This window comes from Phenylobacterium sp. (assembly GCF_031181185.1).
Classification (GTDB): domain Bacteria; phylum Pseudomonadota; class Alphaproteobacteria; order Caulobacterales; family Caulobacteraceae; genus Phenylobacterium.
Map to the genome: position 1 here is coordinate 1 of NZ_JAPSKZ010000002.1, position 52,990 is coordinate 52,990.

Annotated in this window: 51 protein-coding genes and 1 tRNA gene; 28 read left to right on the plus strand and 24 right to left on the minus strand. The window is 70.2% G+C overall.

What is annotated here, in order from left to right; translation table 11 throughout:
* Positions 1 to 343: metallophosphoesterase (locus tag RIF93_RS00240; protein WP_309087266.1), on the minus strand; the 343-nt coding region annotated here is incomplete at its 3' end.
* A complete protein-coding gene (locus RIF93_RS00245; protein WP_309087268.1) occupies positions 340 to 1,062 on the minus strand; it encodes a hypothetical protein in 723 nt (240 codons plus the stop codon). The genes RIF93_RS00245 and RIF93_RS00240, both read right to left, overlap by 4 nt.
* Positions 1,063 to 1,209: 147 nt before the next feature.
* On the opposite strand from RIF93_RS00245, the gene RIF93_RS00250 reads away from it, so the two are divergent.
* From RIF93_RS00250 to tilS, 12 genes are all read left to right on the plus strand, one after another.
* Positions 1,210 to 1,974 carry a site-2 protease family protein gene (locus RIF93_RS00250; protein ID WP_309087270.1) on the plus strand — a complete coding sequence of 255 codons (765 nt, stop codon included), beginning with the start codon at positions 1,210 to 1,212 and terminating at the stop codon, positions 1,972 to 1,974.
* Between the two features lie 51 nt (positions 1,975 to 2,025).
* On the plus strand, positions 2,026 to 2,526 hold the full coding sequence (ruvC, locus tag RIF93_RS00255; protein WP_309087272.1) for a crossover junction endodeoxyribonuclease RuvC: 501 nt from the start codon (positions 2,026 to 2,028) through the stop codon (positions 2,524 to 2,526).
* A 110-nt stretch (positions 2,527 to 2,636) separates the two neighbouring features.
* The gene (gene ruvA, locus RIF93_RS00260) at positions 2,637 to 3,251 is read left to right on the plus strand and encodes a Holliday junction branch migration protein RuvA (protein ID WP_309087274.1); all 615 of its coding nucleotides are present in this window, start codon (positions 2,637 to 2,639) and stop codon (positions 3,249 to 3,251) included.
* Positions 3,248 to 4,273, plus strand: coding sequence for a Holliday junction branch migration DNA helicase RuvB (gene ruvB, locus RIF93_RS00265; protein WP_309087277.1), 1,026 nt, complete (start codon positions 3,248 to 3,250; stop codon positions 4,271 to 4,273). The genes ruvA and ruvB overlap by 4 nt, the downstream gene beginning before the upstream one ends.
* Positions 4,270 to 4,719, plus strand: a complete 450-nt coding sequence (ybgC, locus tag RIF93_RS00270; RefSeq protein ID WP_309087279.1) for a tol-pal system-associated acyl-CoA thioesterase — start codon at positions 4,270 to 4,272, stop codon at positions 4,717 to 4,719. The genes ruvB and ybgC overlap by 4 nt, the downstream gene beginning before the upstream one ends.
* A 55-nt stretch (positions 4,720 to 4,774) precedes the next feature.
* Entirely contained in the window at positions 4,775 to 5,476 is a 702-nt protein-coding gene (tolQ, locus tag RIF93_RS00275) for a protein TolQ (protein WP_309087281.1), read from the plus strand.
* Complete coding sequence (locus RIF93_RS00280) at positions 5,477 to 5,968, plus strand: biopolymer transporter ExbD (protein ID WP_309087283.1); 492 nt, start codon at positions 5,477 to 5,479, stop codon at positions 5,966 to 5,968. It abuts the gene before it with no gap.
* Positions 5,965 to 6,765, plus strand: coding sequence for an energy transducer TonB (locus tag RIF93_RS00285; RefSeq protein ID WP_309087285.1), 801 nt, complete (start codon positions 5,965 to 5,967; stop codon positions 6,763 to 6,765). Before RIF93_RS00280 ends, RIF93_RS00285 begins: the two co-directional genes overlap by 4 nt.
* 23 nt (positions 6,766 to 6,788) lie before the next feature.
* Entirely contained in the window at positions 6,789 to 8,081 is a 1,293-nt protein-coding gene (tolB, locus tag RIF93_RS00290) for a Tol-Pal system beta propeller repeat protein TolB (RefSeq protein WP_309087287.1), read from the plus strand.
* A 69-nt stretch (positions 8,082 to 8,150) separates the two neighbouring features.
* The gene (gene pal, locus RIF93_RS00295; protein WP_309087289.1) at positions 8,151 to 8,711 is read left to right on the plus strand and encodes a peptidoglycan-associated lipoprotein Pal; all 561 of its coding nucleotides are present in this window, start codon (positions 8,151 to 8,153) and stop codon (positions 8,709 to 8,711) included.
* 12 nt (positions 8,712 to 8,723) lie between these two features.
* A complete protein-coding gene (gene ybgF / locus RIF93_RS00300; RefSeq protein ID WP_309087291.1) occupies positions 8,724 to 9,563 on the plus strand; it encodes a tol-pal system protein YbgF in 840 nt (279 codons plus the stop codon).
* Complete coding sequence (tilS, locus tag RIF93_RS00305; protein WP_309087293.1) at positions 9,551 to 10,771, plus strand: tRNA lysidine(34) synthetase TilS; 1,221 nt, start codon at positions 9,551 to 9,553, stop codon at positions 10,769 to 10,771. Before ybgF ends, tilS begins: the two co-directional genes overlap by 13 nt.
* Here the strand turns inward: tilS and RIF93_RS00310 are convergent.
* From RIF93_RS00310 to RIF93_RS00320, 3 genes are all read right to left on the minus strand, one after another.
* Positions 10,749 to 11,603 carry an alpha/beta hydrolase gene (locus RIF93_RS00310; RefSeq protein ID WP_309087295.1) on the minus strand — a complete coding sequence of 285 codons (855 nt, stop codon included), beginning with the start codon at positions 11,601 to 11,603 and terminating at the stop codon, positions 10,749 to 10,751. The two genes, tilS and RIF93_RS00310, sit on opposite strands and share 23 nt — an antisense overlap.
* 39 nt (positions 11,604 to 11,642) lie before the next feature.
* Entirely contained in the window at positions 11,643 to 12,536 is an 894-nt protein-coding gene (locus RIF93_RS00315; protein WP_309087297.1) for a M23 family metallopeptidase, read from the minus strand.
* A gap of 218 nt (positions 12,537 to 12,754) precedes the next feature.
* Positions 12,755 to 15,748 (minus strand): autotransporter outer membrane beta-barrel domain-containing protein, encoded by a 2,994-nt coding sequence (locus tag RIF93_RS00320; protein WP_309087299.1) that lies wholly within the window; start codon positions 15,746 to 15,748, stop codon positions 12,755 to 12,757.
* 135 nt (positions 15,749 to 15,883) lie between these two features.
* Here RIF93_RS00320 and RIF93_RS00325 point away from each other — a divergent pair, with 135 nt between their 5' ends.
* A complete protein-coding gene (locus RIF93_RS00325; RefSeq protein ID WP_309087301.1) occupies positions 15,884 to 16,210 on the plus strand; it encodes a helix-turn-helix transcriptional regulator in 327 nt (108 codons plus the stop codon).
* A 29-nt stretch (positions 16,211 to 16,239) separates the two neighbouring features.
* Positions 16,240 to 17,592 (plus strand): calcium-binding protein, encoded by a 1,353-nt coding sequence (locus RIF93_RS00330; protein ID WP_309087303.1) that lies wholly within the window; start codon positions 16,240 to 16,242, stop codon positions 17,590 to 17,592.
* A 13-nt stretch (positions 17,593 to 17,605) separates the two neighbouring features.
* Here RIF93_RS00330 and RIF93_RS00335 read toward each other — a convergent pair whose 3' ends face one another.
* The 6 genes from RIF93_RS00335 to RIF93_RS00360 all read right to left on the minus strand — a co-directional run bounded on the left by RIF93_RS00335 (position 17,606) and on the right by RIF93_RS00360 (position 23,223).
* Complete coding sequence (locus tag RIF93_RS00335; RefSeq protein WP_309087305.1) at positions 17,606 to 19,021, minus strand: NAD(P)(+) transhydrogenase (Re/Si-specific) subunit beta; 1,416 nt, start codon at positions 19,019 to 19,021, stop codon at positions 17,606 to 17,608.
* Positions 19,018 to 19,338, minus strand: a complete 321-nt coding sequence (locus tag RIF93_RS00340) for a proton-translocating transhydrogenase family protein (protein WP_309087307.1) — start codon at positions 19,336 to 19,338, stop codon at positions 19,018 to 19,020. The genes RIF93_RS00335 and RIF93_RS00340 overlap by 4 nt, the downstream gene beginning before the upstream one ends.
* Positions 19,339 to 19,341: 3 nt before the next feature.
* A complete protein-coding gene (locus RIF93_RS00345) occupies positions 19,342 to 20,472 on the minus strand; it encodes a Re/Si-specific NAD(P)(+) transhydrogenase subunit alpha (protein WP_309087309.1) in 1,131 nt (376 codons plus the stop codon).
* A gap of 191 nt (positions 20,473 to 20,663) precedes the next feature.
* Positions 20,664 to 20,906, minus strand: coding sequence for an aa3-type cytochrome c oxidase subunit IV (locus tag RIF93_RS00350; RefSeq protein WP_309087311.1), 243 nt, complete (start codon positions 20,904 to 20,906; stop codon positions 20,664 to 20,666).
* Positions 20,907 to 20,977: 71 nt separating this feature from the next.
* Complete coding sequence (locus RIF93_RS00355) at positions 20,978 to 22,021, minus strand: alpha/beta hydrolase (RefSeq protein WP_309087313.1); 1,044 nt, start codon at positions 22,019 to 22,021, stop codon at positions 20,978 to 20,980.
* Between the two features lie 59 nt (positions 22,022 to 22,080).
* Positions 22,081 to 23,223: an acyl-CoA dehydrogenase family protein gene (locus RIF93_RS00360; protein ID WP_309087315.1), complete on the minus strand. Its 1,143-nt coding sequence runs from the start codon at positions 23,221 to 23,223 to the stop codon at positions 22,081 to 22,083.
* A gap of 65 nt (positions 23,224 to 23,288) precedes the next feature.
* Between RIF93_RS00360 and RIF93_RS00365 the strand changes: the two genes are divergently transcribed.
* Positions 23,289 to 24,044 (plus strand): winged helix-turn-helix transcriptional regulator, encoded by a 756-nt coding sequence (locus tag RIF93_RS00365; RefSeq protein ID WP_309087317.1) that lies wholly within the window; start codon positions 23,289 to 23,291, stop codon positions 24,042 to 24,044.
* Here the strand turns inward: RIF93_RS00365 and RIF93_RS00370 are convergent.
* Entirely contained in the window at positions 24,041 to 25,831 is a 1,791-nt protein-coding gene (locus RIF93_RS00370; RefSeq protein WP_309087319.1) for a M3 family oligoendopeptidase, read from the minus strand. The two genes, RIF93_RS00365 and RIF93_RS00370, sit on opposite strands and share 4 nt — an antisense overlap.
* Positions 25,832 to 25,847: 16 nt before the next feature.
* Complete coding sequence (locus tag RIF93_RS00375) at positions 25,848 to 26,273, minus strand: Lrp/AsnC family transcriptional regulator (RefSeq protein WP_309087321.1); 426 nt, start codon at positions 26,271 to 26,273, stop codon at positions 25,848 to 25,850.
* A 125-nt stretch (positions 26,274 to 26,398) separates the two neighbouring features.
* Here RIF93_RS00375 and RIF93_RS00380 point away from each other — a divergent pair, with 125 nt between their 5' ends.
* Both RIF93_RS00380 and rocD read left to right on the plus strand, forming a co-directional pair.
* Positions 26,399 to 27,271, plus strand: a complete 873-nt coding sequence (locus tag RIF93_RS00380) for an arginine deiminase-related protein (protein WP_309087323.1) — start codon at positions 26,399 to 26,401, stop codon at positions 27,269 to 27,271.
* Between the two features lie 11 nt (positions 27,272 to 27,282).
* Positions 27,283 to 28,506 carry an ornithine--oxo-acid transaminase gene (gene rocD, locus RIF93_RS00385; RefSeq protein ID WP_309087325.1) on the plus strand — a complete coding sequence of 408 codons (1,224 nt, stop codon included), beginning with the start codon at positions 27,283 to 27,285 and terminating at the stop codon, positions 28,504 to 28,506.
* 3 nt (positions 28,507 to 28,509) lie between these two features.
* On the opposite strand, the gene RIF93_RS00390 is transcribed toward rocD, so the two are convergent.
* Together RIF93_RS00390 and RIF93_RS00395 are read right to left on the minus strand one after the other, a co-directional pair.
* Positions 28,510 to 30,627 carry a PQQ-dependent dehydrogenase, methanol/ethanol family gene (locus RIF93_RS00390; RefSeq protein WP_309087327.1) on the minus strand — a complete coding sequence of 706 codons (2,118 nt, stop codon included), beginning with the start codon at positions 30,625 to 30,627 and terminating at the stop codon, positions 28,510 to 28,512.
* Between the two features lie 103 nt (positions 30,628 to 30,730).
* The gene (locus tag RIF93_RS00395; RefSeq protein ID WP_309087329.1) at positions 30,731 to 32,173 is read right to left on the minus strand and encodes a PLP-dependent aminotransferase family protein; all 1,443 of its coding nucleotides are present in this window, start codon (positions 32,171 to 32,173) and stop codon (positions 30,731 to 30,733) included.
* Positions 32,174 to 32,237: 64 nt separating this feature from the next.
* Between RIF93_RS00395 and RIF93_RS00400 the strand changes: the two genes are divergently transcribed.
* The gene (locus RIF93_RS00400) at positions 32,238 to 32,846 is read left to right on the plus strand and encodes a hypothetical protein (RefSeq protein WP_309087331.1); all 609 of its coding nucleotides are present in this window, start codon (positions 32,238 to 32,240) and stop codon (positions 32,844 to 32,846) included.
* A 125-nt stretch (positions 32,847 to 32,971) separates the two neighbouring features.
* Positions 32,972 to 34,441 carry a sigma-54 dependent transcriptional regulator gene (locus RIF93_RS00405; RefSeq protein ID WP_309087333.1) on the plus strand — a complete coding sequence of 490 codons (1,470 nt, stop codon included), beginning with the start codon at positions 32,972 to 32,974 and terminating at the stop codon, positions 34,439 to 34,441.
* Here the strand turns inward: RIF93_RS00405 and RIF93_RS00410 are convergent.
* Both RIF93_RS00410 and RIF93_RS00415 read right to left on the minus strand, forming a co-directional pair.
* The gene (locus RIF93_RS00410) at positions 34,438 to 34,758 is read right to left on the minus strand and encodes a hypothetical protein (RefSeq protein WP_309087335.1); all 321 of its coding nucleotides are present in this window, start codon (positions 34,756 to 34,758) and stop codon (positions 34,438 to 34,440) included. The genes RIF93_RS00405 and RIF93_RS00410 overlap by 4 nt on opposite strands.
* Positions 34,755 to 35,024 carry a DUF2312 domain-containing protein gene (locus RIF93_RS00415; RefSeq protein ID WP_041373665.1) on the minus strand — a complete coding sequence of 90 codons (270 nt, stop codon included), beginning with the start codon at positions 35,022 to 35,024 and terminating at the stop codon, positions 34,755 to 34,757. The genes RIF93_RS00410 and RIF93_RS00415 overlap by 4 nt, the downstream gene beginning before the upstream one ends.
* 132 nt (positions 35,025 to 35,156) lie before the next feature.
* Here RIF93_RS00415 and folE point away from each other — a divergent pair, with 132 nt between their 5' ends.
* The gene (gene folE, locus RIF93_RS00420) at positions 35,157 to 35,744 is read left to right on the plus strand and encodes a GTP cyclohydrolase I FolE (RefSeq protein WP_309087337.1); all 588 of its coding nucleotides are present in this window, start codon (positions 35,157 to 35,159) and stop codon (positions 35,742 to 35,744) included.
* Here folE and RIF93_RS00425 read toward each other — a convergent pair.
* Both RIF93_RS00425 and ykgO read right to left on the minus strand, forming a co-directional pair.
* Positions 35,741 to 36,343, minus strand: coding sequence for an HAD family phosphatase (locus RIF93_RS00425; RefSeq protein WP_309087339.1), 603 nt, complete (start codon positions 36,341 to 36,343; stop codon positions 35,741 to 35,743). The two genes, folE and RIF93_RS00425, sit on opposite strands and share 4 nt — an antisense overlap.
* 11 nt (positions 36,344 to 36,354) lie before the next feature.
* Positions 36,355 to 36,480 carry a type B 50S ribosomal protein L36 gene (gene ykgO, locus RIF93_RS00430; protein ID WP_111513452.1) on the minus strand — a complete coding sequence of 42 codons (126 nt, stop codon included), beginning with the start codon at positions 36,478 to 36,480 and terminating at the stop codon, positions 36,355 to 36,357.
* A gap of 131 nt (positions 36,481 to 36,611) precedes the next feature.
* Between ykgO and RIF93_RS00435 the strand changes: the two genes are divergently transcribed.
* Complete coding sequence (locus RIF93_RS00435; protein ID WP_309087343.1) at positions 36,612 to 37,898, plus strand: lytic murein transglycosylase; 1,287 nt, start codon at positions 36,612 to 36,614, stop codon at positions 37,896 to 37,898.
* Here RIF93_RS00435 and RIF93_RS00440 read toward each other — a convergent pair.
* Positions 37,895 to 39,208 (minus strand): MFS transporter, encoded by a 1,314-nt coding sequence (locus RIF93_RS00440; protein WP_309087344.1) that lies wholly within the window; start codon positions 39,206 to 39,208, stop codon positions 37,895 to 37,897. The two genes, RIF93_RS00435 and RIF93_RS00440, sit on opposite strands and share 4 nt — an antisense overlap.
* Before the next feature lie 105 nt (positions 39,209 to 39,313).
* On the opposite strand from RIF93_RS00440, the gene motA reads away from it, so the two are divergent.
* The 4 genes from motA to RIF93_RS00460 all read left to right on the plus strand — a co-directional run bounded on the left by motA (position 39,314) and on the right by RIF93_RS00460 (position 42,802).
* Positions 39,314 to 40,183: a flagellar motor stator protein MotA gene (motA, locus tag RIF93_RS00445; RefSeq protein ID WP_309087346.1), complete on the plus strand. Its 870-nt coding sequence runs from the start codon at positions 39,314 to 39,316 to the stop codon at positions 40,181 to 40,183.
* Positions 40,184 to 40,262: 79 nt separating this feature from the next.
* A complete protein-coding gene (locus tag RIF93_RS00450; protein ID WP_309087348.1) occupies positions 40,263 to 40,532 on the plus strand; it encodes a hypothetical protein in 270 nt (89 codons plus the stop codon).
* An 80-nt stretch (positions 40,533 to 40,612) separates the two neighbouring features.
* Positions 40,613 to 42,331: a tRNA (5-methylaminomethyl-2-thiouridine)(34)-methyltransferase MnmD gene (mnmD, locus tag RIF93_RS00455; protein WP_309087350.1), complete on the plus strand. Its 1,719-nt coding sequence runs from the start codon at positions 40,613 to 40,615 to the stop codon at positions 42,329 to 42,331.
* 60 nt (positions 42,332 to 42,391) lie between these two features.
* On the plus strand, positions 42,392 to 42,802 hold the full coding sequence (locus RIF93_RS00460; RefSeq protein ID WP_309087352.1) for a DUF6491 family protein: 411 nt from the start codon (positions 42,392 to 42,394) through the stop codon (positions 42,800 to 42,802).
* Positions 42,803 to 42,861: 59 nt separating this feature from the next.
* Here the strand turns inward: RIF93_RS00460 and RIF93_RS00465 are convergent, their stop codons facing one another.
* Positions 42,862 to 45,987 carry a TonB-dependent receptor domain-containing protein gene (locus RIF93_RS00465; protein ID WP_309087354.1) on the minus strand — a complete coding sequence of 1,042 codons (3,126 nt, stop codon included), beginning with the start codon at positions 45,985 to 45,987 and terminating at the stop codon, positions 42,862 to 42,864.
* 196 nt (positions 45,988 to 46,183) lie between these two features.
* Positions 46,184 to 49,132 (minus strand): TonB-dependent receptor domain-containing protein, encoded by a 2,949-nt coding sequence (locus RIF93_RS00470; RefSeq protein ID WP_309087356.1) that lies wholly within the window; start codon positions 49,130 to 49,132, stop codon positions 46,184 to 46,186.
* Between the two features lie 218 nt (positions 49,133 to 49,350).
* On the opposite strand from RIF93_RS00470, the gene RIF93_RS00475 reads away from it, so the two are divergent.
* Positions 49,351 to 50,490 carry a zinc-binding dehydrogenase gene (locus tag RIF93_RS00475; RefSeq protein WP_309087358.1) on the plus strand — a complete coding sequence of 380 codons (1,140 nt, stop codon included), beginning with the start codon at positions 49,351 to 49,353 and terminating at the stop codon, positions 50,488 to 50,490.
* Between the two features lie 45 nt (positions 50,491 to 50,535).
* On the opposite strand, the gene RIF93_RS00480 is transcribed toward RIF93_RS00475, so the two are convergent.
* Positions 50,536 to 50,610, minus strand: a tRNA-Val gene (locus RIF93_RS00480).
* Positions 50,611 to 50,684: 74 nt separating this feature from the next.
* A complete protein-coding gene (gene cpdR, locus RIF93_RS00485; protein ID WP_309087360.1) occupies positions 50,685 to 51,041 on the minus strand; it encodes a cell cycle two-component system response regulator CpdR in 357 nt (118 codons plus the stop codon).
* Positions 51,042 to 51,143: 102 nt separating this feature from the next.
* Between cpdR and RIF93_RS00490 the strand changes: the two genes are divergently transcribed.
* Positions 51,144 to 52,055, plus strand: a complete 912-nt coding sequence (locus tag RIF93_RS00490) for an N-formylglutamate amidohydrolase (protein ID WP_309087362.1) — start codon at positions 51,144 to 51,146, stop codon at positions 52,053 to 52,055.
* Between the two features lie 334 nt (positions 52,056 to 52,389).
* Positions 52,390 to 52,990, plus strand: a 601-nt coding sequence (locus RIF93_RS00495; protein WP_309087363.1) for a GTP-binding protein, incomplete at its 3' end; no start/stop codon positions are given.

The following is a 52,990-nucleotide window of genomic DNA, read 5'->3' on the forward strand; positions in this document are numbered from 1 at the left end:
CGACGCCATAGGCCCTCAGCGTTTCGGCGCCGCCCCAGCGCAGCCAGGCGCGGTTCGCCTCGGGCGCGTCCAGGAAGTCGAGCATGGCCTGCTCGTGATTGCCCTTCAGCAGCCGCACCTCGAGGTCCGGCCGGCGCTTCAGCCAGATCAGCGCCTCCACGACCTTGGCCGACTCCGGGCCACGGTCGACGTAGTCGCCCAGGAAGATCAGGATCGGTCGCCGCCCGCGGGCGCGCGCGGCCGAGTCCGCGGCGATCCTCGCCAGCAGCGCCTTCATCTGCTCGTAGCAGCCGTGGACGTCGCCCACGGCATAGACCAGCTCTCCCTCGGCGCCTGCGGTCACGTGTCGGACCCTCGCGAGAGGCGATCGAGGTCGCGGGCCATGGCGCGGTAGCCGTAGATCACCTTCGCGGGCTGGTCGTCGGCCCGGTGGCGCAGGCTGGCCCAACGGCTTCGGTAGTTCACCAGGGTGCTGCGCGAGACGCCCGCGCGCACGGCCCGGTCGTAGGCGGCGCGCAGCGAGCGGTCCGCGGCCATCACCTGCGGATAGGCGCAGCGCGCCTCGGCCGCGCGCGTCAGGCCGTTGCAGGCGTAGCCGCCCGAGCGTCGGCGCTCGGCCGAAGCCTTCCGGACGGACGTTCGCGCGGCGGCCCTCTTTGGCTCGACCTTGGCTTCCGTGGCGCGTGGCGAGGCGGGCGTGGGCGCCGGCGTCGCAGCGAGAGGCGTGGTCGCTGCGAGTGTCGTCGTGGGTGGCGTGGTCACCGGCGGCACGTCGATGCGCGCGACCTGCTGCGCCTGCGGCGCCGGCTGGACCTCGGCCTTCGAAGTCGGCTTGGTCAGGAAGGCGCCCAGGGCCAAGCCGGCCAGGGCGGTGGCCACCATGGCGCCGACCTGCGCCGGTCGCCGTTCGCGTCGTGCGACCGCCGCGGCGGCGAAACTGCGCACGCGACCTGGGCGCAGCACCTCGGGCGCCGCGGGCGCCGGCTGGAAGATGGTTTCGAGATCGGCCGACACGGCGCGCGCCAGCGCCGGATCGGGCCCCGCCGCAGCGGTCTGGTCCATGGGTGCTCCGTCAGCCCAGCGACGGCCACGCCGCCGCAGCGCTAGGAATGCGTGTGGTCCCGCTTCGATCCCGAGCTCACGAAGACGAGATGCGGGCCGCCGGACAAGGTCGATCCGGTCGCCGAATGCCGGTAGGACATCGGCGAGATGACCGACAACGCCACGCCCGCCACCGCTTCACCCAACAACCTCGTAGGCGTGGCGATCCTCGCAGGCTTCCTGGCGGCGGGCGCAGGTCTCGCGGCCGCCGCATCTCCCGCGACCTTGGGCCCCCTCACCTTCGCCTTCGTATTCCTGGGCTGGATCCTCGCGGTGATGGCACACGAGTTCGGCCATGCGCTGACCGCCTACCTCGCCGGCGACCACACGGTGCGGGACAAGGGCTATCTGTCGTTCGATCCGCGCCGCTATGGCGACGTGGGGACCAGCCTGGTCATCCCGCTGATCGCGCTCGCGCTGGGCGGCATCGGGTTTCCCGGCGGCGCCGTCTATCTGCGTCACGACCTGATGCGCAGCCCCGGCTGGCGGGCGGCGGCCTCACTGGCGGGCCCCGGCGCGACGTTGGTCATGCTGATCCTCCTGGCCCTGCTGTCCCGCCTCGGTTGGCCGGCGCCGCTTGGCGACGCCGTGGCGCTGTTGGCGTTCCTCCAGGCGACGGCGCTGATCCTCAACCTGCTGCCGATCCCCGGCCTCGACGGCTTCGGCGCGATCCGCCCGTTCCTGCCGAAGTCGTGGAACCCGGCCTTGCACAAGGCCGAGGGAGTTTCGATGATCCTGCTGATCGCCGCCCTGCTGCTCGTTCCCGGCTTCGGCGGCGCGTTCTTCGGCTTCGCGGCCGACATCGCGGAGGCGTTCGGCGTCTCGCGTCTGGCCGTCGTCCAGGGATTCGACGCCTTCCAGTTCTGGCGCTGATCATCTTTCGGCAAGCTTTCGCCGGTTAGCTGCGGCATGCTGGAACAGACGATGAACGCGATTCGACCCGTCCGCATCCTGGGGCTCGATCCCGGCCTGCGCCGCACCGGCTGGGGCGTGGTGGCGTGCGAGGGCGCGCGGCTGATCCACGTGGCCCACGGCGTGATCGCGCCCAAGGACACCCTGCCCTTCGCCGAACGGCTGCTGTTCCTGCTGGCGGGGATCGAGGCGGTGATCGCCGAGCACGCGCCCGACGAGGCCGCGGTCGAAGAAACGTTCATGAACGACAACGCCCGCTCGGCCCTGAAGCTGGGACATGCGCGCGCCATGGCCCTGGTGGCCCCCGCCCGCGCCGGCCTCCCCGTCGCCGAATATGCCGCGACCGTGGTCAAGAAGGCGGTCGTCGGGGCCGGCGGCGCCGACAAGGCCCAGGTCGGCTGGATGATCGCCCGCCTGCTGCCCACCGCCGGCAAGACCACGTCCGACGCCGCCGACGCGCTGGCCGTCGCCATAACCCACGCCCACGCTAGGACCGCCCGCCGCGTCGCCTGAGGGGCGGACAAATCCCCGTGTCCGAGGTTTCCCCTCGCGTGTACGCACGGTAGGTCACGGGAACGCATGCCGAACGTGATTCGCCCCCTCTCGAACCTGGAGCGCACGCCTTGATCGGACGCCTGCGCGGCATCGTCGCCGAGGTCGGCGAGGAAGAGGCCCTGATCGACGTCATGGGCGTGGGCTATGTCGTCCGCTGCGGCGCGCGCACCCTGTCGCGCCTGCCGCCGGTGGGCGAGGAAACGGTCGTCCACGTCGAGAGCGTGTTCGGTGAGCAGACGGGCGTCACCCTCTATGGGTTCCTGGGCCGCGACGAACGCCGGGCGTTCGTGATCCTGCGCACCATCCAAGGCGTCGGGCCCAAGGCGGCGCTGTCGGTGCTGGACGTGCTGCCGCCGCCGGAACTCGCCGCCGCCGTCGCCCGCGAAGACAAGGCGGCGGTGGCCCGCGCCAACGGCGTCGGCCCCAAGCTCGCCCAGCGGATCGTCGTCGAGCTGAAGGACAAGCCGATCTCGGACGGCCCCGTCGCGGCCTTCCACGCCCAGATCTCTTCGCCGCAGCCAATCAAGGTGTCCGCCGCCGGCGAGGCCGTCGCCGCGCTGATGGGACTTGGCATCGCCGAGCCGCAGGCCCGCCGCGTCGTCGAGAGCGCCGCCCTGCGCCTGGGTGAAGAGGCCGAGCCGCCGGCGCTCATCAAGGCCGCCCTGCAGGAGCTGGGGCGATGAGCCGGCTCGTCTCGGGCGAACCCGGTGCGTTCGAGCCGGCCGACCGGGCGCTGCGCCCGCAGACGCTGGCCGAGTTCGTCGGGCAGCAGCAGGCGAAGGCCAACCTTTCGGTCTTCATCGACGCCGCCCGCAACCGCGGCGAGGCCCTGGACCACGTGCTGCTGTTCGGGCCGCCCGGCCTGGGCAAGACGACGCTCGCGCAGATCGTCGCCCGCGAACTGGGCGTGAACTTCCGCGCCACCTCGGGACCCGTTCTGGCCAAGGCCGGCGACCTCGCGGCCATCCTGACCAATCTCGAGCCGCGTGACGTCCTCTTCATCGACGAGATCCATCGGCTCGCCGCCAACGTGGAGGAGATCCTCTATCCGGCGATGGAGGACCACGTCCTGGACCTGGTGATCGGCGAGGGGCCGTCGGCGCGTTCGGTGCGCATCGACCTCGCGCCGTTCACGCTGGTGGCGGCGACCACCCGCGCGGGTCTGCTGGCGACGCCGCTGCGCGACCGCTTCGGAATCCCCATCCGGCTGGAGTTCTACACCCACGACGAGCTGTCCAAGGTGCTGCTGGGCGCCGCCAAGAAGATGGGCGCGCCGCTGGACCCGACGGGCGCCGCCGAGATCGCCGCCCGCGCCCGAGGCACCCCCCGCGTCGCCGGCCGCCTGCTGCGCCGGGTCCGGGATTTCGCCGCGGCCGACGGCGCCGCCGTGATCGATCGCAAGGCCGCGGCCGCCGCGCTCGCCCGGCTCGAGGTCGACGAACAGGGGCTGGACTCCCTGGACCGCCGCTACCTGCGCGCCCTTATCGAGAACTATGCGGGCGGCCCAGCCGGCGTCGAGACCCTGGCCTACGCGATCGCCGAAGCCCGCGACGCGGTGGAAGACGTCATCGAGCCCTTCCTGCTGCAGCAGGGCTTCATCCAGCGCACGCCGCGCGGCCGCATGGCCTGCGCCAAGGCCTACGAGCACCTCGGTCTTCAAGCGCCGAAGGGAGCGGCCCCGCCGGCCGACCTGTTCGACCAATGAACGCCACCGAGCCCACCGCCGGCTGGCTGGAAGGCCGTGAGCACGTCCTGCCGGTGCGCATCTATTACGAGGACACCGACTTCACCGGCGTCGTCTACCACGCCAACTACCTGCGCTATTTCGAGCGTGGGCGGAGCGACTTCCTGCGGGTCTGCGGCGTCAGCCACACGGCGCTGGCGGAACTGCCTGAGCCGGCCGCCTTCGCCGTCACGCACATGGCCATCGACTTCAAGCGCGCCGCGCGGGTCGACGACGCGCTGACGGTGCGCACGACCTACGACGCCGTGAAGGGCCCGCGACTCTTTGTCAGCCAGCGCATCCTGCGCGGCGACGAGCTCATCGCCCAGGCCCAGGTGGAGGCCGCCTGCATCAGCCTGGACGGCCGCGCGCGGCGCCCGCCGCCAGGTCTTGTCGAACAGCTCAAGCCGCTGTTTTCAGCGCCATAAGTTCGCCACCGAACCCCGCCAAGCACCACCGAAAGACCCGAAGAGAAGGACCTCGATGGACCCGGCCGCCGTCACTCCCGAGAGCTTCAACGCCGTAAACCTGTTCATGCAGGCCGACTGGGTCGTGAAGCTGGTCATGGTGGCCCTCGCGGCGGCCTCGCTGTGGTCCTGGACGATCATCCTGGACAAGCTGTTCCGGTTCGCCGCCCTGAACCGCGAGGCCACCAAGTTCGAGGACCAGGTCGCCTCGGGCCGCAGCCTCGAGGACATCGCCGCCGAGGCCGGCGAGCGCCCCCGCCACGCCCTGCCCCGCATGCTGCAGGGCGCGCTGAAGGAATGGCGCGACGCCCGCCAGAAGGGCCAGGCCTCGGAAGGCCAGGTCGCTTTCCTGATCCAGCGCATCGACCGGCACCTGGACGCCACCATCGCGCGTGAGAGCTCGCGGGTGGAGAGCGGCCTGGGCGCGCTCGCCATCGTCGCCACCGCCTCGCCGTTCGTGGGCCTGTTCGGCACGGTCTGGGGGATCATGAACTCGTTCCAGGCGATCGCCATCCAGAAGAACACCTCGCTGGCGATCGTCGCCCCCTCCATCGCAGAGGCCCTGTTCGCGACGGCCATCGGCCTGGTGGCCGCCATCCCCGCCTACATCGCCTTCAACGCCTTCAGCACTTCGGCCGGCAAGTACACGGCCCGCCTGGAAGGCTTCGCCGACGACCTGTCGACCGCCATCCAGCGCCGCCTGGCGGAGCGCGCGTAGATGGCGCTCTCGGCCAACGACGCCTTCGCTGCGGGCGGCGGGGCCAAGCGCCGCCGCCGTTACGGCCGCGGCCGGCGCGGGGCGCTATCCGAGATCAACGTCACGCCGCTCGTCGACGTGATGCTCGTGCTGCTGATCGTCTTCATGATCTCCGCGCCGCTCCTGACCGCCGGCGTGCCCGTCGAGCTGCCGAAGACCGAGGCGGGCGCCATGCAGGACCAGCCCGAGCCGATCACCCTGTCGATCCGCGCCGACGGCGGCATCTACGTCGGCGAGGACCCCGTGCCCTTCGCCACGCTGGCCCCGCGCCTGCAGGCCATGACCGAGGGCGACACCAAGCGGCCGATCTACGTCCGCGCCGACGGGCGCGCGACCTATGAGGTGGTGGCCCAGGTGATGGCGTCGCTCTCCACGTCCGGCTTCACGACCATCAACCTGATCACGGACACCGGCGGGCCGTCCTCCGGCATCGAGGAGCCGGCCGGCCCGTGAGGCGGATCGAGGTCTCTCCTGCGGCTATCGGCTCGCTCGCGTTGCACGCGGGCGTGGCCGCCGCGCTGATGATCTCCTGGGGCGCCCGCGACCTGAAGGTGGGCGCCGTCACGCCGGTGACCATCGTCTCCAGCGCGCCTGACCTCGACACGCGTCCCGCCATCGAAGGCCCGACGGAGCAGACCGCGCTCACCGAGACGCCCACGCCGGACGCGCCCGTGACGCCTCAGCCGCCGACGCCGCAACCGACGCCGCCCACACCGGCGCCGCCGACGCCCACGCCCAAGGTGGCGCCGACGCCGAAGGCCGCGCCGCCAACGCCGGCCCCCAAGCCGGCGCCTCCCCAGAAGAGCGCACGCCCGGCCACCAAGCAGGCCGACAGCCAGGACTTCTTCGCCAGCCTGGAGCAGACCCTGTCCAAGGCGCCGCGGGGCGCCAACCGCCCCGCCACCTCGCCCACGCCGCGCAACACGGCAGGCTCGGGCCTAGCCGCCGGCGCCGACATGCAGGGCCTCGTGCAGGAGCTGCAGCGCCGCTGGAACCCGAACTGCGAGGTGGAGGGCGGCCGCGACGTGGTCGTCCGCGTCGTCTTCAACATTGGCTCGGGCGGCCAGCTGGTCGGCCAGGTGACCTCCGAAATCCGTCAGGGAGGCAATTCGGCCGTCGCCCGGACGTCCGCCGAACGCGCCGAACGCGCCGTCTACGCCGCTTCGCCTTTCCGTGGCCTGTCGCGCGACTACTATGGTCAGCGCATCGCCGTGAACTTCAACGCCCGGGAGGCCTGCGCCGCCCGATGACGAACACCTTCCGGAGCCTATCCATGCGGCTGAAGCCCCTGATGCTCGCGCTCGTCTGCCTCTTCGCGATCGGCCTCACAGCGCCGGCCGCGCGGGCCGAGATCGAGGTCAACGTCAACCGCGGCGACGTCCAGCCGCTGCCGATCGCGGTGCCCGCTTTCGGCGGCCAGCAGGGCGCGGACATCGCCCAGGTCATCAGCGCCAATCTCCAGCGTTCGGGCCTGTTCCGGCCGCTGGACCCGGCGAGCTTCGTCGAGCGCGACCTGAACGCGGCGGTCCAGCCGCGCTTCGCCGACTGGAAGCAGATCAACGCCCAGGCGCTGGTGAACGGGCAGGTGACCGTCGAGGGCGGCCGGCTGCGGGTCGACTTCCGGCTGTGGGACGTCTTCGCCGAACAGCAGCTCTTGGGCCTGCAGTTCACCTCCAGCCCCGAGAACTGGCGCCGCGTCGCCCATAAGATCTCGGACGCCGTCTATGAGCGGCTGACGGGGGAAAAAGGCTATTTCGACACCCGCGTGGTGTTCGTCGCCGAGAGCGGCCCGCGGGCGAAGCGGGTGAAGCGGCTGGCCATCATGGACCAGGACGGCGCCAATCCCAGCTACCTGACCGACGGCTCGTACATCGTCATGACGCCCAGGTTCTCCTCGAACAGCCAGGAGATCACCTACATGTCGTTGCGGCCCGAGGGCTCGTCGATCTACCTCTTCAACCTCGAGACCGGCCGGCGCGAGAGCCTGGGCAGCTTCCAGGGCATGGTGTTCGCCCCGCGCTTTTCGCCCGACGGCGGCCGCGTGGCGTTCTCGGTCGAGCGCGGCGGCAACAGCGACATCTTCGTAATGAGCTTGTCCAGCCGATCGAGCACCCGCCTGACGTCCGACCCTTCGATCGACACCTCGCCGTCGTTCTCGCCGGACGGCCAGCGGATCGTCTTCAACTCGGACCGTTCGGGCTCGCCGCAGCTCTACATCATGGGCGCCGACGGCTCGAACCCCCGCCGGATCTCCTTCGGCCAGGGGCGCTACACCACGCCCGTCTGGAGCCCCACGGGCGAGTTCATCGCCTTCACCAAGCAGGTGGGCGGCCAGTTCCACATCGGGGTGATGCGGCCCGACGGCTCGGACGAGCGCCTCCTGACCTCCAGCTACCTGGACGAGGGCCCGACCTGGGCGCCGAACGGCCGCGTGCTGATGTTCTCGCGCGAGACGCCCGGCGGCGCGCCCAGGCTGTGGAGCGTGGACGTCACCGGCCGGGTGTTGCAGCCGATGCCCTACCCCGGCTCCGGATCGGACCCCGCCTGGTCGCCGCTGCTGAACTAGCTTGCGCCCAAATCCCGCCCGATAGACCCTGACTATGAAACCGAACCCGAAATGCGAGGAGACTTGAGGATGGTTGGAAGCGTGAACAGGAGCACGGCGCTCCGCCTGGCGCTGGTCGCCGTGGCCGCCGCGTCCGTGGCCGCCTGCGGCAGCCGGCCCAAGCCGAAGTTCGACACGGCGCCGCCGACCACCCCGCCGCCGGCCGCCTCCGAGGGCGTCAACACCCCGCCGCCCGTGGGCGAGCAGCCGCTGTCCGCCGTGCCGGGTTCGGCTCAGGACTTCGTCGTCAACGTCGGCGACCGGGTCTACTTCGACCTCGACAGCCACGACGTCCGCGACGACGCCCGTCCGCTCCTCGACGCCCAGGCGAACTGGCTGCGGCGTTACGGCAGCGTGCGCGTCCGCATCGAAGGCAATGCGGACGAACGCGGCACCCGCGAGTACAACCTGGCCCTCGGCGCGCGGCGCGCCAACGCGGTGCGCGACTACCTGGTGTCGCGCGGCGTCACCAGCGACCGCATCTCGACCATCTCGTTCGGCAAGGAACAGCCCCTGGATCCGGGCACGAGCGAGGAGGCCTACCAGAAGAACCGCAACGCCCGCACCGCCATCGTGAGCGGCGCGCGCTAAGAGGCCTGACCGATGTCGCGTAGCCGCTTCGTCCTTCCCGCGCTGGCGTTCGCCGTCCTTGCGACGGCGGCGCCCGCGTCGTCCCAGACGCCCCTGCCGGCCACCCCGGCCGAGGATCCGCTCGACGCCCGCGACGCCCGTCGCGTTGAGCGCATGGAGAAGGTCGTCCGCGAGCTGCGCGCCATCGTCTTCCAGCTGCGCGACACCGGAAAGCCGGTCGTCGTGCAGCCGGCCGACACCGACGCGCGGATGGAGGAGCTCTCCGGCCGCCTCGCCGACCTGGAGCAGACCCTGCGCCGCCTGAACGGCACGCTCGAGACCGCCACCTTCGAACTCGACCAGGCCAAGCGCGACAACGCTTTGCTGAAGACCCAGGTGCAGGGCCTGTCCGAGAAGCTGGCCGCCATGGAGCAGGCCGCCGCCCCGCCGGCCCCGTCGGCGGGCGTCACACCGGCCGCGGTGGGCGATCCGACGGAGGCCTTCACCCGCGCCCGGCAACTGATGCTGGCCGGCGACTACGACGGCGCCGAAGCCGCCTTCGCCGCTTTCGTCGAGACCTATCCCGACCACCAGCGCACGGCCGAGGCCCGCTACTGGCTGGGCAAGACGCTCAGCGTCCGCGGCGCCCACGCAGACGCCGCGACCGCCTATCTCGCGGCCATCCGCGGCTGGCCCCAGGCCAGCTGGGCGCCCGACGGCGTGGTCGAACTGGCCCGCTCGCTGGTGCAGCTGAAGAGGGCGCAGGACGCCTGCCGCACCCTGGCCGAGCTGCCGAAGCGCTATCCCAAGGCGCCGGCGAACATCACCAGCCGGGCCGCCGCCACCCGCACCCAGGCGAAGTGCGCGGCCTAGAGCCAGCCGTCCGCGCCCACCTCGACCGCCGACTGTCCCTCAGGCGCGACCGCCCGCTTGCGGTAGCGTTCTCGGGCGGCGGCGACTCGCTGGCCCTGCTGCTGATCGCCGACGCCTGGGCGCGTAAGGCCCGGCGCGAGCTGGTCGTGCTCACCGTCGACCATCGGCTGCAGCCGGAGAGCGCCGCCTGGACCCGCGGCTGCGCGGACGTCGCAGCCCGCCTCGGCCGGCCGTTCCGCGCGCTGTCCTGGGAGGGCGAGAAGCCCGCCCGCGGCCTGCCTGCGGCGGCCCGCGCCGCCCGCCATCGCCTGCTGGCCGACGCGGCTCGGCAGGACGGCGCCAGCGTCCTCCTGATGGGCCACACCGCCGACGACGTGCTGGAGGCCCGCCGCATGCGGGCGGAGGGCTCGACCACGCCCGAGCCGCGCGTCTGGGCGCCGTCGCCGGCATGGCCGGAAGGCCGTGGCGTCTTCCTGCTGCGGCCGCTGCTGGAAGCCCGCCGCGCCGCGCTGCGTGACTGGCTGGTGGCGCGTGGCGAGCGCTGGACCGATGATCCCGCGAACGCCGACCCTCGCTACGCCCGCGCCCGCGCACGTCCCTTCGCCGCGGCCGACGACACCGCTCCGCCGGAAGATCCGGCGCCGCTGCAGGTCCACGTCGAGGAGGCGCTCGGCGTTCTGGTGTTCGAGCGCGACGCCCTTGAGGCGGCTGGAGAGGCGGTTCTTGGCATGACCTGCGTCTGCGCTGGCGGCGGAAGCCGACGCCCGCCGTCGGGCCGGATCGGCCGGATCGCCGCGGCGCTCAGTGGCAGGGAGCCCCTCGTCGCCACCCTCGCCGGGGCCCGGATCGAAGCGGACGAGACCAAGGTGCGCATCTTCCGGGAAGCCGGCGAGGCCGCCCGCGGCGGGCTAGCGTCGGTCGAGCTCGAGCCCGGCGCGACGGCCGTCTGGGACGGCCGGTTCGAATTCACGGCGTCTCGCCGGATCACTGTCCGGCGCCTGGCCGGCCTCATGGCCCGCCTCTCGAAGGACGAGCAGGCGGCGCTGCGCGACGTCCCGGCGGCCGCGCGGGGCGCCCTGCCGGTCGTGTTGGACGGCGAGCTCGTGAGCTGCCCGCTTCTGGCGCCCGACGGGCCGGCCGCGGTCCGCAGCCTGGTGGGCGAGCGGCTGCGCGCCGCCGCAGGCCTTATCCCGCGCGAACCCGACTAGCGCTCAGCACATGTTCGACGCCGCGGACGATGGCGTCGGCGAACCGCGGCCCCAGCAGATTGGCGTGGTTGCAGCGCGCGACGTGGTCGATGTGGCCGAACCGTGAGCGCCGGGCCGGCGTCTCCTGCATCGCCTTCAGGGGCTTGCGCGTGTGGGCCGCGCCAGCCGTGACCACCGCTACCGGCAAGGTCTCCGGCAGCTCCGCCGCCCCGGCAAGGGACGAGGTCCTGGGCCACATGAGCACCTCCTCCGCCGCCCAGCGGGCGTGGACGTGCGAGGCGTGGATCCTGCGCTTTTCGGGCTTGGCCTCGCCGGTCAGGCCGATCAGGTTGCCCGTGAGCAGCGACACCGGGACCATCAGGCCCACCCGGCCGGCGAGGCTCGCCAGCCGCAGCAGCTGGCCGAAAGCCGCCACCGCGGCCGGGACGCCAGGCAGCCCCAGCGCGTCCGGCGTCACCGCGTCCACCAGCACCAGCCCCGAGACCCGCTCCGGGTGGGTCAGGGCGAACAGACGCGAGCTCAGGCCACCCATGGAATGTCCGACCAGGACGAACGGGCCGGTCTCGCCCATCGCCCGCAGCAGGGCGGCGAGGTCGGCGTTGGCCGCGCGGCCGTCGCGCGGCAGGGGTCCGGGTTCGGAATGGCCCATGCCGGCGCGATCGTAGGCGATGCTGCGCAGGCCCTTGGCGGCCAGCTTCTCCTGCACCACCGCCCAATCGGCGGCGCAGCCGAAGGCGCCGTGTTCGCACACCACCAGAGGCGCCGGCGCTTCAGGTCCGGCGCGGACGGCGCGCAGCCGGCGTCCGCCGATATCGATGAGGTCTCCCCGCACGCCCGACCTATGGCCCGGCGGCGCGGCCTCGTCGAGCGGTTACGAGCTGATCTGACCCCGCGGGCGGCCGTCCTCGCCGATCGGCAGCACCTTCAGCCCATCCATCTTCTCGACGGTCGCCGCGTCGCGGGCGGCGCTCGCGGCGTCGAACGCGCCCACTGAAGCGGCCTTCGGGTCGCGCTCAGCCAGCCGCAGAGCCTTCTCGGCGGCCTCCCGCTCGAGCTTGGCCTCCATCAGCGCGCGCTTGCTCTGGGGGATCATCGACACGTGGGCGATGCGCACCGTGCGGCCGAAGCGCTGGGCCTTGCGCAGCGGCAAGTCGTCGGCCTCGGCGAACTCGCGGCCCAGGAACAGCGAGGGGTTCAGTGGGCGGTCGCGGCGGTCGCGGATCTCGAAATGCAGGTGCGGCCCGGTCGAGGTTCCCGACGAGCCGATCTTGCCGACCACCTGGCCCGCCTTGACCGCCAGGCCTGGACGCAGGTGCTGGGCCACCCCGCCCATGTGGGCATAGAACGTGGTCAGCCCCTCGGCGTGCTTCAGGGCCACGTAGCGGCCATAGCTGGAATTCTGACCGGCCTCGACCACGACGCCGTCAGCAGCGGCGCGCACCGGCTCGCCGAAGTTCGCCTGGATGTCGACCCCGGCGTGCAGCCGGCCGCCCTCTTCCCACGGCAGCTGCCGCAGCCCGAAAGGCGAGACCACCACGCGCCCGGGCACCGGATCCTGGAAGGCGATCAACACCGGCGGCTCGGCCGGCTGCGGAGCCGGCGCGGGCGGCGCGATGCGCGCGGCGGGCGGCGGGCCCGCCCGCGGCAGGTCCGGCAGCGCCGCGTGCGCCAGCGTGATCGCGCCCAGAGCGGCGATCCCGCCCAGCGCCGCGTCGAAGAGCCAATGCCGCGCAGGCCCGTCCTGGGCCAAGCTCAGGTCCGTCAAAGCCGTCAACTCCACCTACGCCGAGCTAATCGGCAAGACCGCCCCGACCCGGACAGCCAAGCTTCGGCAAACCCAACCGCGAAGGCGTGGTTAACTGGCGGCGCTTCTAGGCAAAATCTTGACCGGGGGCAAACCGTTGTTAGGCGGCTTGCCCGAAAAGGCCATGAGCACTGAGCGAAAAGGAAACTGGACCGTCAAATGACTGTCCAGTTTCGACGTCAGAACTGGAAGCGGACCGTCGCCCGGACGTCGTACTCGCGGTACTCGTCCTCGAAGGTGCCGCCGCCGTCGAGGGCGAACAGCACCTTGTCCGAGCCGCCGCGGATGCCAACGCGGGCGATCAGGCCGCCGTCGAACACCTGCTCGGGGTCGAGCACGAACGGGTTGTCGGAACCGAAGCGGGCGGTCGTCTTGCCGGGATCGCCAGCCAGGCGGTGCCGCCAGCCCACCTTCACCTCAGGCGCCCAGTAGATCTCGTCGCCGAAGCGGAAGCCGAGCGCCAGGGCCGCCTGACCGGTCAGCAGGTCGCCCTTGCGCTTTCCGACCGTCAGGTCGAAGCCGTCGCCGCCGCCCTCTTCGGTGTAGCCGTCTTCGCTGAGCCGCAGATAGTCGACGCCGATCTCGGGGCGCGCGTAGAAGGCGCCCATTTCCAGCGTGTACGAGGCGCCGGCGTGCGCGTCGACGATCCAGCCGGTCCAGTCGGCTTCCGACCGCAGGTCCAAGCCGCTGCCCAGCAGGCGGCGGTCGCCGTCGAACCAGACGAAGCCAAGGCCGGCCCGGGCCGTGGCCTGCAGGCCGCCCGAGTTGAAGCGCCAGTAGCCGCCGCCGTTCAGGACGTTCATCGAGATTTGTTCGCCGGCCGCCGCGCCGCGGTCGCGGTACTCGGTGGCCACGAAGGCGCCGGCGAGACCCAGGGCGTTGGCTTCGCCCAGCAGGTCGACGCCCGCGGCCAGGCCGAAGCCCTGCGACTTGAAGCCGGCCGCATCGCTGCGGTCGCGGCGGATCTCGAACAGGATCTCCTGGGCCCAGACGCCCATGCCCGACTCCCGGTCGATGGCCATCGGCTGGGCCGTCGCCGACGAGATCGCCGACGATATGGCGGCCGCCGACATGATCGACCCGCCCGAGTGGTCGGGCAGCATCTGGTCGTAGAGGTTCAGGAAGCCGTCTTGGTCCGTCTGCGACAGGAAGGCCGCCTCGATGGCGTCGTTGGTGTCGAGCGAGTCGAAGACCGCCGCGAAGGCCTGGGTCCCCGATCGGTTCAGCCCGATCTCGGCGGCCGTCTTCGGCCGCACGTCGACGTACACCGCCCCGGCCGTCTGGTCGGCGCGCAGAGCGGCCTGGTACAGGAACGGCGCCCCGGCCAGGGTGGCGCCCACGTCGCCGACCGTCAGCGACTGGGCCCGCACGATCTCATACGACTGCGCGCCGCGCACCAGCGACTTCAGCTGCACGTCCACCTTGGCGCCCGTCGCCAGCGTCGCGGCCCCCGCGACGTTGAAGCGGGTGACCGCCGTCTGGTCGATGGAAACGGCGATCACGCCCTTGGCTCCGACGTTCAGCGAGGTGAGCGCGATCGGCTCGGCGTTGCTCACCGCCAGCCGGCCGTCCCGCACGTCGATCGCAAGACGCCCGTCGCTGTCGGTCAGCCGACCCGCGGCGACCGCTCCGCCGTCGATCGCGAAGCTGTCGGCGCCGGCGCCGAAGCTGATGTCGCCCACGAGCACGCCGGCCAGCAGGTCCACCGTGTCGGCGCCGGAGCCCAGCCGCACGTCGCCGACGATCTGGGGCGCGTCGGTGCTGACGAGCTTTCCCTGGCGGACGTAGACGCCGCCGGTATTGGCGGAAAGGTCCAGGGCGACGCCGCGGGCCGTGGCGGTCTCGCCCGTCTTCGGCGTCACCGAGCCGCGGATGACGCCCACGTTGTCGACGTAGCTGACGCTGCCCGACAGGTCGACGATGCCGCGGCCGCTGTGCTTGCCGCCCGCCTGGTCGCCCGCGATCACGCCGGTGTTGCGGATGGTCTGCACCACCGCCCCGGGATTCAGCAGCAGCGCCGTGGCCTCGGCGCCGTAGGCCTTGGCGCTGATCGACTGGCGATCGTTGTGCAGGCCGCCCGCGATGGTGGTGGTCCCGCCGCCGGTCTGGCCGATGCGCACGGCGATGGCCGCGACCCCGTCGTTGACGCCGTCCGCCGCGATCTGGCCGCGGTTGACGATGCCGAACGCACGGTCGCCGGTCCCCACCTGGCCGAACGTGGTCGCGCCAGCGCCGCCGATGTCGAGCGCCGGGGCGCCGCCGTACGACACCACGTTCGAGGTCGCTTCCAGCGCGTCCTCGATGCCGTCGTCGTCCTCGTCCTTGTCGTCGGTGCTGGCGTCGGCCGGCGGACGATCCAGCAGCAGGCCCTTGGCCACGCTTCCGGTGATGCGCACGGTCGCGCCGCCCTGCTTCAGGTCGTCGGCGTCCAGCTTGCCGCGCTGGGTGTCGTCGGCCACACGCGAGTTCGACCGGTAGCCCGTTGCGGTGAGGTTGTTCTGCAGGACCACGCCGCCGCCGACGTCGCCCAGCGACACCGCCGTCGAGCCCTCGCCCCGCACCGTGACGGGACCGGTGATCCGCACGTCGCCCGTGACCGACGTCGCCGCGACGCCCTTTGAACGGTCGCCCAGCACCGTGACCGCGCCTGAGCTGGTCAGCGAACCGACCAGGCCGGTCTCCAGCGAGATGCCGGCCGAGTCGTTGCCCTCGATGTTGATGACGCTCTCGTTGCGGATCGCGCCGGTGAACACGCCCGGCCCGGTCGCCCGGATGCCGAAGCGCCCCGAGCCTTGGGCGAAGGCGCCGTCGAGGTCGCCGTCGTTGTCGCTGTCGGTGGGCGTGTAGTCTTCCGAAAGGTCAATCGACCCGGCGTTCGTCAGGTTGCCCGAGGCCCCGCCGACGAGCAGCACGCCCGTGGCGTTGTTCACGCCGGTGAAGCCGATGGCGCCCGAGTTTTTCACATCGTGGGCGGAGTCCATCGTGACGGCCGCGCCGGAGGCGGTCGGCTTGATCGAGCCGTTTGCCTCGATCAGCAGCGAGTCGGGCTGGCCGTTCGCCAGGGTCGACGTCCGGACCGGGGTGGTCGTGGCCGTGGAGATCTTGGTTTCGGCGTGGGCGCCCGCAACATGAAGAAGCGGCAGCACCGCTGCCGAGACGAACAAACGCTTCATCGCTTTCCCGTTCTCGAGCGCTGTGATAGCCGGTGACGAGCGGCTATTCGTTGTGTACTAATTTGTTTCGGAAAAACTGTAGTAGTCCGCTCTCGCGTCGCCTGCAAGGGTCGTGAGGGCCCGAAGGGACCCCAGATGCCGAGACCCGCAACAGACCCTATAAAGGCGGCCCAGATCAAGGTGCTGCGTCAGCAGGCCGGACGTTGGCTGAAGGCCGCGCGCGAAGCGGCGGGGCTGACCCAAGCTGAACTGGCGGAGAAGGTGGGGCTGCGCTACTACACCTTCGTCTCACAGGTGGAGAGCGGGTTGGGCCGGCTTCCCATCGAGACCCAGGCGGCCTGGGCGCAGGCGTTGGGGCTGGATCCCAGCGAGTTCGCCAAGACGCTGCTTCGGTACTACGAGCCTGAACTCTTCAGGCTGCTGTTCGAGGCCGAGGCCGCTCAGGGCCGCGCCACGGCCTGACGCCGGAGACCAGGAGACCTCCCGTCCCAATGGGTGACGTCGTTCCCTTCATCGCCCGAGTGCGTTCCAGCGGCGACTGGACGGCAACCGAGCGTGCGCGCCTGGAAGAGCTGGCCCAGCGGCTGGCGGCGGAAGGCGTGCGTGTGGAAACCGTCTTCGGCGCCACCGACGCCGGCGACCCCTGGTGCGTCGTTACCGACGAAAACGGCGACGTCCTGATCCATGTGGCGCGCATCGACGGCAAGTTCGTCGTCCATTCGGCGGTCGACGACGCGGTCAGCGAAGGCGCCGACCTGCACTCGGCCCTGCGCGAGCAGCTGAACAGCCACGTGGGCGGCGAGGACGAAGACGGCGCCGTCGTCGTGCCCTTCAGCCTCGGCGGCCGCCAGGCGCAGACCTTCCTCGCGCTCGTCATCGCCACTGCCTTCTTCTACGAGACGGTCGAGTTCGCCGGCACGGCCGAAGCCGCGCCCGCGCCGCCGCCCCAGTCGCCCGAGCCCGACCCGCTGCCCCCGCCGCCGGATCTGAAGGTCCCGACGCAGGAGCGCGAACTCGCCGTCCAGGGCGCCGCCCTAGCCGAGCCGGCGCCGGCGCGCCCGACGCTGCTGGTTTTCGGGGCGACCACGGGCGCCGAAGCGGCGCCGGTCGGTCAGGCGGTGGAACTCCGCGCCAGCGAAGCGCCGCCGCTCCCGGCCGCTCCGCCGGCCGCGCCCGTGGAAGCCTTCGCCGTGGCGCAGGCCCAGCCCGCCACCGTCATCGCCGGCACCTCGGGCGACGACCGGCTGACGGGCACGGCCGCCGACGAGCGGCTGATCGGCGGCGACGGCGACGACACGCTCCGCGGCGGCGGCGGCGCCGACGTCCTCGAAGGCGGCGCCGGCGACGACCAGCTCGAGCTGGGCGCGCAGGTCACCGCCACCGGCGGCGCAGGCGCCGACACCTTCGTGATCGTCGCTCCGCACGCACTGGGTCAGGCCGAGACCCTGCTGGGCGTGATCACCGATTTCAGCTTCCTGGACGGGGACCGGCTGGTCGCCCCGAACGGCAGCACGGTCTCGCTCGCGCCTCCCACCTTACCGCCGCCGACGACGCCGATGACGCCGGATCCGGGCGGCGAGGAAAGCGGCGGGACCGGCGGCGGCCAGCCTCCGACCAGCGGCGATCCGATCGGCAGCTTCAGCCCGCCGACGAACACCGGCGGCCCTGGGCTGACCGGGGCCGGAACCGGCCAGGGCGACCCCCGGCGGGTGGACATCGACTTCGATGGCGACGGCGTGATGGACGGCTACGTCCTCGTCTATAGCGACGACCTCGCCCTGACGCATTGGGACCCGCTGGAGCTGCTCGCCCGCTCTAGGAGCGGCGACGACATCTTCGGCTGAGCTCCGAAGGGCCTCAGAGGCCCTTCAGGATACCTTCGACCATCTTCTTGGCGTCGGCGAACAGCATCATGGTGTTGTCGCGGAAGAACAGCTCGTTCTCCACCCCCGCGTAGCCCGAGGCCATGCCGCGCTTCACGAACAGCACGGTACGAGCCTTCTCCACGTCCAGGATCGGCATGCCGAAAATGGGCGAGGCCGGGTCCGTCTTCGCCGCCGGATTGGTGACGTCGTTGGCGCCGATCACGAACGCGACGTCGGCCGTCGAGAACTCGGAGTTGATGTCCTCCAGCTCGAAGACCTCGTCGTAGGGGACGTTCGCCTCGGCCAGCAGCACGTTCATGTGCCCGGGCATGCGGCCGGCGACGGGGTGGATGGCGTACTTCACCTCGACGCCCTCCTCCTTCAGCTTGTCGGCCATCTCGCGCAGCGCGTGCTGCGCCTGGCTGACCGCCATGCCGTAGCCGGGGACGATGATCACCTTGGACGCGTTCTTCATGATGAAGGCCGCGTCATCGGCCGAGCCCTGCTTGACCGGACGGGTCTCAACCTTGCCGCCCGCGGCGGCGGCGCTGTCGTCGGCCCCGAAGCCGCCCAGGATCACCGAGACGAAGCTGCGGTTCATCCCCTTGCACATGATGTAGCTGAGGATGGCGCCCGAGCTGCCCACCAGGGCGCCGGTGATGATCAGGGTGGTGTTCTCCAGCGTGAAGCCCAGCGCCGCGGCCGCCCAGCCGGAATAGCTGTTCAGCATCGACACCACGACGGGCATGTCGGCCCCGCCGATCGGGATGATCAGGGTCACGCCGATCAGCAGGCTGAGCGCGAAGATGCCCCAGAACGCCCACAGCGCTTGGCCGCCGCTCAGCACCAGGACCACGATCAGCGCGATGATGCCGAGGCCGATCGCGACGTTCAGCAGGTGGCGGGCCGGCAGCAGGATCGGCGCGCCGCTCATGTTGCCGTTCAGCTTGGCGAAGGCGATTACCGAGCCCGTGAAGGTGACGGCGCCGATGGCGAGGCCCAGCGACAGTTCGATGAGCGAGGCGCCGTGGATCTCGCCTGCTACGCCGATGCCGTAGGCCTCCGGCGTGTGGATGGCGGCGACCGCCACCAGGCAGGCGGCCATGCCGACGAGGCTGTGGAAGGCGGCCACCAGCTGCGGCATGGACGTCATCGCCACCCGCTTGGCGATCACCGCGCCGATGACGCCGCCGATCGCGACGCCGCCGACGATAAGCGCCAGGGTGAAGGCGTCCAGCGCCCCCTGGCTCCACAGCGTGGCCAGCACTGTGCCCACGGCGATCGCCATGCCGATCATGCCGTTGCGGTTGCCCGCCTGGCTGGTGGTCGGCGAGGACAGTCCCCGCAACGCCAGGATGAAGAGGACGCCTGAGACGAGGTAGAGGATCGCGGCGACGTTGGCGTTCACTTCGAGCGATCCTTCTTCTTGTACATGGCCAGCATGCGCTGGGTGACGAGGAAGCCGCCGAAGATGTTGACCGCGGCGAAGGCGGCGGCGACCGCGCCGGCGCCCTTGGAGATCAGCACGTTGCGGGTGAGCTCGCCGTCCTGCCCCGAGGCCGCGGCCGCCAGCAGGGCGCCCACGATGATCACCGAGGAAATGGCGTTCGTGACGGCCATCAGCGGCGTGTGCAGCGCGGGCGTCACGCTCCAGACCACGTAGTAGCCCACGAAGATGGCGAGCACGAAGATCGCCAGGCGGAAGACGGTCGGATCGACGTCCATGGATCAGCCCTTCAGCGCGGGATGGGTGATGGCGCCGTCCTTCACGACCAGCGCGGCTTTGAGGATCTCGTCCTCGTAGTCGGGCGCGAAGGCGCCCTCCTTGTCCTTCAGCAGCTCGGCGAAGGCGGTCAGGTTGCGGGCGTACAGCGCCGAACTGTCCGCGGCGATGCGGCCCGGCAGGTTGGGGATGCCCAGGATCTTGACGCCGCCGGTCTCGACCACCTCGCCGGCCTTGGAGCCCGCGACGTTGCCGCCCTGCTCCACCGCCAGGTCGACGATCACCGAGCCCGGCCGCATCGAGGCCACCTGCTCGGCGCTGACCAGCTTCGGCGCGGGCCGCCCGGGGATCAGGGCCGTGGTGATGACGATGTCCTGCTTGCGGATGTGCTCCGAGATCAGCGCGGCCTGCTTGGCCTGGTACTCGGCGCTCATCTCCTTGGCGTAGCCGCCGGCGGTCTCTGCCGCCTTGAACTCCTCGTCCTCGACGGCGATGAACTTGCCGCCCAGGCTCTCGACCTGCTCCTTGGTGGCCGGCCGCACGTCGGTCGCGGTGACCACCGCGCCCAGGCGCCGGGCCGTGGCGATGGCCTGCAGGCCGGCGACGCCAACGCCCATCACGAAGACCTTGGCCGGCGCGATGGTGCCGGCCGGCGTCATCATCATCGGCAGCGCCCGGCCGTAGGCCTCGGCGGCTTCGATCACCGCCCGGTAGCCGGCGAGATTGGCCTGCGACGACAGCGCGTCCATCACCTGCGCCCGGGTGATCCGCGGCACGAACTCCATCGCGAAGGCGGTCGCGCCTTGGGCCGCGAGCGCGTCGAGCGTCGCCTTGTCCTGGTACGGGTTGAGCAGGGCCACAACGATGGCGCCCTTCTTCAGGGCCGTGATCTCGTCGGGCTCGGGGCTGCGGACCTTGAACAGCACGTCGGCCTTGCCGAGCGCGTCCTTGGCGGTCTTGGCGAGCGTCGCGCCGGCCGCTTCATAGTCGGCGTCGGGGTAGGCGGCGGCCAGCCCGGCCCCGGCCTCGACCACGACGGAGAACCCCGCCGCCGTCAGCTTCTTCACCGTCTCGGGGACGGCAGCGACGCGGGTCTCACCTACGCGGCGCTCCTTGGTGACGGCGATGACCGGCATGCCGCGATGTCCCCCCTGCTCTCGCTTTGCGCCGGACCATAGGGGTGCGCTCCCGGGCTTGTCCAGCCGCGGAACATCAGAATTCAAACAGTTGTTTTAAGGTGAGCTATAGGCTGCGAGAGGGGCGCTCTTCGCCAAGGAACGCGCCCGCTCTCTCGCAAAGACCGCCAGAGGGTCGGCGGCCGCTGGCGCTAGTGGGCGGCGCCGCCCTTCTTGTCGCGCAGCACCAGCGTGCCGATGGCGATCACGACGACGGCGGAGATCAGGCCGGCCATGAAGCCGGCTTCGGTGCAGAACCAGATCGTCAGGGCCAGGAGGGTGGCCGCCAGGTACAGCGAACCCCACTTAGTCATGCCCATGATCAGGTTGTAGGTCGAGCGCTGCTCGCTGATGTCCATCTCGCCGCGGTGGTAGTCGGAAGCCGGTCCGGCCATGGGGAAGACGCTCTCCAAGGAAGTTCGAGGCGGGTGCTACACGAAGCGCCCAGATGGCTCAAGTCGGCGGCTCAAGTCGCGGGCCATACGGCGAGCAGGCTGCGCAGGGCCGAGACCAGAGCCAGCGGCTGGTCGATCATGATGTGGTGCTGCGACTCGGGGATTTCGATCTCCCGCACCGCTTGGCCGAGGAAGCTCGGTTCGCCCTTGTTGCGCCGCTCGATGATCCGGCTCTGCGCGCCGTAGATGTGCACCATCGGGACCTTGATCGGCGGCGGCTCGCGGCTCCCGGAGGGCGCGCCGGCGCGGTCCAGCTTTTCCCACATCGTCGGGTCGAACTTCCAGGTCCAGCCCTCGCCCGATCCGTCCGGCATCGGCGCCCGCTTCAGCGAGCGGCGCGCGATGAAGTCGGCCACGAACAGATTGCCCGCCGGCTGCGGAGGCATGAGCCGGAAGCGGCCCAGCGCCTGCTCCAGCGTCGCATAGACCCGGCTGGGCCGGTCCGCGGTCGGGATGTTGCGAACCTGCTCCATCCGCTTCTTGCGCTCTTCCATCACCTCGGGCGGAGGCCCGCCGAAGCCGGTGTCGACCAAGATCGCGGCGTGCATCCGCTCGGGGTTCTGGACCGAGGCGTAGAAGACCTGCGCGCCCCCAAACGAATGGCCGATGTAGATCGGCTTGCGGCCGCCTTCGTACAGGCCGGCAGCCCGCGCGCAGGCCTCGGCGTCGTCCGCGAAGTCGGCGAAGGCATAGCGCTCGCGCCAGTCCGACTCGCCCATGCCCGCCAGCGAGAACGCCGCCACCCGGTACTCCTTGGCCAGAAAGGGCGCGATGAAGCTCCACCAGTCGGCGTGCGCGCTGTTGCCGTGCACCAGCAACAGCCCAGGCTTGCCGACCTCGCCCCAGGTCAGAAGTTCGAGGCGCTTGCCGGGCGGGCCGACGAAGCTGCGTTCGGGCTCATCCGAGATGGCGTCCTTGAACCATTGCGGCGCCGGCGGCTCTTCGCCCTTGAAGGCCGCCAGCGGGGCGCGGACCTCCGGCGGCAGGTCGTCCGAGTGGAACGGCCGGTCGTCGTAGGTCTCGCCCTTCGGCTTCTCGGTCAGATCGTTGGCCATGCCCCTTCGGGTCTAACGGCCGTTTGAAAAATGGCAAGCACCCTCGAAAGAGAGGTACGTCAGCCGTCGATGTCGCGGCCCAGCGCCACGCGGGCCGCGAGGCGGCTCTGGGCCTTTTCCTGCAGCGGGTGGTAGCGGGCGGCCTGCACGTCGCGGAAGATCCGCTCCAGACCGGTCTTGCGGTAGAAGCCCGCGCCGCCGGCGGCCTCCATGGCCTTTTCCACCGTGCGGATGGCTGAGCGGGCGACCAGCGTGCGGCCCGTCATGATCCGGCTGGTCGCCGTCGCGCCCGGCTCGTCGGCCGCCGCGGTCGCCAGCATGTCGGAGAGCGCGAGCCGCGCGGCGGCGAGCTCGGTCTCCATCTCGCCCACGACCAGCTCCAGGTCGCCCGACGCGGCCCGACCTGCGGCCAGGTCCAGCGCCTTGTCGCGCGCCGCCTCGGCCAGGCCCACATAGACGGCATAGATCAGCGGGAAGGCGATCATCGTCACCATGTGCATGATCGGATGCCACTTGCCGGCCGGCCGCCGCACGGTGACCGCCCCCTCGGGCACGAAGACGCCGTCCAGCTCCAGGTCGTGCGAGCCGGTGCCTCGCATGCCGAGGGTGCGCCAGGTGTCGAGGATGCGCAGGCCCTCGGCCTTCATCGGGATCGCCATGTGCAGCACGGTGGGCCCCTCGGCCGCGTCCAGCACCGCCATGGTCATCAGGAGGTCGCCGTCGGGAGAGCCGCTGGCGAACACCTTCCGTCCCGAGATCCGGAAGCCGCCTTCCACGGGGACGGCCTTGCACGAGCCGTCCAGCCAGTCCGAGCCGCCGCTGGAGACCAGCGTCAGCTTCTCGGCGACAATGCGCTTTAAGAGCCCTTCGACCGCTTCGGGCGTCCGCCGCCAGCGCCAGGCCGGCAGCGCCACCTGGTGGGTGTGCATCGAGAGCGCCAGCGCGGTCGAGCCGCAGTAGCGCGCCAGCGTCCGCAGCACGCCAGCGAGCTCGGCGTGGGTCGCCCCGCCGCCGCCCAGCTCGGCGGGCACGCCCGCCGTATGGAACCCGCGGCCTTTCAGCATCTGCAGGTTCTGGGCGACGAAGGCGTCGTCGGCGTCGGCTTGGGCGGCCCGCGCGGCGAGTTCGGGGCCGACCTCGTGGGCCAGGCGCTCCCAGTCGATGTACGCGGCGGCGGCGGTCTTGCTCATGGTGGTGGTCATTGCGGCAGTCCTCAATTCGAGGCTCCGTCATCCCTCAAAGGCCCAGATCGTCTCCAGTTCGAAGAATGAACTTGTCGAACGACGTTCTTAGGAGCGACCATCCCACCATGAAGGGCTATGGACAATTCTGCCCCGTCGCCAAGACGGCCGAAATCTTCGCTCAGCGCTGGACGCCGCTGATCGTGCGCGAGCTGTGCTTCGGACCGAAGCGCTTTTCTGAACTGCACGCGGGCATGCCGACCATGTCGCGCGCCCTGCTGGTGCAGAGACTGAACGAGCTGGAGGAGGCGGGCGTGGTGGGCACCGAGCCGCTCGCCCAGGGCAAGCTCTATCGGCTCACCCGCGCCGGCGAGGCCTTCCGCGACATCATCGTCATGATGTCCAGCTGGGGTCAGCGATATGGCCAGGGTCGCCTAGGGCCGGCCGACATGGACCCCACGATGCTGGTCTGGAGCATGAAGCGCCAGATCGATCCCCGGGACCTGCCTGCTCACGAGATCGTGCTCCGGCTTGAGTTCCGGGGCGTGCCGAAGGCGCATGCCACCCGGCGCTATTGGTGGATCATCCTGCGGCCGGACGAGGTCGAGGTCTGCTTCAAGGCGCCTGACGAGAAGGATGTCGATGTGGTGATCGCCGCCGACCTCGAGACCTTCATCCGCGTCTGGATGGGCTACGACGGCTACGCCGAGGCGGTGGAGCGCGGCGTGGTGTCCATGTCGGGCGATCCCGGCAGCGTTCGCACCCTGAAGCACATCCTGAAGGTCGCCGATCAGCCGCGCGAGCGCCCGATCAGCTTCGCGCCCTTCGAGGCGGCCGCCTAGACCAGCGCCTCGAACTCGTCGACCAGCCGCTCCAGCTGCTTCATGCCGGCGGCCCAGAACGCCTTTTCCCGGGGGTTGAGGCCGAACGGCGCCAGCGCCTCGACGTAGGTCTTGGTCCCGCCGGCGGCCAGCAGCTGCTCGTAGAGCGGCGCGAAGCCCTCCGGATCCTCCCGGCGCTTCTCCATCAGGCCGCGCACCAGGAGGTCTCCGAAGGCGTAGGCATAGACGTAGAACGGCGCATGCACGAAGTGGCTGACATACGCCCAGTAGTGCTCGTAGCCCTCGTTCAGCCGCACGGCCGGTCCCAGGCTCTCGCCCATCACCTCCAGCCACAGGCCACCGATCTCGTCGGGCGAAAGCTCGCCCTGCAGGCGTGCGGCGTGAAACCGGGTCTCGAAGCGGTGAAAGGCGATCTGCCGGACCACCGTGTTGATCCCGTCCTCGATCTTGCCGGCCAGCAGACCGCGGCGCTCCTCGGGCGCAGCCTCGGCCAGCAGCCGCTCGAACACCAGCCCCTCCCCGAAGATGGAAGCCGTCTCGGCCAGCGTCAGCGGCGTGTCGGCCAGCAGGGTGCCCAGCGGCGCGCACAGCGTCTGGTGGACGGCGTGGCCCAGCTCGTGCGCGAGGGTCAGCACGTCACGCCGCTCGCCCATGTAGTTCATGAAGACGTACGGGTGCCGGTTGGCGGTCACCGGATGCGAATAGGCGCCCGACTGCTTGCCGGGCCTGGGCCGGGCGTCGATCCAGGGCTGGGCGAAGAACGTCCGGGCCGTGTCGGCGAACTTCGGCGCCAGCGCCTCGAAGCTTTCCAGCACCATGCCGCGCGCCTCGTCCCAGCCGTAGATCTTGGGCTGGTTCGTCTCCAGCGGAGCGTTTCGGTCCCAGTGGTCCAGGACCTCCTTGCCCAGGACCTTCGCCTTGAGCCGGTAGTAGCGGTGGCTGACGCTCTCGTACGCCTCGACGACGGCGACCTCGAGGGCTTCGACGGCGTCGGCGTCCACCTCGTTGGCCAGGTGGCGCGAGGCGGCCGGGCTCGGATACTTCCGCCAGCGATCCTCCACCTGCTTCTCGAAAGCGAGCGTGTTCAGGCACAGCGCCAGGGTGGCGCTGCGCTCCTGCAGCGCCTCGGCCAGAGCCTGGGCCGCCTGTTCGCGCCGGCGCCCGTCGGGATCCGACATCCGGTTGAGGATCTCCGGCAGCGTCAGGGTCTCGTCGCCGACCGTGGCGGTCAGGCCGGCCAGGATTTCGTCGGACAGCCGCACCCAGTTGGCCACGGCGGGACCGCGATCCACCAGCAGCCGCTCCAGGTCGGGCGTGAGTTCGTGCGGCCGACTGGCCCGGACCCGCCGCAGCCAGGGCCGCCAGCGCTGCGCCGCCGGATGGGCCGCGAGCGCCGCCTCCAGTTCGGCGTCCTCGAGTTCGTTGATCTCCAGCGCGAAGAACAGGCTCTCGGCGCCGATCTGCGCCGCCTTGGTCCGCAGGTCGGCCTCGAACTTCGACCAGGCCGGATCGTTGCGCGCCGTCGACGCCGCCAGCGAGGCGTAGGCGCCGACGCTCCACAGCGCGTTCGTCGCCGCCTCATGGAGCTGGACGCCACGGTCCAGCCGCTCGCCCAGGACAGCCGGCTGGCCCCGCGCGGCGACGAACTGGCCCTTCATCTCCACGAGCTTGGCGTTGATCTCGGTCGCAGCCTTGAGGTCGGCCTCGATCCGCGGGTCATCGCGGTCGGCGTACAGATCGTCCAGCCGCCACTCGGGCAGCGCGTCGGTCTTGAAGGGGGCGTTCATGCCCCGAGAGATAGGCTCAAGCCTTCTGGGTCGCCAGCAGGATCGAGGTCTCGGTCGTGGCGATGCCCTCGATCTCGCGGATGCGGTCCAGCGCCTGGCTGAACTGGGCCAGGGTTTCGACGTCCAGTTCCACCACCAGGTCCCAGCGCCCGTTGGTGGAGTGGATCTTGTCCACCTCAGGGAAGCCGCGCAGCGCCTGGACGACGGCGCGGGCCCGCTCACCCTCGATCTCGACGCACATGATCGCGCGGACCCGATTGCCTTCCAGCTCGGGCTTGGTGCGGATGGTGAAGCCTTGGACGACGCCGCGGGCCTGCAGCCGCTCGATGCGGTTCTGAACGGTGCCACGCGAAACCTTCAGCGCCTTGGCCAGGTTGGCCGCCGGCGTGCGGGAATCGGCCCGCAGCAGGGCGATCAGCCGTCGGTCCAGCTCGTCGATCATCTCGCCATGACCTCCTGTCGATTCGCCAATCTGATGCGCACATCGTAGCAGCTTGCCAGCTATTCGCTAGCGCAGCCGCGGAGCACCATCATTTGAAAGAAGCCTAGCCACTGAGGGAGTTTTGCATGGATAGCCGGCCATTCTTCGTGATGACCGACCCGGGCTGCTTCAATGTCAGCTACCGCATCAATCCCTGGATGAATCCCGACGACTGGACGCCCGAACAGGCGGCCATCGCCTGCGCCGGCTCCGCGAAGCTGCGCAAGGCCCTGGAGATCGCCGGAGCCCGCGTCGAGGTGATCGGCGCCGTGAAGGGACTGCCGGACCTGGTGTTTCCCGCCAACGCCGCCACCGTCCTGGACGGCAAGGTGCTGCTCGCGCGTTTCCGCCATCCGGAGCGGCAGGGCGAAGAGGCGATCTTCCGCTCGGTGTTCCAGCGCCTGAAGGCCCGCGGCCTGGTTCGTGAGATCATCGACCTGTCGGACGGCCTGTTTCACGAAGGCGCCGGCGACGCGATCTGGGACCACGATCGCGGCTTCTTCTGGGGCGGCTTCGGCCCGCGCTCCAGCCGGGGCGCGCTGTCGGTGGTGCGCAAGACCTTCGGCTACGAAGTCGTGCCGCTCGAGCTGGCCACCGAAGCCTTCTACCACCTCGACACCTGCTTCTGCCCGTTGGCAGGCGGCCACGTTCTGTACTACCCGGCGGCGTTCACCCCGCAGGCCCTTGCGGCGATCCATGAACGCGTCCCCGCGGCTCGGCGGATCGAGGCCACGGCCGAGGAGGCCGCCGCCCTGTGCGTCAACGCGGTGAACATCGGCTCGACGGTAATCATGGCCCGGGCGCCGGAGAGCCTGCGCCAGAAGCTGAACGCCCGCGGCTACGAGCTGGTGGAGGTCGAGCTCGACCCCTTCATCCGTTCGGGCGGGGCCGCCTACTGCATGACCCTCCGGCTCGACCGCACCAGCGCGCCCGCCGCCTCCATCCTCGCCGCCGAATAGGGGATCGCCCGATGAACGACATCGCCCTGCAACGCTCGCTCACCGAGAGCTACATCGCCATCGAGGCGACCTATGGCGCCAAGAACTACAAGCCCCTCGACGTGGTCCTGACCCGCGGCGAAGGCGTCTACGTCTGGGACGTGGAAGGCCGGCGGTACATGGACTGCCTCTCGGCCTATTCGGCCGTGAACCAGGGCCACTGCCATCCGAAGATCCTGGAAGCGATGGTGCAGCAGGCCCAGCGGCTGACGCTGACGTCGCGCGCCTTCCGCAACGACCAGCTGGCGCCGTTCTACGAAGAGCTTTGCGCGCTGACGAACTCGCACAAGGTGCTGCCGATGAACTCGGGCGCCGAGGCCGTCGAGAGCGCGCTGAAGGTCGCCCGGAAGTGGGGCTACGAGGTCAAGGGCGTGCCGGATGGCCTGGCCGAGATCATCGTCGCCTCCGAGAACTTTCACGGCCGGACGATCAGCATCGTCGGCTTCTCCACCGACCCGCAGTCGCGCGGCGGATTCGGCCCCTTCGCCCCGGGGTTCAAGGTCGTGCCCTATGGCGACGCCAAGGCGCTGGAGGCGGCCGTCACGCCCAACACGGTCGCGATCCTGCTGGAGCCCATCCAGGGTGAGGCCGGGGTGATCATCCCGCCGGCCGGCTACCTGAAGGCCGCCCGCGAGCTCTGCACGCGCGAGAACGTCATCCTGATCCTGGACGAGATCCAGACGGGCCTCGGCCGCACCGGCAAGCTGCTCGCCGAGGAGCACGAGGGCGTCGAGGCCGACCTGACGCTGATCGGAAAGGCGCTGTCCGGCGGCTTCTATCCCGTCTCGGCCGTGCTCTCGAACTCCGAGGTTATGGGCGTGCTGCATCCGGGCGAGCACGGCTCGACCTTCGGCGGCAACCCGCTGGCCTGCGCCGTCGCCCGCGCGGCGCTCCGAGTGCTGACCGAGGAAGGCATGGTCGACAACGCCGCGCGCATCGGCGAGCGGCTGAAGGGTCAGCTGGCGTCGATCAAGGCCGGCGGCGTGAAGGAGGTCCGCGGGCGCGGGCTGATGATCGCCGTCGAGCTGCACGCCGAAGCCGGCGGCGCACGCCGCGTGTGCGAGGCGCTGCAGGCCCGTGGCCTCCTCGCCAAGGAGACCCACGAGCACACCATCCGCATCGCCCCGCCGCTGATCCTGACCGAGACTCAGTCCGACTGGATCGCCGAGCAGTTCGCGGCGGTGCTGCCGAATTAGCCGCTAGAACGAGCCCCGCGCGCCCTGCACCTCGGGCGTCGCGGCGGGCTTCTTCGCCTCGGAGATCACGTAGGCGCGCACGGCCTCCGCGTCCTGCGGGGAGATGTAGCGCGCGAAGCTGGGCATGCCGCGCGTCGCGTTCGCCCCGTCGATGACGACGGCCTTCCAGGACTCCGCGGACGCGGTGATCGGCGAACGCTTCAGGTCCGGCAGCCAGGCGCCAGTCGCATTGGCGCCGTGGCAGACCTGGCAGTTCTGGTGGAACACGGCGAAGCCGCGCTGCACATCGCCCGTGGAGCTGACGTTCGCCAGATCCAGCGGCGGCTGTTCGGCCGGCGCCGGGTAGGCCGGCGCCGTCGCCTTGCCGCCCAGCTTGAAGACCAGCAGTCGTCCGGGGAGTCGCGGCCGCTGGGGCATGCTGGCCGGCGCCGAGAGCTGGCCCGCGCCGCCCACGCCGACCATCACCGCCACATACTGCTCGCCGTCCAGCTCGTAGGTCATGGGCGCGGCGATCACGCCGTTGCCGGTCTTGTAGCTCCACAGCTTCTTGCCGTTGGCCGCGTCATAGGCCGAGAACTCGCCATGCGCCGCGCCCTGGAACACCAGGTTGCCGCCGGTGGAAAGCACCCCCGCGTTCCAGAAATACGGATGATCCACGGTCCAGACCGGCTTCTGGTTCACCGGATCCCACGCCACCAGCTGGCCTTTGATCATCGAGGCCACGGCCTTCATGGTCGCCGCGTCGGTCGGCAGGGCGTTCACCAGGAAATCGACGCCGAGGTTCCAGGCGCCTGCCTTGTAGTTGAAGGCCCGCTCGTCGGTGTAGGCGAACGGCGTGACGTTGGTCGGGATGTAGACCAGACCCGTCTTCGGGTTGAACGCCATCGGCTGCCAATTGTGCGCGCCCAAGGGGCCCGGCACCTGCAGGGTCACCGTCTTCTCGTAGCGCGCGGCGGGGTTTTCGATCGGCCGGCCGGTCTTGGGATCGACGCCGGTCGCCCAGGTGATGTTGGTGTAGGGCTTGGCTGAGATCAGGCGGCCGTTGGCCCGGTCGATGACGTAGAAGAAGCCGTTCTTCGGCGCCTGCATCAGCACCTTGCGCGGCTGCCCGCCGATGTTCAGGTCCGCCAGGATGATGTGCTGGGTAGCCGTGTAGTCCCAGCTCTCGCCCGGTGTCGTCTGGTAGTGCCAGACGTATTCGCCGGTGTCGGGCTTCAGCGCCAGGATGGACGACAGGAAGAGGTTGTCGCCCTTGCCGCCCGAGCGGACCTTGTGGTTCCAGGGATTGCCGTTGCCGATGCCGAAATAGACCAGGTCCAGTTCGGGGTCGTAGGCCATCGAGTCCCACGCCGTGCCGCCGCCGCCGGTCTGTTTCCACGCGCCGTCGCTCCAGGTGGCGTTGACCGTCTCGGCCATCACCTTGTCCGACGCCGCGCCATCCGGCGCGCCCTTCGGGTTGGGCACGGTGTAGAAGCGCCAGGCCTGCTTGCCGGTCGCCGCGTCGTACGCGGTGATGTAGCCGCGCACGCCGTACTCGGCGCCGCCGTTGCCGATCAGCACCTTGTCCTTCACCACCCGCGGCGCGCCGGTGATCGTGTAGGGCTTGGAGGTGTCCGTCGTCTGGACGGACCAGACCTGCTGGCCGGTCTTCGCATCCAGCGCGATCAGCCGCCCGTCGATCGTTCCGACGTAAACTTTGCCCTTCCAGAGCGCGACGCCGCGGTTGACCACGTCGCAGCAGGCGTTGAAGCCCTTCGCGCCCTCGACCTTCGGATCGAACTTCCAGAGCTGCTTGCCCGTCTTGGCGTCGAAGGCGAACACCTTGGACCAGGTGGTCGTCGTGTAAAGCACGCCGTCGACGACCAGGGGCGTCGCCTCCTGACCGCGATCGGTGTCGAAATCGGCGTACCAGGCGAGACCCAGCTGGCCCACGTTGCCCGCATTCACCTGGTCCAGCGGCGAGAAGCGCTGTTCGGAATAGCCCTTGCCGTACGAGAGCCACTCGGCGTTGGCGTCCGCCGCGGCGATCCGCTCGCCGTCGATGTTCGCCGTCTGCGGCTTCTGGCAGGCCGCCAGCGCCAGCGCCACGGCCACGGCCGCACCCAGATGGATGATCTTCATCACGCCCTCCCGCGGCCGGCTCGTGTCGTATGGCCTGACCTTAGGCCGAACTATGCGCGGGTCGGCGCTGGCGGCAAGCATGCCGCAGCGTCAGCGGGTGCGATCAGACGACGGCGCGGGTCGCGGCCTCAGGCGCGTGGACGGCCTGCGGACGCAGGCGGGCGTAGGCGGTGGCCAGCCGGTCGATCGCCTCAGCCATGGGTTCGGCCGGCAGGGTGAAGGGCAGGCGCACGAAGCGTTCGAAGGCGCCGTCGACGCCGAACCTCGGGCCTGCGGCGATGCGCACCCCGTGGCGTTCACAGGTGGCCGCCAGCGCGTTGGACACCGGCGCCGGCAGCTCAGCCCAGACCGACAGACCCCCGGGCGGCGGCGTGACCCGCCAGTCGGGCAGGCGCTCGGCCGCCAACTTCACCAGCCGGTCACGCCGCTCGCGCAGCTCGGCGCGGCGGGCGGCGAGCGCCGCCTCGTCGTCCTGCAGCAACGCCGCGGCGGCCAGTTGCTCGAGCACCGGCGTGCCCAGGTCGATGGAGGCGCGCATGCGGCCCAGCGCGGCGATCATCTCGGGCTCGGCGCGGATCCAGCCGATGCGAAGGCCGCCCCAGAAGCTCTTGCCAGTGGAGCCAAGCCGCACGATCGAGCCCGGCGGCTCGTCGAACCCGTAGGAGGCGCGCGGACCGTCCAGCGACAGGTCCAGCATGGTCTCGTCGAACACGACCACCGTCCGGGTGCGCAGGCCGGCCGCGGCGATGGCCGCACGTCCCGCGAAATCCATCCAGCGGCCGGTCGGGTTGTGGAAGTCCGGCACCAGATGCGCGAGCCGGGGCGCGCTCTGCTGGAAGGCGGCGACCACGCCTTCCACGTCCCAGCCCTCGGCCGGCAGGCTCACCGGCACCGGCCGGCACGAGCCCCGTAGGATGGCGTCGATGGCGTTCGGATACGTGGGATGGTCGATCACGACCCTGTCGCCCGGCCCCGTCAGCAGCCGCAGCATCAGCGCCCAGGCGTGCTGGGCGCCGTGGGTGATCAGGACCTGGTCAGGCGTCGTCGCCAGACCCCGGCGCGTATAGCGGGCGGCGACCGCCTCGCGCAGCACCATCAAGCCGACCGGCTCGTAGCCGTGGTGCGGCAGGTGGGCCGGCAAGGCCTCGATCGCCTTGGCGTAGGCCTGGTGCACGAACTCACCGGCCGGAAGGGCCGCGGCGATCAGATCCACGACGCCGGGTTCGCTCGGCCGGATCAGCGGGCCGGAGTCCCGATGGCCGGGTCCGGTCGGCAGCCGCGTGCGCGCCCCGGCGCCCTGCCGGCTCTGCAGGAAGCCCTGCTCACGCAGGCGGGTGAAGGCGCCCGTGACGGTCGTTCGGCTGACCTCCAGCGCCTGGGCCAGTTCGCGTTCGCCCGGCAGCACCACGTCAAGGGGCAGCCGCCCGTCGAGGATCAGCAGGCGCAGGCCGTCGGCCAGCTGGCGGTAGGCCGGACCGGCCTGGTCCGTCCGCCAAGCGCCCAGCAGGCGCGTCAGCGATGCGGCCCGGATACGACGAGGGGTCATCAGGCCACGCTACCCCCACTGGATATTTTTTCCAAGGCCAGTTGTCGCCACCTTGGATGCCATGATGACCCGCCGTCTTATCCAGCTCTTCACTGGCCTAGCCCTGTACGGCCTCTCCATCTCGGTGATGCTGGAGGCGGGCCTCGGCCTTGAGCCCTGGGGCGTGCTGAACGAAGGCGTCACCGAGCAGACGCCGCTGTCGTTCGGCCTCGTCGTGTGCCTGATCGGCGCGCTGGTGCTGCTGCTGTGGATCCCGCTAAAGCAGAAGCCCGGCTTCGGCACCCTCGCCAACGTCGTGGTTATCGGCCTGGCGGTGGACGCCACCGCGCCGCTGGTCCCCGACATCGACGGCTATCCGCTGCGGGCGCTGTTCTTGGGCCTGGGCATCCTGCTGAACGGGATCGCCGGCGGCCTCTACATCGGCGCAGGCCTTGGCCCCGGACCGCGCGACGGCCTCATGACCGGCCTCGCCCGCCGCACCGGCTGGCCCCTGCGCCGGGTGCGGACCGGCATCGAGCTTACGGTGCTGGCGGCCGGCTGGCTGCTGGGCGGCACCGTGGGGGTCGGCACGGTGCTCTATGCGCTCTCGATCGGCCCCTTGGTGCAGTTCTGCCTGCGCCGCTTCAGCATCCCCGCGGCCGAACCCAAGCCCACGCTGGTCCCCGCCGAGTAGTCCCGCCGTTAACCTCCGACTCAGGCTTCCGAAACCCCGCCTTTACCCCTGCCCTGTACCAAAGGGGGACAACAACGGACCGCACGCAGAGGCGGCCCTGACTCAAGATCGGTGGGTGTTTTCTCATGGCCAAGACGGTCCTCGTCGTCGATGACGATCCGACGCAGCGGCGTCTCATCCAGGCGGTGCTCGAGCGCGAAGGCTTCGCCGTCGCCCATGCCGAGTCCGGCGACCAGGCCATCTCGCGTCTGGCCGCCGGCGGCGCGGCCGACGTCGTCCTGCTGGACCTGGTCATGCCCGGCATCTCGGGCCAGGACACCCTGGCCGAGATGCGCGCCCGGGGCTTCAACCAGCCGGTGATCGTGGTCACCGCCACCGGCGGGATCGACACCGTCGTCCAGGCCATGCAGGCCGGGGCCATCGACTTCTTCGTCAAGCCCGCCGCGCCCGAGCGCATCATCGTCTCAATCCGCAACGCGCTCTCGATGGGCGCGCTGAAGGGCGAGGTCGACCGGCTGAAGAAGCACACGAGCGGCCGCACCACCTTCGAGGACCTGATCGGCTCCTCCCCGGCCATGACCATGGTCAAGCGTATGGGCGAACGCGCCGCCAAGTCCACGATCCCAATCCTGATCACCGGCGAGAGCGGCGTCGGCAAGGAGGTCATCGCCCGGGCCGTGCACGGCTCGTCCGACCGCGCCGGCAAGCCCTTCGTCGCCGTGAACTGCGGCGCCATCCCCGAGAACCTCGTGGAGTCGATCCTGTTCGGCCACGAGAAGGGCAGCTTCACGGGCGCCACCGACAAGCACCTGGGCAAGTTCCAGGAGGCCAACGGCGGCACCCTGTTCCTCGACGAGGTCGGCGAGCTGCCGCTCGACGTGCAGGTCAAGCTGCTGCGCGCCCTGCAGGAGAGCGAGATCGATCCGATCGGCTCCAAGCGCTCCATCAAGGTCGACGTGCGCATCGTCTCGGCGACGAACCGGGACCTCAGCCAGGCCGTGGCGGAAGGGCGCTTCCGCGAGGATCTCTACTACCGGCTGAACGTCTTCCCGATCGAGGCGCCGTCTCTGCGCGAGCGCAAGGAGGACATCCCAGCCCTGGTCGACTGCTTCGTCCGGCGCTTCAACGTCGAGGAAGGCAAGTCCGTGGTGGGCGCCGCGCCCGAGACGCTGGCCTGCCTCACCGCGTTCGACTGGCCCGGCAACGTCCGCCAGCTCGAGAACGCCGTCTATCGCGCCATCGTGCTGGCCGATGCGCCCTACCTGCAGCCGCACGACTTCCCGGCGATCTCCGGCATCGCCGCGCCGCCGCCGGAAGCCCTGCCCAGCGCGCCGATGCCCGTCCCCTCGGCCGCCGAACTCGCCGCCGGCCTGCCGCAGGCCGACACGCCCGTCCGCATCCTCGACCACAAGGGCCACATCCGCCCGCTGGAGGAGATCGAGCGCGACCTCATCCAGCACGCCATCGAGGTCTACGCCGGCCACATGAGCGAAGTGGCCCGCCGCCTCGGCATCGGCCGCTCGACGCTCTACCGCAAGGTCCGCGAGAACGGGCTGGAGGGGTTGATCAAAGGCTCCGAGGAAGCCGCGGCTTAGTCTTCGCGCTTCTTCCGGAATGGCTTCCGCTGGAGACCCTTCTTCTCGCCCTTGGCCTTGGCGGCGATCTCTTTCAGCTTGAGCGCCTGCATGGCCGAGAGCGCCTGGCCGGGCGCGCCCTTCTCGGGGTCGCCGAAGGCGCGGCCGTAGGTCTTCACGCGGTCGGTGACGGACCCGAGGAATTCGCCCTCCCATTCGGAGAGCTCCACGCCCGTCTTGTCGGCGGTCCGGCGGGCGCGTTTGAGGGCGTTGAGGGCGGCGCGCTTGGCGGCCGCCTTCTGGGCCTCGTAGGGCGAGAGTGGCGCCTTGCGCTTCAAATCTCTCCGATCGCCGAGAGATAGAGGTCGAGGATCGCCTCTTCCTCCTGACGCTTCGCCCGGTCCTGCTTCCGGATGCGGATCACCTTGTTGATGATCTTCACGTCGAAGCCGTTGCCCTTGGCCTCGGCCTTCACTTCCTTGATCTGCTCCGAGATCTCGGCCTTCTCCTGCTCGAGGCGCTCGATGCGCTCGATGATGCTCTTGAGCTGCCCCTGGGCGGTGGCGTTCAGCACGTCGGAGTGGGCGGAAGCGTCGTCGGCCATGGTGAAGCTCTACCTAAGTCGGAGATGGCAGGGAAGGCGCGGTGTTTAGCGATCCGCACGGGGGCTGTCATGCGGCCATGAACCTCGACTAGAACCTGGCCGTTGAGACGCATCGACGCGGAGGGTTCAGACATGTCCGACGGCAAGCGCCGCCCCACCGAAGAGGAAGCCCTGGCGGCGGTCCGGACCCTGATCGAATGGGCCGGCGACGACCCGGACCGCGAGGGCCTGCTGGATACGCCGCGCCGCGTGGTGAAGTCCTACAAGGAGCTGTTCGCCGGCTATGAGAGCGACCCGCGCGAGTACCTGGAGCGCACCTTCGACGAGGTGGGCGGCTACGACGAACTGGTCATCCTGAAGGACATCCGCGTGGTCAGCTTCTGCGAGCACCACATGCTGCCGTTCCTAGGGAAGGCCCACGTCGGCTACCTGCCCCGCAACCGCGTCGTCGGCATCTCCAAGCTGGCCCGCGTGGTGCACGGCTTCGCCCGGCGCCTGCAGATCCAGGAGAAGCTGACCGCCGAGATCGCCGAGGCGATCCAAGACATCCTCGATCCCAAGGGCGTGGGCGTGGTCATTGTCTCCGAGCACAGCTGCATGACCATGCGGGGGGTCAATACGCCCGGCTCGCGGCTCACCACCAGCCACCTGCTGGGCGAGGTGCGCGACGATCCTCGGACCCGCCAGGAGTTCTTCGAGCTGGTGCGTAACGGAGCCTAGAGCAGGCCGCGGGCCTCGAGGGCCGGCCTGAGCGCCGCCGGATCGGTGAAGTGGTGGACGTCCAGGCCCAGTTGCTCGGCCGCGGCGATGTTCTTGGCGCTGTCATCCACGAACAGGATGTCGGCAGGCGCCAGGCCGAACCGGTCGCAGACCAGTTGGAAGGCCTCGGCCGATGGCTTCGTCACCCCGTCGACCCCCGAGGCGACCACGCCCTTCAGCCGCGCGAAGGCGGGGCTCAGCGCCATCGTGCCCTCCAGCGTCTCGTGCGAGATGTTCGACAGCCCGTACTGCGGGACGCCGCGGGCGTGCAGGGCCTCGATCGCGGCTTCGGTCTCGGGGATGGGACCCGAGAACATCTCCCACCACCGCGCTTCCCAGGCGTGGATCGCCTCGGCGTATTCGGGATGCTTCGGAAGCAGGCGCTCACGGTTCTCGGCGAAGGTCACGCCCGCGTCGTGCGCCATGTGCCAGTCCATCGTGCAGACATGGCTAAGGAACCGGTCGAGCTCGGCCGGTTCCTTGAAGATCTTGGCGTAGAGCGTGCGCGGGTCCCAGCGCACGATGACATTGCCGAAGTCCCAGAGTACGGCCTTCGGCATGCCGCGCGCGCTTAGCCTTGCTTGGCCTTAAAGCGGGGGTCGGTCTTGTTGATGATGTACACCCGGCCCTTGCGGCGCACGAGCTTGCAGTCGCGGTGACGCGTCTTGAGCGACTTGAGCGAGCTTCTGACCTTCATGACCGTAACATCTGTGGGGCCGCGAGGCCCGGTTTCCACAAGAGCGGGCGCATATACGGGGACCGGCGCCTTTCGTCAACCTGACGGCGTTGTGATTGGGAGCTTGAGTCCCGCCCATTAGGATTCCCGCGATGCGTCGTCGTTATCTGCTTGCCCTCTACGTCCTCGCCGGTTGCGCCAGCCCGCCGAGGCCGGCCCCACCCCCCGCGACCCCGCCCGTGACCGCCGCGCCCGCTCCGCCAGCGCCGGTGACCGTTCCCGTGAAGCCGCCGACCGCGTCCGGCGACATGATCTTCGACGCCTGGGCCGCCGAGTTCCAGGGCCGCGCGCTCGCCGCGGGCATCCGACCCGATGTCTTGGAGCGCGAGATGGCGGGACTGACGCCCGATCCGCGGGTCGCGGGTCTCGACAGCCGCCAGCCCGAGTTTTCCAAGCCAGTCAGCGCCTATCTGCAGGGCGTGGTCACGGCCGACCGGGCGACCATCGGCCAGCGCCGCCGCGCCGACATGCCCGAGCTCGCCGCCATTGAGGAACGCTATGGCGTACCCCGCGAGATCCTGCTGGGAGTCTGGGCGCTGGAGAGCGGCTTTGGCGCCATCCAGGGAGACATGGACGTGATCCGCTCGGTGGCCACCTTGGCCGCCCAGGGCCGCCGCCGCGCCTGGGCCGAGGGCGAGCTGATCGCCGCGCTGAAGATCATCCAGTCCGGCGAACACCCGCGCTCGCGGCTCAAGGGCTCCTGGGCCGGGGCCATGGGACAGACCCAGTTCATCCCGACGACCTTCCTGTCCACCGCCGTGGATTTCGATGGCGACGGCCGGCGCGACATCTGGGCCTCGCGCGCCGATGCGCTCGGTTCAGCCGCCAACCTGCTCGCCAAGGCGGGCTGGGTGCGCGGCCAGAGCTGGGCCCGCGAGGTCGTCGTTCCCGACGGCTTCGACTTCAGTCAGACCGAAGGCCCGCAACTGACGCCCGCCCAGTGGGCGGCCATGGGCGTGAAGCGCGCCGACGGCCTGCCGTGGAGCGACGCCGACGCCCAGGCGCAGGCCCAGCTGGTGGCGCCGGCTGGCGCCAAGGGGCCGTTGTTCCTGCTGTTCCCGAACCACTTCGCGATCCGCAAGTACAACAACAGCCTGGCCTATGCCTTGGGCGTCGGCATGCTAGCCGACCGCTTCTCCGGCATGGGCGGCGTGGTCAGGCCCTGGCCGCAGGAGCAACCGCTGTCGCTGGTCGACCGCATGACCGCCCAGCGGGCGCTGAATGCGCTCGGCTTCAACGCCGGCAATCCGGACGGCGTGGTCGGCATGAACACGCGCACCGCCCTTCGCGCCTGGCAGAAGGCCCGCAACCTGACCGCCGACGGCTACCTGTCGCCCGAGATGGTCCAGCGCCTGAAGGCCGAGGCGGGCGTGGGTTAGACCCCGCCCTCGTCCCGCTTCTCGAGCGTCGCGATCGCCGCGGCTTCGCGGCTGGCGGGCTCGGGGTCGGCGTTGCGCAGCTGGGCGTTGCGGAAGCAGTAGACCAGCATGGCGAGGGTCAGCGCCGCGTTCAACAGGAACGGGGCCGGCGCGATGTGCTGGTAGAGCCAGACGAAGAACGGCGCGAGCACCACATTGATGCCGTTGACCGCCGCGATGGCGCCTGCGACGCGGGCCTGTTCCTCGATGCTCACGGCGATGGACGAGCCGGCGGTGAACCCCGGCCGGGCGAAGCCGAAGCCGAGGCTCGAGATCGCGTAACCCGCGACCACGATGTAGTAGTCCGGCGCGACCGCCACGATCACGTTGCCCAACGCCGCGACCGCCACGCCCCAGCGCAGCAGCTGGCGCGGGGTCATCTGGAACATGCGGATCAGGCCCCACTGGGCGAGGAGCCCCGCCACCGCGCCGAACATCATTGCGATGGCGATGAAGTACTGCGCCTGGGCCGGCGACATCGAGAGCTTGTCGATGATCAGGAAGCCCAGCGTCTGCGCCTGGGCGGTCTGGCACGTGGCGACGATGAAGCCGTAGATCAGAAAGGGCGTGACCCGCGGGTCGCGCCACATGGGCTTCTCCTTGGGCGCGCCGGCCACCACCGGTCGCCGTGGCCGCCGGGCCTCCGGCGCGACCGGCGTCTCGGGCAGGTAGCGCCAGACCACGAACAGCATGGCCGCCGCGATCAGGGCGAAGGTGAAGAGCGGGCCGGCCAGCCCGATCACCGGATAGATGAAGAGCGGCGCCAGGAACGGGCCGATCACCGTGCCCAGCCCGAAGGCGCCGGCCAGGCTGGCCATGGCCTGCGTGCGCTTCTCGGGCGGCGTGCGCTCGGCGACATAGGCCTGGGTGGCGGGGTTCGCGGCGGCGCCGAAGAGGCCGAACAGCGCCCGCGCCAGCAGGAACAGGATGAAGATGACCAGCGGCGCCGCCAGGTGCCGCAGCCCCGCGCTCACCACCAGGCCGCAGAGCGCCATCGAGACCATGAAACCCGACAGGCCGACCATCATCAGCGGCTTGCGGCCGCGCCGGTCGGACGCCCTCGCCCACCAGGGGGAGGACACGGCCCAGAGCACCGCCGAGAGCGAGAAGATCGCCGCCACCATGGGGTCGGGGATGCCGATCGAGCGGCCGATCGCCGGCAGGACCGAGATCAGCCCGGTATTGCCCAGCGCCGTGGCCAGGGACACGCCAAAGATGATGGCGAACGGCCGGCGGGACAGGCCCGCCTCGGGCGGCGCGGAGCTGGGCATCGGGTTCACCGCTTACGCCCGACGCGGCGGCCAGCGCAAACCCGAATGACGCTCACGGCCCATTAAGCATTAACGGCCATGCTCGCCGCGCCTTCGGGGGAGTCCATGTTCCAGATCATCGGCATCGTGCTGCTGTTCGCGCTGGTGTTCGGCAGCTACATCATCTCGGGCGGCAACATGGCGGTGATCCTCCATGCGCTTCCTCACGAGATGATGGCGATCGGCGGCGCCGGCGTGGCGGCGTTCCTGATCGCCAACTCGATGCCGGTCATCAAAGGGACCGCCGGCGGCTTCGGGAAGATCTTTTCGGGGCCGAAGTGGAAGCCCGCTGACTACCGCGACCTGTTGGCCCTGCTCTTCCTGCTGACCAAGACGATGAAGTCCAAGGGCGTCATCGCGCTGGAAAGCCACATCGAGAACCCGAAGGAGAGCACGATCTTCACGCGGTTCCCGAAGATCATGAAGGACCACTTCGCCATCGACTTCATCTGCGACACGCTGCGGATGATGACCATGAACCTGGAGGATCCCCACCAGGTTGAAGACGCGATGGAGAAGCAGCTCGAAAAGCACCATCACGAAGCGCTGGCGCCGAGCCACGCCATGCAGAACCTGGCCGACGCCTTGCCCGCCCTGGGCATCGTCGCCGCCGTGCTGGGCGTCATCAAGACCATGGGCTCCATTACCGAGCCGCCGGAAGTTCTCGGCGGCATGATCGGCTCGGCGCTGGTCGGGACCTTCCTGGGCGTGTTCCTGGCCTATGGCCTCGTCGGTCCCTTCGCCACGCGCATGAAGGAGGTCACCGAGGAAGAAGGCTCCTTCTACAGGATCATCCAGTCGGTGCTCGTCGCCCACCTGCACGGCAACGCCGCGCAGATCTCGGTGGAGATCGGCCGCGGCAACGTCCCGTCCGGCGCCCAGCCCAGCTTCCTCGAGCTGGAAGAGGCTCTCTCGAACATCCCGAACGAGGCCTGAGCGGCCTTGCCGCTCGCGGCCGGCGCGGCCTATCCCTGACCCTCGCGCCAACGCAGGCGCTCGGAAGAGGACTAGGGACATGACCCACGAACTGCTCCGCAAGCTGCTCGTCGCCGGCGCCGCCGTCGCCGCCCTGACCGTCGCCGCCTGCTCGAAGAACGAAGAGGCGGCCGAAACCACGCCGGCCGCTGAGACCGCCGCCGCCCCCGCCGACGCCGAGGCCGCCATGCAGGCCGCAGCGGCCGACGCCGCCGCCGCTGCTGGCGACACGGCCCCGGCCGACGCCACGACCGCCGCCGAGGCGCCGACCACGCCGCCGGCCGCCGAAGCGCCCGCCGAGAAGCACTAAGCGCCAGGGCGACTTTCGCTTAAAGACACGGGGCCGCCCCAGCCGGGCGGCCCTTTTTCTTGGCCGGACCGACCTTTTCGATGACCGGAAGCCCGCTGGACTGGACTGCCGACGGCCAGCCGCGCTCGCGGCTGTTCGGCGACGTCTATTTCTCGGCCGAAGACGGTCTGGCCGAGACCCGCGCCGTGTTCCTGGACGGCTGCGGCGTGCCCGACGCCTGGGCCGGACGGCGCCGGTTCGTGGTCGCCGAGCTGGGCTTCGGAACGGGCCTGAACATCGCAGCCTTGCTCGATCTCTGGCGCCGCACCGGCCCGCCCGGAGGCCAGCTCCACGTCTTCACGGTCGAAGGCTTCCCGATCGCGGCCGACGAGGCGGCCCGGGCGCTCGCCCGCTGGCCCGAGATCGCCCAGGCGGCCCAGGCGCTCACCCGTCGCTGGCCGGGCCGCGCCCGCGGCGTCCACCGGCTGGAAATCCCCGAGTTCTCGGCCGTCGTCGACGTGGCCGTGGGCGACGTCGCCGAGGCGCTCGCCGGCTGGACGGGCCGCGCCGACGCCTGGTTCCTCGACGGCTTTTCGCCGGCGCTCAATCCCCAGATGTGGTCCGACGAGATCCTGGCGCTCGTGGGCGCGAGGTCCGCGCCCGGCGCACGGGCCGCGACCTTCACGGTAGCCGGCCAGGTCCGGCGGGGGCTGGCGGCGGCAGGCTTCTCCGTCGAGAAACGCCCCGGATTCGGCCGTAAGCGGGAGCGGCTGGAGGCGCGTTTCCCAGGCGAACCGCAGGACGCCTCCAGCCGCCGCGTGGCCATCGTCGGCGGCGGCGTGGCCGGGGCCGCCGCCGCGCGGGCGGTGCGCGCCCTCGGCGGCGAGGCGGTCGTCTTCGAGGCGGACGCGCCGGGCGCCGGCGGCTCGGGGAACCCCGCCGCTTTGGTCACGCCGCGCCTGGACGCCGGCCTCGGCGCACCCGCCCAGCTGTTCGCCCGCGCCTTCGCCCGGGCCGTCCAGCTCTGTCGCGCCCTCCCGCAGGCGATCATCACCGAAGGCGTGCTGCAGCTTGCGACGGCCGACCGCGACCTCCCCCGCTACGAGAAGATCGCCGCCTCCGACCTGTTCGAGCCCGGCGAGCTGACGGTGCTCTCGGCGGCGGAGGCGGCGGAACGCCTGGGCGAGCCCGCCCCCGCCGCCCTTGACCAGCGCAGCGCCCTGGTCGTCGAACCCGCGGTTCTCCTGGAAGCCTGGGCGGGCGAGACGCGGCGGACGCGCGTGGCCAACATACGCGACCTGGACGCCGACGCCGTGATCGTCGCCGCGGCGCTCGGCTCGCGAGCGCTGCTGCCGGACCTGCCCCTGAAGCCCGTCCGCGGTCAGGCGAGCTGGGCGCCTGCACAGCATTTCGCCGCCGCCGCCGCATGGGGCGGCTATGTGCTTCCGACTCGCGACGGGGTCCTCTTCGGCGCCACCCACGACCGCGACGACGAGGCCGTCGACCTGCGCGCCGATGACCACCGACGTAATCGGGAGACCCTCGCGCGCGCCCTGCCGGGTCTCGCGACGCGGCTCGCGGACGCCATCCTGGACGGCCGCGCCTCGGTGCGGGCGACAACGCCCGACCGCCTGCCGATCGCGGGAACGACCCGCGACGGCATCCATGTCCTGACGGGTTTTGGGTCGCGCGGGTTCTCGCTCGCGCCGCTGCTGGCCGAGCACGTAGCCGCCCAGGCGCTCGGCGCGCCCTCGCCGCTGCCGGCCGCGGCGCAGGCCCTCGTAGACCCCGCACGTTTCGCCCGCCGAGCCCGTTCCTGAAACCGGCGCCGCCGCCTATATTCGCGGCTGCTCGGGGGACATTCCGCCAGGAACCGAGACATGAAGAGCAAGAACCGCGTGGCCGCCGCCGTCCTGGGCCTGGCGGCGCTGGGCCTGTCCTCGCCGCAGGGCGCGGTCGCCAAATCGCCGCTGGAAGGCGCCGAGAAAGGCAAGCGCCAGTGCTTCTGGACCAGCCAGGTCAACAACTTCGCCGCCGAGAACGACCGGGTCGTCAACGTCCGCGTCGGCGTACGGGAGGTCTATCGCCTGGAGATCTTCGGAACCTGTCCCGAGATCGACTGGACCCAGAAGATCGCGCTCGTCTCGCGCCACGGCTCGAGCATCTGCAGCGGCCTGGACGCCGAGATCGTCACGCCCTCGGCGATCGGCCCGCAGCGCTGCACGGTCCGCAATATTCGCAAGCTGACGCCGGCCGAGGTCGAGACCCTGCCGCGGAAGGCCAGGCCCTGACGTAAAGAAAAGGGGACGCCGTCGCCAGCGCCCCCTGCAGTCGCTCTCCTGGGAGACGATCAGAACCGCTTGCGCACGCCCAGTTCGAAGACACGGCCCAGCGGGTTCCCGTTCGTGTAGTCGTAGTTGTACTGGCTGGGCGCGTACGGCGGGTCGGTGTCGAAGATGTTCTGGACGCTCAGCGACACCATGGCGTCCCACGGCGCTTCCCACCGCACGATCAGGTCGTGCTGCCAGAAGTCGTCCGACTTGCCGACCGGGACCAGCTCGCGCCCCGCCGTCGCCGTGGGGTTCGGCACGGTGACGAACAGCGGCGAGCCGAAGGCGGGCGAGGTGCCTTCCGCATAGCGCGTCTGCCAGCGCACCGAGACCGGGCCCCGGTTGAACGAGGCGAACAGGTTCGCCTTCACTTCCGGATACGAGAAGAAGTCGTTGATCAGGTCGGAGAGGCCCGCGCGGTCCTCGGCCGGCGAGATGGCGATGTTGGAGCCCAGCATGGTCACCGCGCCGCGCTTGTACTCGATCAGATAGGTCGCTTCGCCGCCCACCGACCAGCTGCCGTCGAACCAGCCGTCCCAGTCGTACTGGGCGCGCAGCTCCAGGCCGGAGGTCTTGGTGCTGGGGCCGTTGGTGAAGAAGCTGCGCAGCCGGGCCACGTTGCCGGCCCCGCAGGCGCCGGCGAAGGTGAACCGGGCCTGCAGCGCGGCGAACGCAGGATTGCCGCAGTTCGCGTTCGAGTTGCCGGGGAACATGGTCGCGTACAGGCGCGCACCGCTTTCCTCGATGATCTCGTCCTTGAACTTGAAGTTGAAGTAGTCGAGCGTCGCCGAGAAGCCGCCGATCTCGACGATGGCGCCCAGGTTGAAGGTGTCGGCCTTCTCGGGCTTCAGGTCGGGGTTGCCGCAGCTCTGGAACGCGCGATAGGCGCTGCCCAGGACACGCACCCCGTTGTTGCAGCCGGGGGTGACGAAGCCCACCGGCGGGGCGCGGAACGTGGTGCTGGCCGTGCCGCGCAGGGCCAGCCAGTCCATCACCTGCCACTTCACGGCCACCTTGGGGTTGGTCGTGGAGCCGATGTTGCCCTGATAGGCCTCGTGTCGGATGGCGAAGCTGAGGTTGATGGCGTCGGTGAGCGGCGCCTGCAGCTCGCCGAAGATCGCCTTCACGTTGCCGTCGTCGTCCCGGTCGGTGTTCGAGCCGAAGAAGATCAACGGGCCGGTCTCGTCGGCGCAGCTCGCGCGGTCGGGACAGGGGTTCTCGTCGGCGTTGAACAGCGCGCCGTACTTCCGCAGTTCGCGGTTGTAGCGGTACTGCACGCCGAGCGCCCAGGCGAGATTGCCGCCGCCCAATTCGAAGCCCGTCTCGCCCGAGAAGACGGTGTCGACGACCAGGAGCTGGTTGGTCAGGACGTTCGTGTAGTTGCCGTAGAGCCAGGCGACCACCTGCGGATCGTTGGCGACGGCGGGGTTGAAGTAGGGGTTCGCGGCCCCGTTCACGGCGCTGACCGGCACGCTGTTGGTGAACGGGTTGAAGTAGTAGCAGCCGAGCGCGGTGTTGCCCGCGCCGGTGGTGAAGTTGGCAGTTTCGGCGGCCGTGCACCCGCCCGGATCGTCAGCCTTGGCGCCGAAGCCGCGCAGGGCCAGCTGCAGGTTGCGGACGAGCAGGTCGTTGGTGTTGGTGGTGTTCTTCTGCTCCATGAAGGTGACGGCGGTGTCGAAATTGATCCCGCCGAAGACCTTGCCCTGGAAGCCGGCCGAGAGCCGGTAGCCGTCGTTCACGACCGCCTGGTGGTCGGCCTTGTCCTTGTTCAGCGGATGGCCGGCGAAGGCGATGGCCCGCCAGCCCAGCTGGACGATGTCGACGCCCCGCGCGCCCAGCGGAGCGCCGGGCTGTGCGCCGGTCGGGGCGTTGGCCGTGGCTCGGATCGTCGCGCACTGGGCCGCGGTGAGCGGCGCCGCGCAGGTGTTGAGCAGGGCGACGAGGCCCGGGTGGTTGGCCGGGATGTTGTAGGGCACCGACAGGTTCGGTCCGCTCGCCGCCGTCGGCGAGAACGAGGTGCCGCCGGCCGACACCGGCGAGGGGTACTGCGCCGTCAGGTTCGCGGGCGAGAGGCGCTGCATCGGCACCTCGTTCTTGGCCCAGGCCGCCTCGGCGTGGAACGACAGGTTCTCCGACAGATCGAAGTTCACCTCGCCGTAGAGCTGGTAATGGTCCTCCTCGTTCACCAGGTCGTTGAAGTTCGAGAACTGGAAGCGGCAGGTTGAGCTCGTCGTCGCCGGGTTCTGGGCGCTGACCGGCACCGCGACGGTGGCGGTGGCGCCCTGGCCCAGCGTGCCGTTCAGCGGGTTCGGATAGGTGATGTTGTTGGTGAGGACGCCGCCCAGCTCCTCACAGCCGTTGTCGCGGAACAGCGTCGCGCCGGCCAGGAACAGGCCCGGGTTGGAGGCGCCGGTCCAGCCGCCGGCGCCGGCGTAGCCGCCGAAGTCGAACGACCTGAGCGCCCAGTCGCGCTCGTGGATGTCGAGCCTGGACCGATGCCGGTAGCCGGCGGTCAACAGGACGTTGCCGTTGTCGAAGTCCTTACCGAACGCCGCCTGGGCGTTGTAGTCGCCGTCCGAGCCGTCGATCAGGGCGTACTCGCCCGACACCTCGAGGCCGTCCAGGTCCTTGCGTGTGATGAAGTTCACGACCCCGCCGATCGCGTCCGAGCCGTAGGTGGCGGCCGCTCCGTCCTTCAGGATCTCGACCCGCCCGACCGCGGCCGTGGGGATGAAGTTGAGATTGGCGCCGCCGCCCTGGAACGCCGCCACCGGGCTGTCGGCGAGTCGCCGGCCGTTCATCAGCGTGAGCGTCCGCGCCGCACCGAAGCCGCGAAGGTTGATCGTCGCGGTCCCGGCGCCGCCGTTGTAGCGGTTGCTCTCCCCCAGCGACGACTGGGACGAGGTCACGTTCTTCACCAGCTGGACGACCGTCGGAGAGCCTTGCGCCTCCAAGTCCTCGTTGCTGAGCACGTCGACCGGCAGGGCGGTGTCTTCGGGCGTGCCGGCGATCAATGAGCCGGTGACGACCACTTCCTCGACGTCGGTGGCCCGCGCGGGGGCCGTCTGGGCTTGCGCCTGGGCCGCGACGCCTAGGGCCAGGGTGACGGCCAGCAGGGAGCCGCCGCAGAAATAGCTGCGTTTCATGGTCAAATTTCCTCCCCTCAGGCGCGCCCGCCGCATCTGATGCACGGCTGGTCGATCCCCTGAGCGGACGAACGATCACATCAAACTTCCGGTACGGCAACGTACCCCATTTCGGAATCGTACCGGTGTTACCAAAATGCCAAAGAAAAGCGCCGCCGGACGAGTCCGGCGGCGCAGGCTTGCGGGATCCTGGCGACTAGAAGCGCTTGGTGACGCTCAACTTGAATGTCCGCCCCAACGGGTTGGCGGTGAATGGGTCGTAGCCCAGGTCCAGCCGGGCGAACGGCGGGTCCTCGTCGAACACGTTGTCGACGTCGACGACCACCGTCGTGTCCCAGGGCGCCTGTAGCCGGTAGGTCACGTCCACTGTCGTGAAGGCGTCGATCTTGCGACCTTCGTTGGATTTCACGACCGGGGCGCCAGTGGCGTCCTGGAGGACGGTGGGCGCGAACGGCGAGGTGCGCTGGTCCGTGTAGCTGTCGATGTGGTTCAGCTGAACGCGCAGGTTGTGCGCTCCCGACGTGTATTCGGCGTACAGCTGCGCCTTCCACTGGGGCACCGGCACGATCTGGGTCTGGTAGTTCAGCTTGTTCACCCCCGAGAAGGCCGGCGAAACCGTCACGCCTTCGACCTCGGTGGCGCCGACGTCGTACTTGTTCACGTAGGTGACGGTGGCGCCGAAGCGCATCGAGCCGCCCCACATCTCGCCGGCGTCATAGGTGGCCAGGATGTCGACGCCGTCGGTCTTCACCTGCGGGCCGTTGACGTAGAAGGTGCGGATGCGCTGCAGATTGGCGACCGCGCAGTTGTTGCCCGCGAATACGAAGCGCGACTGCAGGCCCGCCAGGGCGGCCTGGCCGCAGTTCCCGGTCCCGGTCCCCGTGGGGAACAGGGTCGAGAACATGCCGCCGACCGGTTCGGGCACCAGCGGGTTGTCGAAGTCGAAGCTCCAGTAGTCGATGGTGGCCTGGAAGCCGCCGGTCTTGGCAATGAAGCCGACCGAGTAGGTGAACGCCTCCTCAGGCTCGAGCGACTCGTTACCGATGATGTCCACGGCGCGGAAGGCTCCGCCCAGGAACTGCAGGCTGGTGACCTGCCCCGGATCCATCCAGGTCAGCGGCGGGGCCCGGAAGGTAGTGCCGACCGTGCCGCGGACGGCGAAGATGTCGGACAGCTGCCAGCGGACCGACGCCTTCGGGTTGAAGGTCGTGCCGCCTTGCGATCCGTAGTCTTCATAGCGAGCGGCGAGCTGGGCCTGGATGCTGTCGGTGAACGGCAGGCTCACTTCGGCGAAGGCCGCCCACACGTCGCGCTTGAGGTCCGAGGGCGTGCCGCCGCCGAGGAACAGGAACGGTCCGTTCCGGACCGAGCAGTTCGTCGTTCCCGTCACCGGCGTGTCGATGCAAGGCGTGACCGTCAGGTCCGTGAGCGCGTCGTACTCGGCCTCGAACCAGTTCTTGCGGAACTGACCGCCGACCGCCCAGCCGATGGCGCCGCCGCCAAGGTCGATGCCCAGCTCACCGTTGAAGACCGCGTCGGCCACGAAGATGCTGCTGGTCAGGTCGGTGCCCGTCGGCTGGAAGAACCAGCGGATCAGCTCGGGGTTGTTCGCCACCGCGGCGCTGTAGTTCGGGTTCGTCTGACCCGTCAGCGCGTTGGACTGAATGGCGTTCGAGAACGGGTTGAACCACTGGCACCCGTTGGCGCCCGGCGTCGTGCCCGTGCAGTTCGGCCCGCCCAGGCCGCGCAGGGCCAGCTGCAGGCGGCTGACCACGGCGTCGTAGCCGATCCGGACCAGGTTGTCGGTCATGTAGGTGGCGGCGAAGTCATAGCCGATGCCGTTGCCGAACTCGCCGTTCAGGCTGGCCGAGACCCGCCAGGCCTCGTGCTTGCGGCTGCCGTGCGAGGACTGGTCGCTGAACAGCGGGTTGCCGCCCATGCTGAGCGGACGGAACAGCACGCCCGGGATGTAGGCGCCGGTGGCGAAGGCCGGCAGCTGTCCCGGGTTCTGCTGGCGGTACAGCGCGAAGCCGGGGTTGTTGGCGGGCACGAAATAGCCGGCGGCGAAGCCCGACGTCGCGGCCGGGTTCGTGGTGGCCGTCGGCGACTGCAGCGCCAGGTAGGACGGCGAGGTGTCCCACTCCGGGACATCCGTCTCCGAGTAGAGGCCTTCCAGGTGGAAGGTGCTGTTCTCGGCGATCTCCCAGTTCAGCTCGCCATAGAGCTGGAAGCGGTTCTCCTTCTCCACGATGTTGTCATAGGGCGTGTAGTTGAACGCGCAGGCCGGGGTCGTGCCGCTGAAGGTGGGCTGGCCGCCCAGCGGCGCACAGCCGACGTCGCGCTGCAGACCCATCGCAGGCGTGAAGGCTCCGGTCGTCGGGTTGTTGGTCAGCGGCAGGAAGGCGGTGACGGCGTTGCCCGTCGACCAGCCGGTTTCCGGGCTTTCGAAATAGCCGGTCAGCGCGAAGTCCCGCTCGCGCACCGACAGTTCGGACCGGTGCTGATAGCTGCCCGACAGCAGGACGTTGATCGCCCCGAAGTCCTTGCCCCACAGCGCCGAAGCGCCCCAGTCGCCCCGAGACCCGTCGATGTAGCGGTAGTTGCCGTTCAGCTCGAGGCCGTCGAAGCCCTTGCGGGTGATGAAGTTCACGACGCCGGCGATCGCGTCCGAGCCATAGGTGGCCGCCGCGCCCTCCTTCAGCACTTCGATCCGGCCGATGGCCGCCTGCGGCAGGAGGTTGATGTCCGGCGCGTCGGCGCCGATCGGCGCATTCACCATCCGCCGGCCGTTGAACAGCACCAGGGTGCGCGACGCCCCCAGACCCCGCAGGTTGACCGTCGCTGCGCCTTCCGAGCCCTGCGCCCGGGAGTCGAACTGGTTGGTGTCGCCTAGGACGCCGTTGGAGGCCGGCATCGCCTTCAGGAGTTCGACAGCCGATGGCGTGCCCTGCCGCTCAAGCTCGTCGGCGCCGATCACATCCACGGGCAAGGCCGCGTCCTCGGGCGTGCCGCGGATGAATGAGCCCGTGACCACGACCTCGCCGACCTCGGTGGGCGCCTGTTGCGCGGCGGCTTCGCCCGCCCATCCGAACGCCAGGGCCGCAGCCATGGCGGATGCGCTGCAGAAGAATCTGCTTTTGATCATCTGGTTTCCTCCCCTCGGCGCCTCTGAAGCGGGCGCCTGAGCAAGGGGAAGTACGGACCATTTATTTCAGCTGCGCCACATAAATTTCGGTGTTCCACCAAGCTTGGCCGTCAAAAAGGCGCCCATTGCGCAACGCGATGCCCCAAACCGGCTCTTCAGCTTCGGGCCGCGCGGCCCTATGTCGGAGACGCGCCAAGCCGGCGCTTGAGGAGGGACGCATGTCGAAGGATCAGGCGCTGGAGCTACGTAGTCTGCTGCGCACGGACGGGACGCTGGAGCTGTCGCTGGCAGAAGTCACGGTCCCGGAACCAGGCCCGGACGAGATCCTGGTGCGGGTCGAGGCGACGCCGATCAACCCCTCTGACCTCGGACTGCTGCTCGGTCCCGCTGACCTCTCGACGCTGAAGGCCGAAGGATCCGCCGACCGGCCGGTGGTCACCGCCGCGGTTCCGCCAGCTGGCATGAAGGCGCTCGCCGCCCGCGTGGGTCAGTCGCTGCCGGTCGGCAACGAGGGCGCCGGCGTCGTCGTGGCGGCGGGCGCCTCGCCCGAGGCCCAGGCGCTGCTCGGTCGCACCGTGGCGATGATCGGCGGGGCCATGTACGCCACCCACCGCCGCCTGAAGGCTGCCGAGGTCCTGCCACTGCCGGCCGACGCGACGCCGGCCGACGGCGCCTCCTGCTTCGTCAATCCGCTGACCGCGCTCGCCATGGTCGAAACCCTCCGCCGCGAGGGCCACAAGGCGCTGGTCCACACGGCGGCGGCCTCCAACCTGGGCCAGATGCTGGTGCGGATCTGCAAGGCCGACGGCGTGCCCCTGGTGAACGTCGTGCGCAGCGCCGAACAGGAGACGCTCCTGCGCGACCAGGGCGCCGAATGGGTGGTCAACTCCAGCGATCCCGACTTCCAGGAGAAGCTGACCGACGCCGTGGCCGCCACCGGCGCCACGCTGGCCTTCGACGCCATCGGCGGCGGCCGGATCGGCAGCCAGATCCTTTCGGCCATGGAAGCAGCCGCGAACCGCACGGCCGGCGCGTACAGCCGCTACGGCTCGTCCACCCACAAGCAGCTCTACATCTACGGGGCGCTCGACACCCGACCCACCGAGCTGGTCCGCAACTTCGGTTTCGCGTGGAACATCGGCGGTTTCCTGCTCACGCCCTTCCTCGCGCAGATCGGACCCGAGGCCGCCGGCCGGCTGCGCCAGCGCGTGGCCGCCGAGCTCAAGACCACCTTCGCCAGCCGCTACACCGCCGAGATCGGCCTGGCCGAGGCGCTCGACCCGAAGGTGATCGCCGCCTACAGCCGCCGGGCGACTGGCGAGAAGTACCTGATCAACCCGCAGAAGGGCCTCGGCTGACCGGGAGCGGTCGGGCGACGTCGAGCCTGATGTTGTGAGAAGGGATGGTGGACGCGGCTGGGATTGAACCAGCGACCCCTACGATGTCAACGTAGTGCTCTCCCGCTGAGCTACGCGTCCGTATCCTTACGTCGGGAGGCGCGGGATATACCCATGCGCCCGGCCGCTGGCAAGCGCGACGCGCGGCCGATCTTCTAGGCCGCGATCATCCGGTCCACCTCGGTGACGATTTCCCGCAGGTGGATAGGCTTGGACAGCACCTTGGAGCCCGCCGGCGCCTTCTCGCCCGCCGCCAGGGCGACGGCGGCGAAGCCGGTGATGAACATGATCCGGAGGCCCGGGTGCTTGGCCGCCGCCTGGCGCGCCACCTCGATGCCGTCCAGGCCGGGCATCACGATGTCGGTGAGCAGGAGGTCCCACGGCTCGTCCAGATAGGTCGCCGCCTCGTCCCCGTCGGCGCAGGCCGTCACCTCGTAGCCGGCGCGCTCGAGTGCGCGCGCGAGGAAGCCGCGCAGGGAATCGTCGTCTTCGGCGAGCAGGATACGGGGCATCGTCACGGGTCGGCTGGGAATGAACGGCCACCATACCCTGCCAAGCGTAAACCCGCGATGAACCCTTTGACCCACGCGGGCGCTCAGCGTTCTATGCGGACGATGAATGCTTGGGAGCGCCTCGCCGGGACAGACCAGCCACAGGGGGCGCCGGCCGCCTACGAGCTTCGCCGCGCCGCGCCCGAGGGCGAGCCGCCGCCGACGCCGCTGGTGTTCGCCTCGCCGCACTCGGGCCGCCTCTACCCCGAGGACATGATGTCGGCCGCCGCCCTGGACGCCGTCAGCATCCGCCGGTCGGAAGACGCCCTGGTGGACGACCTGATCGCCGCCGCGCCCGAGTTCGGCGCGTCCGTCATCACCGCGAACTACGCCCGCGCCTACATCGACCTGAACCGCGAGCCGTTCGAGCTCGACCCGAACATGTTCGTGGACGAACTGCCCGAGTTCGCCCGCGCCCGCACCGCGCGGGTGGCGGCGGGCCTGGGCGCCATCGCCCGCGTCGTCTCGGAAGGCCAGGAGATCTACCGGCGCAAGCTGACGTTCGCCGAGGCCCGCGCCCGGATCGAGAGCGCGCACCGGCCCTACCACCGCGCGCTCGAGGGGCTGCTGGCCGAGGCGCTGGCCGCCCACGGGGTGGCCATCCTGATCGACTGGCACTCGATGCCGGCGGCGGCGGCCAAGGCCGGGGGCCGCGACCGGCCGTGCGACATAGTGCTGGGCGACCGCTTCGGCGCTGCGTGCGCGGGCGTGCTGCCGGCCCGGGTGGAGCGCGAGCTGGAGGCCTGCGGCTACCGCGTCGCCCGCAACACTCCCTACGCCGGCGGCTACACGACCGAGCACTACGGGCGGCCCGCGCGGCGCACGCACGCGCTGCAGATCGAGATCAATCGGGCGCTCTATCTGAACGAGGCGACGCTCGCGCCGACCAGCGGGTTTTCGGGGCTGAAGGCCCACGTCGAGCAGCTCACGCGCGCGCTCGCGGCCGCCGACTGGAGCGCGCTGAAGGGCGCGTGAGGCCAAAAAAAAGCCGCGCCCGAAGGCGCGGCAGTTCAATAGGGAGGAAACGCCCAGGAAGGGCAAAGGCGTCAGCGACGCCTAACAAGCGCTACCTACGCTGCACTGCACAAAAAGGCAAGGCCCGAGCGCATCAAAATTGCCACACTTCGGGTGTATTGCTGAATTTCCTGCCCGTAACCAGGGCGGGACCGCACCTGCTCATCACCTGTCCAAGGTCGCGCCGCACAATCATTTTCCACGCCATAGCGTCGCGGGAGGTGAGTTCTTGCTGGCGGCGCGGCCCGCACTCCCCTACAAGCCCGCCCTTCCTCGCCGCACGAAAAAACGTTCCATGTCGCTCCGCAACATCGCCATCATCGCCCACGTCGACCACGGCAAGACCACGCTCGTGGACCAGCTCCTCGCCCAGTCGGGGGTGTTCCGCGCCAACGAGGCGACGGTCGAACGCGCCATGGATTCCAACGACCAGGAGCGCGAGCGCGGGATCACCATCCTCGCCAAGTGCACCAGCGTGCTGTGGAACGGTAAGGCCGGCGAGACCCGCATCAACATCATCGACACGCCCGGCCACGCCGACTTCGGCGGCGAGGTGGAGCGGATCCTCGGCATGGTGGACGGCTGCGTGCTGCTGGTCGACGCCGAGGAAGGCGTCATGCCGCAGACGAAGTTCGTGCTGACCAAGGCCCTGAAGATGGGCCTGAAGCCGATCCTCTGCATCAACAAGGTCGACCGCGCCCACGCCGATCCGGACCGCGTGCACCTCGAGACCATCGACCTGTTCTCGGCCATCGGCGCCACCGACGAGCAGCTGAACTTCCCGCACATCTACGCCTCGGGCCGCAACGGCTGGGCGACGCTCGACCTGAATCAGCCGTCGGACAACCTGGCTCCGCTGTTCGACCTGATCGTCGACCACGTGCCGCCCCCGGCGG

Excerpts from the sequence above, each read along its gene's own strand:
- RIF93_RS00245 (WP_309087268.1), bottom strand. The coding sequence starts at position 1,062 with ATGGACCAGACCGCTGCGGCGGGGCCCGATCCGGCGCTGGCGCGCGCC.
- RIF93_RS00250 (WP_309087270.1), top strand. The coding sequence starts at position 1,210 with ATGACCGACAACGCCACGCCCGCCACCGCTTCACCCAACAACCTCGTA.
- ruvC (WP_309087272.1), top strand. The coding sequence starts at position 2,026 with ATGAACGCGATTCGACCCGTCCGCATCCTGGGGCTCGATCCCGGCCTG.
- ruvB (WP_309087277.1), top strand. The coding sequence starts at position 3,248 with ATGAGCCGGCTCGTCTCGGGCGAACCCGGTGCGTTCGAGCCGGCCGAC.
- ybgC (WP_309087279.1), top strand. The coding sequence starts at position 4,270 with ATGAACGCCACCGAGCCCACCGCCGGCTGGCTGGAAGGCCGTGAGCAC.
- tolQ (WP_309087281.1), top strand. The coding sequence starts at position 4,775 with ATGGACCCGGCCGCCGTCACTCCCGAGAGCTTCAACGCCGTAAACCTG.
- RIF93_RS00280 (WP_309087283.1), top strand. The coding sequence starts at position 5,477 with ATGGCGCTCTCGGCCAACGACGCCTTCGCTGCGGGCGGCGGGGCCAAG.
- tolB (WP_309087287.1), top strand. The coding sequence starts at position 6,789 with ATGCGGCTGAAGCCCCTGATGCTCGCGCTCGTCTGCCTCTTCGCGATC.
- pal (WP_309087289.1), top strand. The coding sequence starts at position 8,151 with ATGGTTGGAAGCGTGAACAGGAGCACGGCGCTCCGCCTGGCGCTGGTC.
- ybgF (WP_309087291.1), top strand. The coding sequence starts at position 8,724 with ATGTCGCGTAGCCGCTTCGTCCTTCCCGCGCTGGCGTTCGCCGTCCTT.
- RIF93_RS00320 (WP_309087299.1), bottom strand. The coding sequence starts at position 15,748 with ATGAAGCGTTTGTTCGTCTCGGCAGCGGTGCTGCCGCTTCTTCATGTT.
- RIF93_RS00325 (WP_309087301.1), top strand. The coding sequence starts at position 15,884 with ATGCCGAGACCCGCAACAGACCCTATAAAGGCGGCCCAGATCAAGGTG.
- RIF93_RS00330 (WP_309087303.1), top strand. The coding sequence starts at position 16,240 with ATGGGTGACGTCGTTCCCTTCATCGCCCGAGTGCGTTCCAGCGGCGAC.
- RIF93_RS00340 (WP_309087307.1), bottom strand. The coding sequence starts at position 19,338 with ATGGACGTCGATCCGACCGTCTTCCGCCTGGCGATCTTCGTGCTCGCC.
- RIF93_RS00345 (WP_309087309.1), bottom strand. The coding sequence starts at position 20,472 with ATGCCGGTCATCGCCGTCACCAAGGAGCGCCGCGTAGGTGAGACCCGC.
- RIF93_RS00350 (WP_309087311.1), bottom strand. The coding sequence starts at position 20,906 with ATGGCCGGACCGGCTTCCGACTACCACCGCGGCGAGATGGACATCAGC.
- RIF93_RS00355 (WP_309087313.1), bottom strand. The coding sequence starts at position 22,021 with ATGGCCAACGATCTGACCGAGAAGCCGAAGGGCGAGACCTACGACGAC.
- RIF93_RS00360 (WP_309087315.1), bottom strand. The coding sequence starts at position 23,223 with ATGACCACCACCATGAGCAAGACCGCCGCCGCCGCGTACATCGACTGG.
- RIF93_RS00365 (WP_309087317.1), top strand. The coding sequence starts at position 23,289 with ATGAACTTGTCGAACGACGTTCTTAGGAGCGACCATCCCACCATGAAG.
- RIF93_RS00370 (WP_309087319.1), bottom strand. The coding sequence starts at position 25,831 with ATGAACGCCCCCTTCAAGACCGACGCGCTGCCCGAGTGGCGGCTGGAC.
- RIF93_RS00375 (WP_309087321.1), bottom strand. The coding sequence starts at position 26,273 with ATGATCGACGAGCTGGACCGACGGCTGATCGCCCTGCTGCGGGCCGAT.
- RIF93_RS00380 (WP_309087323.1), top strand. The coding sequence starts at position 26,399 with ATGGATAGCCGGCCATTCTTCGTGATGACCGACCCGGGCTGCTTCAAT.
- rocD (WP_309087325.1), top strand. The coding sequence starts at position 27,283 with ATGAACGACATCGCCCTGCAACGCTCGCTCACCGAGAGCTACATCGCC.
- RIF93_RS00390 (WP_309087327.1), bottom strand. The coding sequence starts at position 30,627 with ATGAAGATCATCCATCTGGGTGCGGCCGTGGCCGTGGCGCTGGCGCTG.
- RIF93_RS00395 (WP_309087329.1), bottom strand. The coding sequence starts at position 32,173 with ATGACCCCTCGTCGTATCCGGGCCGCATCGCTGACGCGCCTGCTGGGC.
- RIF93_RS00400 (WP_309087331.1), top strand. The coding sequence starts at position 32,238 with ATGACCCGCCGTCTTATCCAGCTCTTCACTGGCCTAGCCCTGTACGGC.
- RIF93_RS00405 (WP_309087333.1), top strand. The coding sequence starts at position 32,972 with ATGGCCAAGACGGTCCTCGTCGTCGATGACGATCCGACGCAGCGGCGT.
- RIF93_RS00415 (WP_041373665.1), bottom strand. The coding sequence starts at position 35,024 with ATGGCCGACGACGCTTCCGCCCACTCCGACGTGCTGAACGCCACCGCC.
- folE (WP_309087337.1), top strand. The coding sequence starts at position 35,157 with ATGTCCGACGGCAAGCGCCGCCCCACCGAAGAGGAAGCCCTGGCGGCG.
- RIF93_RS00425 (WP_309087339.1), bottom strand. The coding sequence starts at position 36,343 with ATGCCGAAGGCCGTACTCTGGGACTTCGGCAATGTCATCGTGCGCTGG.
- ykgO (WP_111513452.1), bottom strand. The coding sequence starts at position 36,480 with ATGAAGGTCAGAAGCTCGCTCAAGTCGCTCAAGACGCGTCACCGCGAC.
- RIF93_RS00435 (WP_309087343.1), top strand. The coding sequence starts at position 36,612 with ATGCGTCGTCGTTATCTGCTTGCCCTCTACGTCCTCGCCGGTTGCGCC.
- RIF93_RS00440 (WP_309087344.1), bottom strand. The coding sequence starts at position 39,208 with ATGCCCAGCTCCGCGCCGCCCGAGGCGGGCCTGTCCCGCCGGCCGTTC.
- motA (WP_309087346.1), top strand. The coding sequence starts at position 39,314 with ATGTTCCAGATCATCGGCATCGTGCTGCTGTTCGCGCTGGTGTTCGGC.
- RIF93_RS00450 (WP_309087348.1), top strand. The coding sequence starts at position 40,263 with ATGACCCACGAACTGCTCCGCAAGCTGCTCGTCGCCGGCGCCGCCGTC.
- mnmD (WP_309087350.1), top strand. The coding sequence starts at position 40,613 with ATGACCGGAAGCCCGCTGGACTGGACTGCCGACGGCCAGCCGCGCTCG.
- RIF93_RS00460 (WP_309087352.1), top strand. The coding sequence starts at position 42,392 with ATGAAGAGCAAGAACCGCGTGGCCGCCGCCGTCCTGGGCCTGGCGGCG.
- RIF93_RS00465 (WP_309087354.1), bottom strand. The coding sequence starts at position 45,987 with ATGAAACGCAGCTATTTCTGCGGCGGCTCCCTGCTGGCCGTCACCCTG.
- RIF93_RS00470 (WP_309087356.1), bottom strand. The coding sequence starts at position 49,132 with ATGATCAAAAGCAGATTCTTCTGCAGCGCATCCGCCATGGCTGCGGCC.
- RIF93_RS00475 (WP_309087358.1), top strand. The coding sequence starts at position 49,351 with ATGTCGAAGGATCAGGCGCTGGAGCTACGTAGTCTGCTGCGCACGGAC.
- cpdR (WP_309087360.1), bottom strand. The coding sequence starts at position 51,041 with ATGCCCCGTATCCTGCTCGCCGAAGACGACGATTCCCTGCGCGGCTTC.
- RIF93_RS00490 (WP_309087362.1), top strand. The coding sequence starts at position 51,144 with ATGAATGCTTGGGAGCGCCTCGCCGGGACAGACCAGCCACAGGGGGCG.